The sequence below is a fragment of the Streptomyces sp. NBC_01546 genome, assembly GCF_045208355.1.
Taxonomy (GTDB): Bacteria; Actinomycetota; Actinomycetes; order Streptomycetales; family Streptomycetaceae; genus Streptomyces.
Map to the genome: position 1 here is coordinate 6396856 of NZ_CP109379.1, position 55315 is coordinate 6452170.

Annotated in this window: 51 protein-coding genes, 7 tRNA genes and 3 pseudogenes (2 of these 61 running past the window's edge); 39 read left to right on the forward strand and 22 right to left on the reverse strand. The window is 72.4% G+C overall.

Features of this window, described 5'->3' with window-relative positions:
* From OHA89_RS29300 to OHA89_RS29335, 8 genes and pseudogenes are all read left to right on the forward strand, one after another.
* Positions 1-654: pseudogene (locus tag OHA89_RS29300) on the forward strand (PLP-dependent aminotransferase family protein); it begins 790 nt to the left of the window's first position.
* Between the two features lie 31 nt (positions 655-685).
* Complete coding sequence (locus tag OHA89_RS29305) at positions 686-1261, forward strand: histidine phosphatase family protein (RefSeq protein WP_266610702.1); 576 nt, start codon at positions 686-688, stop codon at positions 1259-1261.
* A gap of 40 nt (positions 1262-1301) precedes the next feature.
* Positions 1302-2054: an N-acetyltransferase gene (locus OHA89_RS29310; RefSeq protein WP_266610703.1), complete on the forward strand. Its 753-nt coding sequence runs from the start codon at positions 1302-1304 to the stop codon at positions 2052-2054.
* An 86-nt stretch (positions 2055-2140) separates the two neighbouring features.
* A complete protein-coding gene (gene argC, locus OHA89_RS29315; protein WP_266610704.1) occupies positions 2141-3169 on the forward strand; it encodes an N-acetyl-gamma-glutamyl-phosphate reductase in 1029 nt (342 codons plus the stop codon).
* Positions 3166-4323, forward strand: a complete 1158-nt coding sequence (argJ, locus tag OHA89_RS29320) for a bifunctional glutamate N-acetyltransferase/amino-acid acetyltransferase ArgJ (protein ID WP_266610705.1) — start codon at positions 3166-3168, stop codon at positions 4321-4323. The genes argC and argJ overlap by 4 nt, the downstream gene beginning before the upstream one ends.
* Entirely contained in the window at positions 4320-5228 is a 909-nt protein-coding gene (gene argB, locus OHA89_RS29325) for an acetylglutamate kinase (RefSeq protein WP_266610706.1), read from the forward strand. Before argJ ends, argB begins: the two co-directional genes overlap by 4 nt.
* Positions 5225-6424 carry an acetylornithine transaminase gene (locus OHA89_RS29330; RefSeq protein WP_266610707.1) on the forward strand — a complete coding sequence of 400 codons (1200 nt, stop codon included), beginning with the start codon at positions 5225-5227 and terminating at the stop codon, positions 6422-6424. The genes argB and OHA89_RS29330 overlap by 4 nt, the downstream gene beginning before the upstream one ends.
* A gap of 7 nt (positions 6425-6431) precedes the next feature.
* Positions 6432-6968, forward strand: coding sequence for an arginine repressor (locus tag OHA89_RS29335; RefSeq protein WP_257557104.1), 537 nt, complete (start codon positions 6432-6434; stop codon positions 6966-6968).
* 13 nt (positions 6969-6981) lie between these two features.
* Here OHA89_RS29335 and OHA89_RS29340 read toward each other — a convergent pair whose 3' ends face one another.
* From OHA89_RS29340 to OHA89_RS29350, 3 genes are read right to left on the reverse strand one after another with little or no spacing between them, the layout of a single operon-like run.
* Entirely contained in the window at positions 6982-7677 is a 696-nt protein-coding gene (locus OHA89_RS29340; RefSeq protein ID WP_406368630.1) for a L,D-transpeptidase, read from the reverse strand.
* Positions 7678-7683: 6 nt separating this feature from the next.
* On the reverse strand, positions 7684-8265 hold the full coding sequence (locus tag OHA89_RS29345) for a pyridoxamine 5'-phosphate oxidase family protein (RefSeq protein ID WP_266610708.1): 582 nt from the start codon (positions 8263-8265) through the stop codon (positions 7684-7686).
* Positions 8266-8270: 5 nt separating this feature from the next.
* Positions 8271-9686, reverse strand: a complete 1416-nt coding sequence (locus tag OHA89_RS29350) for a HEAT repeat domain-containing protein (protein ID WP_406367466.1) — start codon at positions 9684-9686, stop codon at positions 8271-8273.
* Between the two features lie 167 nt (positions 9687-9853).
* Here OHA89_RS29350 and OHA89_RS29355 point away from each other — a divergent pair, with 167 nt between their 5' ends.
* Together OHA89_RS29355 and argH are read left to right on the forward strand one after the other, a co-directional pair.
* A complete protein-coding gene (locus tag OHA89_RS29355) occupies positions 9854-11047 on the forward strand; it encodes an argininosuccinate synthase (protein WP_266610710.1) in 1194 nt (397 codons plus the stop codon).
* 95 nt (positions 11048-11142) lie between these two features.
* Complete coding sequence (argH, locus tag OHA89_RS29360; RefSeq protein WP_215149660.1) at positions 11143-12570, forward strand: argininosuccinate lyase; 1428 nt, start codon at positions 11143-11145, stop codon at positions 12568-12570.
* Positions 12571-12624: 54 nt separating this feature from the next.
* On the opposite strand, the gene OHA89_RS29365 is transcribed toward argH, so the two are convergent.
* Entirely contained in the window at positions 12625-13134 is a 510-nt protein-coding gene (locus OHA89_RS29365; RefSeq protein ID WP_266610712.1) for an HAD domain-containing protein, read from the reverse strand.
* Between the two features lie 90 nt (positions 13135-13224).
* On the opposite strand from OHA89_RS29365, the gene OHA89_RS29370 reads away from it, so the two are divergent.
* The 3 genes from OHA89_RS29370 (at position 13225) to OHA89_RS29380 (ending at position 16856) form a co-directional block, all read left to right on the forward strand.
* Entirely contained in the window at positions 13225-13776 is a 552-nt protein-coding gene (locus OHA89_RS29370) for a TetR/AcrR family transcriptional regulator (protein ID WP_215149661.1), read from the forward strand.
* A complete protein-coding gene (locus OHA89_RS29375; protein ID WP_266610714.1) occupies positions 13773-15317 on the forward strand; it encodes an MFS transporter in 1545 nt (514 codons plus the stop codon). The genes OHA89_RS29370 and OHA89_RS29375 overlap by 4 nt, the downstream gene beginning before the upstream one ends.
* A gap of 66 nt (positions 15318-15383) precedes the next feature.
* A complete protein-coding gene (locus OHA89_RS29380; RefSeq protein WP_266610716.1) occupies positions 15384-16856 on the forward strand; it encodes a membrane-associated oxidoreductase in 1473 nt (490 codons plus the stop codon).
* Positions 16857-16864: 8 nt separating this feature from the next.
* Here OHA89_RS29380 and OHA89_RS29385 read toward each other — a convergent pair whose 3' ends face one another.
* Positions 16865-17632, reverse strand: a complete 768-nt coding sequence (locus OHA89_RS29385; RefSeq protein ID WP_257557114.1) for a 1-acyl-sn-glycerol-3-phosphate acyltransferase — start codon at positions 17630-17632, stop codon at positions 16865-16867.
* Between the two features lie 134 nt (positions 17633-17766).
* Between OHA89_RS29385 and OHA89_RS29390 the strand changes: the two genes are divergently transcribed.
* The 3 genes from OHA89_RS29390 (at position 17767) to OHA89_RS29400 (ending at position 20141) form a co-directional block, all read left to right on the forward strand.
* On the forward strand, positions 17767-18930 hold the full coding sequence (locus tag OHA89_RS29390) for a glycerophosphodiester phosphodiesterase (protein WP_257557116.1): 1164 nt from the start codon (positions 17767-17769) through the stop codon (positions 18928-18930).
* A 73-nt stretch (positions 18931-19003) separates the two neighbouring features.
* Positions 19004-19597 (forward strand): sigma-70 family RNA polymerase sigma factor, encoded by a 594-nt coding sequence (locus OHA89_RS29395; protein WP_266610719.1) that lies wholly within the window; start codon positions 19004-19006, stop codon positions 19595-19597.
* Positions 19598-19634: 37 nt separating this feature from the next.
* Positions 19635-20141, forward strand: coding sequence for a GNAT family N-acetyltransferase (locus OHA89_RS29400; RefSeq protein WP_215149667.1), 507 nt, complete (start codon positions 19635-19637; stop codon positions 20139-20141).
* On the opposite strand, the gene OHA89_RS29405 is transcribed toward OHA89_RS29400, so the two are convergent.
* Together OHA89_RS29405 and OHA89_RS29410 are read right to left on the reverse strand one after the other, a co-directional pair.
* Complete coding sequence (locus OHA89_RS29405) at positions 20138-20554, reverse strand: hypothetical protein (RefSeq protein ID WP_266610721.1); 417 nt, start codon at positions 20552-20554, stop codon at positions 20138-20140. The two genes, OHA89_RS29400 and OHA89_RS29405, sit on opposite strands and share 4 nt — an antisense overlap.
* Positions 20547-20915 (reverse strand): hypothetical protein, encoded by a 369-nt coding sequence (locus OHA89_RS29410; RefSeq protein WP_215149669.1) that lies wholly within the window; start codon positions 20913-20915, stop codon positions 20547-20549. The genes OHA89_RS29405 and OHA89_RS29410 overlap by 8 nt, the downstream gene beginning before the upstream one ends.
* Before the next feature lie 561 nt (positions 20916-21476).
* Here OHA89_RS29410 and OHA89_RS29415 point away from each other — a divergent pair.
* From OHA89_RS29415 to OHA89_RS29450, 8 genes and pseudogenes are all read left to right on the forward strand, one after another.
* The gene (locus tag OHA89_RS29415; RefSeq protein ID WP_266612497.1) at positions 21477-22541 is read left to right on the forward strand and encodes a methionine ABC transporter ATP-binding protein; all 1065 of its coding nucleotides are present in this window, start codon (positions 21477-21479) and stop codon (positions 22539-22541) included.
* Positions 22538-23206, forward strand: coding sequence for a methionine ABC transporter permease (locus OHA89_RS29420; protein WP_215149670.1), 669 nt, complete (start codon positions 22538-22540; stop codon positions 23204-23206). Before OHA89_RS29415 ends, OHA89_RS29420 begins: the two co-directional genes overlap by 4 nt.
* A 94-nt stretch (positions 23207-23300) precedes the next feature.
* The gene (locus OHA89_RS29425) at positions 23301-24164 is read left to right on the forward strand and encodes a MetQ/NlpA family ABC transporter substrate-binding protein (protein WP_215149671.1); all 864 of its coding nucleotides are present in this window, start codon (positions 23301-23303) and stop codon (positions 24162-24164) included.
* 169 nt (positions 24165-24333) lie between these two features.
* Positions 24334-25026: a GNAT family N-acetyltransferase gene (locus tag OHA89_RS29430; RefSeq protein WP_266610726.1), complete on the forward strand. Its 693-nt coding sequence runs from the start codon at positions 24334-24336 to the stop codon at positions 25024-25026.
* 126 nt (positions 25027-25152) lie between these two features.
* Positions 25153-26367, forward strand: coding sequence for a precorrin-6y C5,15-methyltransferase (decarboxylating) subunit CbiE (gene cbiE, locus OHA89_RS29435; protein ID WP_215149673.1), 1215 nt, complete (start codon positions 25153-25155; stop codon positions 26365-26367).
* A 272-nt stretch (positions 26368-26639) separates the two neighbouring features.
* Positions 26640-29614 (forward strand): annotated as a pseudogene (gene cobT, locus OHA89_RS29440) (nicotinate-nucleotide--dimethylbenzimidazole phosphoribosyltransferase).
* Between the two features lie 283 nt (positions 29615-29897).
* Positions 29898-31121 carry a uroporphyrinogen-III C-methyltransferase gene (gene cobA, locus OHA89_RS29445; protein ID WP_406367468.1) on the forward strand — a complete coding sequence of 408 codons (1224 nt, stop codon included), beginning with the start codon at positions 29898-29900 and terminating at the stop codon, positions 31119-31121.
* A gap of 42 nt (positions 31122-31163) precedes the next feature.
* The gene (locus OHA89_RS29450) at positions 31164-31982 is read left to right on the forward strand and encodes an RNA methyltransferase (protein WP_215149676.1); all 819 of its coding nucleotides are present in this window, start codon (positions 31164-31166) and stop codon (positions 31980-31982) included.
* A gap of 19 nt (positions 31983-32001) precedes the next feature.
* On the opposite strand, the gene OHA89_RS29455 is transcribed toward OHA89_RS29450, so the two are convergent.
* On the reverse strand, positions 32002-33192 hold the full coding sequence (locus OHA89_RS29455; protein ID WP_215149677.1) for a serine/threonine-protein kinase: 1191 nt from the start codon (positions 33190-33192) through the stop codon (positions 32002-32004).
* Positions 33193-33743: 551 nt separating this feature from the next.
* Between OHA89_RS29455 and OHA89_RS29460 the strand changes: the two genes are divergently transcribed.
* From OHA89_RS29460 to OHA89_RS29470, 3 genes are all read left to right on the forward strand, one after another.
* On the forward strand, positions 33744-33929 hold the full coding sequence (locus OHA89_RS29460; protein ID WP_215149678.1) for a hypothetical protein: 186 nt from the start codon (positions 33744-33746) through the stop codon (positions 33927-33929).
* A gap of 296 nt (positions 33930-34225) precedes the next feature.
* Positions 34226-35200, forward strand: a complete 975-nt coding sequence (locus tag OHA89_RS29465; protein WP_266610734.1) for a phosphotransferase — start codon at positions 34226-34228, stop codon at positions 35198-35200.
* A gap of 65 nt (positions 35201-35265) precedes the next feature.
* On the forward strand, positions 35266-35568 hold the full coding sequence (locus tag OHA89_RS29470; protein WP_215149680.1) for a zf-TFIIB domain-containing protein: 303 nt from the start codon (positions 35266-35268) through the stop codon (positions 35566-35568).
* A 62-nt stretch (positions 35569-35630) separates the two neighbouring features.
* Here the strand turns inward: OHA89_RS29470 and OHA89_RS29475 are convergent.
* The 5 genes from OHA89_RS29475 to OHA89_RS29495 all read right to left on the reverse strand — a co-directional run bounded on the left by OHA89_RS29475 (position 35631) and on the right by OHA89_RS29495 (position 36104).
* Positions 35631-35705: transfer RNA gene (locus tag OHA89_RS29475), tRNA-Val, on the reverse strand.
* A gap of 47 nt (positions 35706-35752) precedes the next feature.
* A tRNA-Val gene (locus tag OHA89_RS29480) sits at positions 35753-35824 on the reverse strand.
* A gap of 19 nt (positions 35825-35843) precedes the next feature.
* Positions 35844-35915, reverse strand: a tRNA-Val gene (locus OHA89_RS29485).
* 1 nt (position 35916) lies between these two features.
* Positions 35917-35990: transfer RNA gene (locus OHA89_RS29490), tRNA-Cys, on the reverse strand.
* 41 nt (positions 35991-36031) lie between these two features.
* Positions 36032-36104, reverse strand: a tRNA-Gly gene (locus OHA89_RS29495).
* Between the two features lie 180 nt (positions 36105-36284).
* On the opposite strand from OHA89_RS29495, the gene OHA89_RS29500 reads away from it, so the two are divergent.
* The 3 genes from OHA89_RS29500 to OHA89_RS29510 are packed head-to-tail and all read left to right on the forward strand — an operon-like array spanning position 36285 to position 39070.
* On the forward strand, positions 36285-37349 hold the full coding sequence (locus OHA89_RS29500) for a chorismate-binding protein (protein ID WP_406367469.1): 1065 nt from the start codon (positions 36285-36287) through the stop codon (positions 37347-37349).
* A gap of 13 nt (positions 37350-37362) precedes the next feature.
* A complete protein-coding gene (locus tag OHA89_RS29505) occupies positions 37363-38184 on the forward strand; it encodes an aminotransferase class IV (protein WP_215149682.1) in 822 nt (273 codons plus the stop codon).
* A gap of 43 nt (positions 38185-38227) precedes the next feature.
* Complete coding sequence (locus OHA89_RS29510; protein WP_406367470.1) at positions 38228-39070, forward strand: GNAT family N-acetyltransferase; 843 nt, start codon at positions 38228-38230, stop codon at positions 39068-39070.
* Here the strand turns inward: OHA89_RS29510 and OHA89_RS29515 are convergent.
* Entirely contained in the window at positions 39067-39576 is a 510-nt protein-coding gene (locus OHA89_RS29515) for a DsbA family protein (protein ID WP_406367471.1), read from the reverse strand. The two genes, OHA89_RS29510 and OHA89_RS29515, sit on opposite strands and share 4 nt — an antisense overlap.
* Before the next feature lie 168 nt (positions 39577-39744).
* Here OHA89_RS29515 and OHA89_RS29520 point away from each other — a divergent pair, with 168 nt between their 5' ends.
* Positions 39745-40194 (forward strand): hypothetical protein, encoded by a 450-nt coding sequence (locus OHA89_RS29520; RefSeq protein WP_257557140.1) that lies wholly within the window; start codon positions 39745-39747, stop codon positions 40192-40194.
* A gap of 225 nt (positions 40195-40419) precedes the next feature.
* On the opposite strand, the gene OHA89_RS29525 is transcribed toward OHA89_RS29520, so the two are convergent.
* Complete coding sequence (locus OHA89_RS29525) at positions 40420-41040, reverse strand: CGNR zinc finger domain-containing protein (RefSeq protein WP_215149686.1); 621 nt, start codon at positions 41038-41040, stop codon at positions 40420-40422.
* 214 nt (positions 41041-41254) lie between these two features.
* Positions 41255-41668, reverse strand: coding sequence for an SsgA family sporulation/cell division regulator (locus OHA89_RS29530; RefSeq protein ID WP_030011909.1), 414 nt, complete (start codon positions 41666-41668; stop codon positions 41255-41257).
* 177 nt (positions 41669-41845) lie between these two features.
* Between OHA89_RS29530 and OHA89_RS29535 the strand changes: the two genes are divergently transcribed.
* Complete coding sequence (locus tag OHA89_RS29535; RefSeq protein ID WP_266610743.1) at positions 41846-42283, forward strand: TIGR02611 family protein; 438 nt, start codon at positions 41846-41848, stop codon at positions 42281-42283.
* A 57-nt stretch (positions 42284-42340) separates the two neighbouring features.
* A tRNA-Val gene (locus tag OHA89_RS29540) sits at positions 42341-42412 on the forward strand.
* Positions 42413-42487: 75 nt separating this feature from the next.
* Here OHA89_RS29540 and OHA89_RS29545 read toward each other — a convergent pair.
* Positions 42488-44807 (reverse strand): annotated as a pseudogene (locus OHA89_RS29545) (SCO7613 C-terminal domain-containing membrane protein).
* Positions 44808-44930: 123 nt separating this feature from the next.
* Here OHA89_RS29545 and OHA89_RS29550 point away from each other — a divergent pair.
* Both OHA89_RS29550 and OHA89_RS29555 read left to right on the forward strand, forming a co-directional pair.
* On the forward strand, positions 44931-45464 hold the full coding sequence (locus OHA89_RS29550) for an SRPBCC family protein (protein ID WP_266610746.1): 534 nt from the start codon (positions 44931-44933) through the stop codon (positions 45462-45464).
* A gap of 38 nt (positions 45465-45502) precedes the next feature.
* A tRNA-Val gene (locus OHA89_RS29555) sits at positions 45503-45574 on the forward strand.
* A gap of 109 nt (positions 45575-45683) precedes the next feature.
* Here OHA89_RS29555 and OHA89_RS29560 read toward each other — a convergent pair.
* Positions 45684-46409, reverse strand: coding sequence for a 3'-5' exonuclease (locus tag OHA89_RS29560; RefSeq protein ID WP_266610748.1), 726 nt, complete (start codon positions 46407-46409; stop codon positions 45684-45686).
* 210 nt (positions 46410-46619) lie between these two features.
* Here OHA89_RS29560 and OHA89_RS29565 point away from each other — a divergent pair, with 210 nt between their 5' ends.
* Both OHA89_RS29565 and OHA89_RS29570 read left to right on the forward strand, forming a co-directional pair.
* Positions 46620-47222: a DUF4365 domain-containing protein gene (locus OHA89_RS29565; protein WP_215144387.1), complete on the forward strand. Its 603-nt coding sequence runs from the start codon at positions 46620-46622 to the stop codon at positions 47220-47222.
* The gene (locus OHA89_RS29570) at positions 47222-48442 is read left to right on the forward strand and encodes a hypothetical protein (RefSeq protein ID WP_266610750.1); all 1221 of its coding nucleotides are present in this window, start codon (positions 47222-47224) and stop codon (positions 48440-48442) included. The genes OHA89_RS29565 and OHA89_RS29570 overlap by 1 nt, the downstream gene beginning before the upstream one ends.
* Here OHA89_RS29570 and OHA89_RS29575 read toward each other — a convergent pair.
* Positions 48439-48927: a GNAT family N-acetyltransferase gene (locus OHA89_RS29575; RefSeq protein ID WP_406367472.1), complete on the reverse strand. Its 489-nt coding sequence runs from the start codon at positions 48925-48927 to the stop codon at positions 48439-48441. The genes OHA89_RS29570 and OHA89_RS29575 overlap by 4 nt on opposite strands.
* A 180-nt stretch (positions 48928-49107) precedes the next feature.
* Between OHA89_RS29575 and thrS the strand changes: the two genes are divergently transcribed.
* Complete coding sequence (thrS, locus tag OHA89_RS29580) at positions 49108-51084, forward strand: threonine--tRNA ligase (RefSeq protein WP_257557155.1); 1977 nt, start codon at positions 49108-49110, stop codon at positions 51082-51084.
* An 83-nt stretch (positions 51085-51167) separates the two neighbouring features.
* Entirely contained in the window at positions 51168-51728 is a 561-nt protein-coding gene (locus OHA89_RS29585) for an HIT domain-containing protein (RefSeq protein WP_215144382.1), read from the forward strand.
* 6 nt (positions 51729-51734) lie between these two features.
* Here the strand turns inward: OHA89_RS29585 and OHA89_RS29590 are convergent, their stop codons facing one another.
* The 3 genes from OHA89_RS29590 to OHA89_RS29600 all read right to left on the reverse strand — a co-directional run.
* Positions 51735-52136, reverse strand: a complete 402-nt coding sequence (locus tag OHA89_RS29590; protein ID WP_406367475.1) for a DUF1992 domain-containing protein — start codon at positions 52134-52136, stop codon at positions 51735-51737.
* A gap of 78 nt (positions 52137-52214) precedes the next feature.
* Entirely contained in the window at positions 52215-53882 is a 1668-nt protein-coding gene (locus tag OHA89_RS29595; protein ID WP_406367477.1) for a hypothetical protein, read from the reverse strand.
* A gap of 142 nt (positions 53883-54024) precedes the next feature.
* Positions 54025-55315: the 3' portion of an elongation factor G-like protein EF-G2 gene (locus tag OHA89_RS29600; RefSeq protein ID WP_266610759.1), read on the reverse strand. It continues 905 nt past the right edge of the window; 1291 of the gene's 2196 nt are visible here — the last part of the coding sequence; its start codon lies off the right edge, out of view — the gene reads right to left on this strand; the stop codon is at positions 54025-54027.

Here is a 55315-nt window from a genome sequence, read left to right on the forward strand (position 1 = left end):
GCTCCCGGGCGGCGGGCCGAGGTGCTGCGGATCGCCCGGGCCGCCGGGGCCTTCGTCGTCGAGGACGACTACGCCCGGGCCCTGGCCCACGAGGACTGCGGGCCGCTGCCCGCCACACTGGCCGCCGAGGACGCCGACGGCGTGGTGGTGCACGTCCGGTCCCTGACCAAGGCGACCTCGCCCAGCCTGCGGGTGGGCGCCCTGGCCGCCCGGGGGCCGGTCGTGGACCGGCTGCGCGCCATCCAGGTCGTGGACAGCTTCTTCGTCCCCCGGCCGCTCCAGGAAGCCGCCCTGGAGCTGGTCGGGGCGCCCGCCTGGCCGCGCCACCTGAGGACCGTGGCCGCCGAGCTCCGCCACCGCCGGGACGTCCTGGCCGGGGCACTGCGGCGGGAGCTGCCCGGGCTCGAACTGCCGCATCTGCCCTCCGGCGGCTACCAGTTGTGGGTGCGGCCGGGCGGCGGGGGAGACGACACCGGGTTCGTGGCAGCCGCCCTGCGCGCCGGGGTCGCGGTCGCGCCCGGCCGTCCGTACTTCTGCGCGGAGCCGCCCGGTCCGCACGTCCGGCTGAGCTTCGCCGGGGTGTCGGGGCCCGGCGAGCTGGTGGAAGCGGTGCAGCGGCTGCGGGCAAGACACCCCCTGGGCACAGACGCTTGACCCCGTGCGGCGCGCGGCCCACCATCACCGCATGCATGTTCGGGTCTCGCTCGTTGCCGCAGCCCGTGGTTCCTCGCTGCTCACCGAGCGCTTCGACGACGACCGCCCGCTCGACGGGGCAGGCTGGCACGCGGTGGAGTCCGCCGCCCCCGGGCTGGTCCCGCTGGGCGCCGCCGAGCTGCGCTACTGCTCGCCCACCCCGCGCAGCAGGGCCACCGGCGAGGCGCTCGGGTACGCGCCGCTCGCCCAGCCCGCGCTCCGCGAGTGCGACATGGGCCGCTGGCGGGGGCTGACCCTCGCCGAGGTGACCGCCCGCGAGCCGGGGGCGGTGGACCTCTGGCTCACCGACCCGCGCGCCGCCCCGCACGGCGGCGAGTCGCTGCTCGCCTTCATCTCCCGGATCGGCGGCTGGCTCGACACCAGGCCGGCCGACGACGGGGGCGCGATCGTGGCGGTGGCGGAGCCCTCGGTGGTCCGGGCGGCCCTGGTCTACGCGCTGAAGGCGCCTCCGCTGACCTACTGGAACGTGGACGTGCGGCCGCTGTCCACGATGACCCTGACGGGCTGGTCGGGGCGCTGGCACCTCTCGCTTCAAGCCCCGGTGTAATGCGGTTGAGGCCCGCCCGGCGGGCTCCTAGCCTGCGGACATGACCGGAACAACGATCACCACACTGGCGGAGCGGCCCGAACTGGCGGACCGGCTCTGGGACATGCCGGACTCCTGGCCGGCCTTCGCCGAACACGATGCGCTCGCCTGGCTGCTGTATCCCCGGATGGTCGCCGAGCTGCCGGAGTACGTCCTGATCGCCACGGACGGCGACGCGGTGGTCGCCCGGGGGTTCAGCGTCCCCTTCGCCCAGCACGCGCCGGGCCGCGGCGGGGTGCTGCCCGCGCAGGGCTGGGACCGGATCCTGATGTGGGCCTTCTCCGACCTGCGGCGCGGGATCGCGCCCGACACGGTGAGCGCGATCGAGATCAGCGTCGCCACGGACCGGCAGGGCGAGGGCCTGTCCGGCCGGATGCTGGCCGCGATGCGGGAGAACGCCCGAGCCCGCGGTTTCACCGAGGTCGTGGCGCCGGTCCGGCCGAGCGGAAAGCCGGCCGAGCCGGACACCTCCATCCACGAGTACGCGTACCGCACCCGCGAGGACGGCCTCCCGTACGACCCCTGGCTGCGCGTCCACGTCCGCGCGGGCGGCGTCATCGACTCGGTGGCCCCCCTCTCGATGACGATCACCGGCTCGCTCCCCCAGTGGCGCGAGTGGACCGGCCTCCCCTTCGACACCCCGGGCCCGGTCCGGGTCCCAGGCGCCCTCGCCCCGGTCCACTGCGCACCGGAGCAGGGCCACGCGGTCTACGTCGAACCGAACGTCTGGGTCCGCCACGCCCTGACCGGGTGATCCCGCAGCGCCCACGGACAGCCGCACAGGGCTTTGCATAAACGTGCGGAGATACGTATAGTCATGCCATCGACGAGGAGGGTCCGATGGCGGTACGTGTAGCGGTGGCCGGTGCGAGCGGGTACGCGGGCGGTGAAGTCCTGCGCCTGCTGCTCTCGCACCCCGAGGTGGAGATCGGCGCGCTGACCGGCCACTCCAACGCCGGAGAGCTCCTCGGCAACCTGCAGCCGCACCTCGTGCCGCTCGCGGGGCGGACCCTGGAGGCGACCACCCCCGAGGTCCTCGCCGGGCACGATGTCGTGTTCCTCGCGCTTCCGCACGGCCAGTCCGCCGCCGTCGCCGCCCAGCTCGGCGAGGACGTCCTCGTCGTCGACATGGGCGCCGACCACCGGCTCAAGGACTCGGCCGACTGGGACAAGTTCTACGGAGCCCCGCACGCCGGGACCTGGCCGTACGGGCTTCCCGAGCTGCCGGGCGGGCGCGCCGCGCTGGAAGGCACCAAGCGCATCGCCGTCCCCGGCTGCTTCCCCACCGCCGTCTCCCTCGCGCTGTTCCCGGCGTACCAGGCGCAGCTCGCCGAGCCGGACGCCGTGATCGTCGCCGCCACCGGCACCTCCGGCGCGGGCAAGGCGCTCAAGACGCACCTGCTCGGCGCCGAGGTGATGGGCAACGTCACCCCGTACGGAGTGGGCGGAGGCCACCGGCACACACCCGAGATGGTGCAGAACCTGTCCCCGTTCGCGGGCACCAGGGTCTCCGTCTCCTTCACCGCGAACCTCGTACCCATGGCGCGCGGCATCCTCGCCACCTGCTCGGCCAAGGCCCTGCCCGGCACCACCGCCGAGTCGCTGCGCGCCGCCTACGAGAAGGCGTACGCCGACGAGCCGTTCGTCCACCTGCTGCCCGAGGGCCGGTGGCCGTCCACCAAGTCCGTGCACGGCTCGAACGCCGTCCACGTCCAGGTCGCCTACGACGAGTCCGCCGAGCGGATCATTGCCATCAGCGCCATCGACAACCTGACCAAGGGCACCGCCGGCGGCGCGGTCCAGAGCATGAACATCGCCCTCGGTCTCCCCGAGAGCCTGGGTCTTTCCACGATCGGAGTCGCACCGTGAGCGTCACGGCAGCACAGGGATTCACGGCAGCGGGCATCGCCGCCGGAATCAAGGCGAACGGCAACCCGGACCTGGCCCTCGTGGTCAACAACGGACCGCGCCTGGCGGCGGCGGGCGTCTTCACCTCCAACCGCGTCAAGGCCGCGCCCGTGCACTGGTCCGAGCAGGTCCTGCGCGGCGCAGCGGTCAGCGCGGTCGTCCTGAACTCCGGCGGCGCCAACGCCTGCACCGGCCCCAAGGGCTTCCAGGACACCCACGCCACCGCCGAGAAGGTGGCCGCCGTCCTGGGCGGGGAATTCAACGCCGGCGAGATCGCGGTCGCGTCCACCGGCCTGATCGGCGTCCTGCTCCCCATGGACAAGCTGCTGCGGGGTATCGACACGGCGGCCGCCGCCCTCAGCGAGGACGGCGGCGAGGCCGCGGCCGTCGCCATCAAGACCACCGACACGGTGCACAAGACGGCCACGGTCACCAAGGACGGCTGGACCGTCGGCGGCATGGCCAAGGGCGCGGGCATGCTCGCCCCGGGCCTGGCCACCATGCTCGTCGTCCTCACCACCGACGCCGACCTGGACAGCGCCACCCTCGACGAGGCGCTGCGCGCCGCCACCCGCACCACCTTCGACCGGGTCGACTCCGACGGCTGCATGTCCACCAACGACACGGTGCTGCTGCTGGCCTCCGGGGCCTCCGGCAAGGTGCCCGCGTACGAGGAGTTCGCCGAGGCCGTACGGACCGTCTGCGACGACCTGGCCCGCCAGCTGATCGGCGACGCCGAGGGCGCCAGCAAGGACATCCGCATCGAGGTCATCGGCGCGGCCAGCGAGGACGACGCGGTCGAGGTCGGCCGGTCCATCGCCCGGAACAACCTGCTCAAGTGCGCCATCCACGGCGAGGACCCGAACTGGGGCCGGGTGCTGTCCGCCATCGGCACCACCAAGGCGGCCTTCGACCCGGACCGGCTGAACGTGGCCATCAACGGGGTCTGGGTCTGCCGGAACGGCTCGGTCGGCGAGGACCGCGACCTGGTGAGCATGAAGGACCGCGAGGTCCGCATCACCGCCGACCTGTCCACCGGCACCGAGTCCGCGGTCATCTGGGCCAACGACCTGACCGCCGAGTACGTCCACGAGAACAGCGCGTACAGCTCATGAGCACCGCGAGGAAGCACACCGCGCTGCCCAAGGCCGAGATCCTCATCGAGGCCCTGCCTTGGCTGACCCGCCACAACGGCAAGGTGGTCGTCATCAAGTTCGGCGGCAACGCCATGATCGACGAGGACCTCAAGGCCGCCTTCGCCCAGGACGTGGTCTTCCTGCGCCAGGCCGGCCTCAAGCCGGTCGTGGTGCACGGCGGCGGCCCCCAGATCAACGCCCAGCTCGACAAGCAGGGACTGATCAGCGAGTTCAAGGCGGGCCTGCGCGTCACGACCCCGGAGGCCATGGACGTCGTACGGATGGTGCTGGCGGGCCAGGTCCAGCGCGAGCTGGTCGGGCTGCTGAACCAGCACGGGCCGCTCGCCGTCGGCATGACCGGCGAGGACGCCCACACCATCACCGCCACCAAGCACAGCCCGGAGATCGACGGCGAGCTCGTCGACATCGGGCGGGTCGGCGAGATCACCGCGATCGACACCGGCGCGATCGAGGCGCTGCTGGCCGACGGCCGGATCCCGGTGATCTCCTCCATCGCGCGCAGCGCCGACGACCACCATGTGTACAACGTGAACGCGGACACGGCGGCGGCCGCGCTCGCCGCCGCGCTCAGCGCCGAGACGCTGATGGTCCTCACCGACGTCGAGGGCCTCTACGCGGACTGGCCCAACAGTGACGAGGTCATCAGCAGGCTCACCGTCAGCGAGCTGGAGAAGCTGCTGCCCGAGCTGTCCAGCGGCATGGTGCCCAAGATGGAGGGCTGCCTGCACGCCGTCCGCAACGGCGTCACCACCGCCCGCGTGATCGACGGGCGGGTCCAGCATTCGATCCTGCTGGAGATCTTCACGGACGAGGGAATCGGCACGATGGTCGTGCCCGACGGACAGGGAGGGGATCCCCGGTGACCACCGGCAACGAGGAGTACCGCACCCGCTGGCAGGGTGCGCTGACCAACAACTACGGCACCCCCGCGCTGGCCCTCGTACGCGGTGAGGGCGCCCAGGTCTGGGACGCGGACGGCAAGCAGTACACCGACTTCGTCGGCGGCATCGCGGTCAACGCGCTCGGCCACGCCCACCCGGCCGTCGTCGCGGCCGTCACCGGCCAGATCCAGACCCTCGGCCACGTCTCCAACCTCTACGCCTCCGAGCCGGTCATCGCCCTCGGCGAGCGGCTGCTCCAGCTCTTCGGCCGCCCCGGCAAGGTCTTCTTCTGCAACTCCGGCGCCGAGGCCGTCGAAGCCGCCTTCAAGATCGGCCGGCTGACCGGGCGGACCCACATGGTCGCCACCACGGGCGGCTTCCACGGCCGGACCATGGGCGCCCTCGCCCTCACCGGCCAGCCGAAGAAGCAGGACCCCTTCCTGCCGCTGCCCGGCGACGTCACGCACGTTCCGTACGGCGACGCGGAGGCGCTGCGCGCCGCCGTCACCGAGCGGACCGCACTCGTCGTCATCGAACCCGTGCAGGGTGAGAACGGCGTCGTCGTCCCGCCCGCCGGATACCTGACGGCCGCCCGCGAGATCACCCGCGCCACCGGCACCCTGCTCGTCCTCGACGAGGTGCAGACCGGCATCGGCCGGTGCGGCCAGTGGTTCGAGCACCAGGCGCACGAGGGAGTCGAGCCGGACCTCGTCGCGCTCGCGAAGGGGCTGGGCGGCGGTCTGCCCATCGGCGCCGTGGTCGCCTTCGGAGCCGCCGCCGACCTGCTCCAGCCGGGTCAGCACGGCACCACCTTCGGAGGGAACCCGGTCGCCTGCGCCGCCGGACTCGCCGTCATCGACACCATCGCCGCCGAGGGCCTGCTCGAGCAGGTCAAGGCGCGCGGCGAGCGGCTGCGCTCCGGAATCGAGGCTTCCGCGCACCCGCTGGTCTCCCACGTCCGTGGTGCGGGCCTTCTGCTGGGTATCGTGCTGACCGAGCCCCTCGCGCCTCAGGTGCAGCAGGCGGCTCAGGATGCCGGTTACCTGGTCAACGCGCCCGCCCCCGACGTCGTACGGCTCATGCCGCCGTACGTACTCTCCGAGGCCGAGGCGGACGCGTTCCTCCGGGACCTGCCCGGCATCCTCGACGCGGCCAACGGGGACGGATCCGGGGAATGAGACGACGATGAGTCAGGCGCAGGACAACGAGCAAGGCGGGCAGGCCGTCCCGCAGACCCGCACCGCCCGCCACCGCCGGATCGTGGACATCCTCAACCGGCAGCCGGTCCGCTCCCAGAGCCAGCTGGCCAAGCTGCTCGCCGACGACGGGCTGAGCGTCACCCAGGCGACGCTCTCCCGCGACCTCGACGAGCTGGGCGCGGTGAAGATCCGCAACACCGGCGGCGAGCTGATCTACGCGGTGCCCAGCGAGGGAGGCTTCCGCACCCCGCAGGCCCCGCTCGGCGAGTCGGCGAAGGAGGAGCGCATGCGGCGCCTCTCCGGCGAACTGCTGATCTCGGCGGAGGCCTCCGCGAACCTCGTGGTCCTGCGCACCCCGCCGGGTGCGGCGCAATTCCTCGCCTCCGCGATCGACCAGGCCGAACTCCGGGAGATCCTGGGCACGATCGCGGGCGACGACACCCTGATGCTGATCAGCCGCGACCCGGCGGGCGGCCAGGCCCTGGCCGACCACCTCCTGCGCCTCGCGCAGAAGGAGGGCTAGCCCCGGAGAGGGCCTAGTAACGGGTCACGGCCAGGGCCCCGGACTCGGTGCCGATCGCGATGTGGGGGTGGCGGCGCGGGTTCGCCCAGCGCAGGATCTCCCGCATGGTCCGCTCCGGTACGGACACGCAACCGGCCGTCGCGCCCTTGCCGTTGACGTGCAGGAAGATCCCGGCGCCCCGGCCGCGCACCGGCTCGGCGTAGTTGAAGCCGATGACCAGCGCGTGCGCGTACTGCTTCTCGTACGTCACCAGGTGCTCCGCCTCGCCCGGCGCGCAGTGCGCGGGCAGCGGCTCCACCCAGCGGTTGTAGGCGGCGGACGCGTTGTCCTGGCACCACCACGAGCTGCCGGTCACCCGCCGGTAGCGGTACTCCGTACCCGCCGGCGCGTGCCGGATCCCGAAGGCGAACGGCAGGTCGTACAGCCCCGCCGGGGTGGTGTTCGTGCCCTGGGTCCGGGTCGCGCCCTCGGTGAGGCCGTTCGCCCCGAAGCGGGCGTCCGCGCTCCCGGCCTCGTACCAGCGCCCCGCCCGCCGGTCCCACCAGGTCAGCCGCCCGGTCGTGGAGCCGGGGGCGGGTGCGACGGCGGTGATCAGCTGGCTTCCGCCGCCGGTGTCGGCGAGCCGGGCGGGCAGCGTGGCGTGGCTCTGGAAGCCCTGCGGGAGCAGGGTGGTGACGATCAGTGAGCCCGTGACGAGAGCGGTACGCAGCACATGTCAGACGGTACGGGCCGGAAGGGGCAGTGGCAGCGCAGGCAGGCCGTCGAGGCTCGTCCCGATGAAATCCTTCTTCTCGCAGTACTCGGCGAACTCCTCGTCCGTCTTGCGGCCGAAGTACTCCGCGTGGAGGGTGCGCTCGGCCTCGTACTCCATGAAGGGGACGGCGTACCCGCACGTGTCGGCGATCCGGCGGGCGTGAACGAGGATGATCGCCCGCGCGGAGGGGCCGTCGGCCTCGCCGAACAGGGCGATCAGCTCTCCCCAGCGCGGGTCGTCGCGGAAGACCGCCTCGCCCTCGCCGTGCACGCGCACGATGTTGGGCGGTCCGCTGAACGCGCACCACATGAGGGTGATGCGGCCGTTCTCGCGGACGTGGGCGATGGTCTCGGCGCCGCTGCCGCCGAAGTCGAGGTACGCGAGCGTCTGCTCGTCGATGACGACGAGGGTCCCGGCGCGGCCCTTGGGGGACAGGTTGACGTGGCCGTCACCCGCGAGCGGGGCGGTGGCCGTGAAGAAGACAGGCTGCTCCTCGATGAACTTGCGCAGCCGTCCGTCTATGCGTTCGTAGAGCTTTCCCATGGTGATCAGTATCCGTCCGTCGTGGATTTCCCGGGAGGAAGTCCGAGCCTCGATCGCATCTGCCGCAGGACCCAGTCGCTGAACAGCCCCGTGCAGCGGTCCAGCAGGGCGCCGACCTCCGGGTCCCGGGCCGGCAGGGCGAGCGGCCGGTACGGGGACCAGATGCTCTGGATGTGCTGCGCGGCGATGCGCCGCAGGACCGGGTCACCGTCCGTCAGCAGCTCCACCGAGGCCCGCAATCCGGCCACACCGCCTTGCGCGTGCAGCAGCCGGTACGCGGCCCGGCGGGTGTGCGCCGGCCGGTCGGGCGCGATGCGGGCCAGCAGCCAGTCGGTGGGCAGCCGCCCGGCCGTGGCGCGCAGGCTCAGGGAGGCCTCGCGGGCCACGGCCGCCGACGGGTCGTCCAGCAGCGGGCGCAGCAGCTCGTGGTCGGTGACGTCCAGCAGCCGCAGCCCGCCCACGGCGGCGGCCCGCACCGCGTTGCCGGGGTGCGCCAGCAGCGCGCGCAGCAGCGGCGCGTCCCTGCGGCGGGCGCACTCGGCGAAGCCGGTCACGGCGTAAGGGGTGATGCTGCCCGGGTCCTCGACCAGCTCGCGGTAGTGGGCGTACGGGTCGCCGCCGTCCTGGCGGACCACCCAGCGGGCGCAGGCCCGGACCAGCCCGGAGCGGTCGGTGAGGTGCTTCCCGGCCGCGGCGGCCCGGCCGGCCCCGCGCAGGGCGGTGACCCCGGTGGCGCGAACCATCGGGAGGTGGGCGCCGACCAGGGAGTCGAAGGCCTCGTCGTCCGGCCCGTCGGCTGCCATGGCCGCGAGCGCGGCGTCCGCCCATAGCTGACTGGTCTGCGGATCCAGCTCGGCGGCGGCCAGACGGGCGAGCTCCCGCACCCCGAACTCGCCGCTCTCCAGCGACAGCCGCGCGGCGAACCGCCGGGTCGGCAGGTCCGGGCTCCCGCGCAGCTCGGCCCGCAGCCGCCCGCCGCGCAGCGCCGCGGGCAGCAGCTCCAGGGCCCAGGCGCCGTGCTCGCGGCGGCCCAGCCGCAGCAGGAGCGGGGTCAGCCGGCGCACCGTGCCCGCGGGGTCGGCGTCCAGCACCGCGCGCAGCACGCGCCGGGCCTGTTCCCGTACGGCCGGAACCCAGTCGGTGCAGCGGATCGCGACGAGTTCGAGCACAGGATCCGGCCCTCGGAGCGCGCCTTCGCGGACGTAGCCGTCGGGATGGCACAGCGCCACCACGTCCGCGCCGTTGTACGCGGTCCCGTACCGGAAGCGGTGGATGTCCCGTACCGCCTGGTCGAAGGCGATCCACGTCTCGGCCACGCCCTCGGGGAGCGGCATCGGGGTGTGACCGGGGTGCCCGCCGTCCATCAGGCGGTCCGCGCTCGCGTGCCCCGCCCGTATCGCCCGTTCCCGCCTCGCGCTCATGCGGCCGCCCCCTCCTGCTGTCCTTGCCGTGGAGCCTAGGCAAGGGAGCAGCCCTCGCGCCTCCGATATATCCGCTGGTCAGGTGGGGGCGACGAGGCTTGATTGACGAAACATACGGAGCAGTGCATAGTTATGCCTGTCGTTGATTGCACCGTAAGGAGAAACCCGTGGCCGAGCGCGTCGTACTCGCCTATTCAGGCGGCCTGGACACCTCCGTCGCCATCGGCTGGATCGCCGAGGAAACGGGCGCAGAGGTCATCGCCGTTGCCGTGGACGTCGGCCAGGGTGGCGAGGACCTGGACGTCATCCGCAAGCGCGCGCTCGCCTGCGGTGCGGTCGAAGCCGAGGTCGCGGACGCCAAGGACGAGTTCGCCGACGAGTACTGCCTTCCGGCGATCAAGGCGAACGCCCTCTACATGGACCGCTATCCGCTGGTCTCGGCGCTCTCCCGCCCGACGATCGTCAAGCACCTGGTCGCCGCCGCCCACAAGCACGGCGCCTCGATCGTCGCCCACGGCTGCACCGGCAAGGGCAACGACCAGGTCCGCTTCGAGGCCGGCATCGCCGCCCTCGGCCCCGACCTCAAGTGCATCGCCCCGGTCCGCGACTACGCGATGACCCGGGACAAGGCGATCGCCTTCGCCGAGAGGGCCGACCTCCCGATCGCGACGACCAAGAAGTCCCCGTACTCCATCGACCAGAACGTCTTCGGGCGCGCCGTCGAGACGGGCTTCCTGGAGGACATCTGGAACGCGCCGATCGAGGACATCTACGAGTACACCTCGAACCCGGCCGTCCTGCGCGAGGCCGACGAGGTCGTCATCTCCTTCAAGGCCGGCGTCCCGGTCGCCATCGACGGCAAGCCCGTCTCCGTCCTCCAGGCCATCCAGCAGCTCAACGAGCGCGCCGGAGCCCAGGGCATCGGCCGGATCGACATCGTCGAGGACCGCCTCGTCGGCATCAAGTCCCGCGAGGTGTACGAGGCGCCGGGCGCGATCGCGCTGATCACCGCCCACCAGGAGCTGGAGAACGTCACCGTCGAGCGCGAACTGGCCCGCTACAAGCGGCAGGTCGAGCAGCGCTGGGGCGAGATGGTCTACGACGGCCTGTGGTTCTCCCCGCTGAAGCGGGCGCTGGACGGCTTCATCAACGAGGCCAACCAGCACGTCACCGGTGACATCCGGATGACCCTGCACGGCGGCCGCGCCGTCGTCACCGGCCGGAAGTCGGACGAGTCGCTGTACGACTTCAACCTGGCGACCTACGACTCGGGCGACACCTTCGACCAGTCCAAGGCCCAGGGCTTCATCGAGATCTTCGGCCTCTCCTCGAAGATCGCCGCGCGCCGCGACCTCGCCTGAGGCGTAACCACGGCCGAACGGACCGCCTCCCGTTACCTCCGCGACCGGGAGGCGGTTGCACATCCCACACCATGCAGTCTTGAGGAGCAGTAGCTGTGAGCAGCAACAACGGTGACGTCCGGCTCTGGGGCGGCCGCTTCGCCGACGGCCCCGCCGAGGCCCTCGCGAAGCTGTCCGCGTCGGTCCACTTCGACTGGCGCCTCGCGCCGTACGACATCGCGGGCTCGCGTGCCCACGCGCGCGTGCTGCACAAGGCGGGCCTGCTCACGGCCGACGAGCTCGAGCGCATGATCGCCGGACTCGACCGGCTCGAGGCCGATGTCGCCGCGGGCACGTTCGTCGGCACCATCGCCGACGAGGACGTGCACACCGCACTGGAGCGCGGCCTGCTGGAGCGGCTCGGTGCCGACCTCGGCGGCAAGCTGCGGGCCGGCCGGTCCCGCAACGACCAGGTGGCCACCCTCTTCAGGATGTACCTGCGCGACCACGCCCGGCTCATCGGCGAGCTCGTCGCCGATCTCCAGGACGCGCTGGTCGGCCTCGCCGAGACCCACGCGGACGTGGCGATGCCCGGCCGGACCCACCTCCAGCACGCGCAGCCGGTGCTCTTCGCACACCACGTACTGGCCCACGTGCAGTCCCTGTCCCGGGACGCAGAGCGGCTTCGCCAGTGGGACACCCGGACCGCGGTTTCCCCGTACGGCTCGGGGGCGCTGGCCGGCTCCTCGCTCGGCCTGGACCCGGAGGCGGTCGCCGCGGACCTGGGCTTCGAGCGGGGCTCGGTCGGCAACTCCATCGACGGCACCGCCTCGCGCGACTTCGTCGCCGAGTTCGCCTTCATCACCGCGATGATCGGGATCAACCTGTCCCGGATCGCGGAGGAGATCATCATCTGGAACACGAAGGAGTTCTCCTTCGTGACCCTGCACGACGCCTTCTCCACCGGGTCGTCGATCATGCCGCAGAAGAAGAACCCGGACATCGCGGAGCTGGCGCGTGGCAAGTCGGGCCGCCTCATCGGCAACCTGACCGGCCTCCTGGCCACGCTGAAGGCGCTGCCGCTCGCGTACAACCGCGACCTCCAGGAGGACAAGGAGCCGGTCTTCGACTCCTGCGACACCCTCGAGGTCCTGCTGCCGGCCTTCACCGGCATGATGGCCACCCTCACGGTCCACCGGGAGCGGATGGAGGAACTGGCTCCGGCCGGCTTCTCGCTCGCCACCGACATCGCGGAGTGGCTGGTCAAGCAGGGCGTGCCGTTCCGCGTCGCGCACGAGGTGGCCGGTGAGTGCGTGAAGGAGTGCGAGTCGCTCGGCATCGAGCTGGACGAGCTCACGGACGAGCAGTTCGCGAAGATCTCGGAGCACCTGACGCCCGAGGTCCGCACCGTCCTGAACGTGCCCGGCGCCCTGGCCTCCCGCAACGGCCGCGGCGGCACCGCCCCTTCGGCGGTCGCGATCCAGCTGACCGAGCTCAAGGCGGACCTGGTCATCCAGCACGCCTGGGCGGCGCATAAGCAGTAGCCGACGAGCCCGGAGGGGCGGCCGGAGCACCCGCTCCGACCGCCCCTCCGGCGTTTAGGGGGCCCAGCGCGCCAGCGTCTCGAAGTCCTCGCCGGTCAGCCCGACCTGCTCGTCGACGTACATGAGCAGGGCGTGGGCGGGATGGTGCCGGTCCACGTACTCGCGGTCCATGGCCGTGATGTCGTCGTCGATCCACGCGAAGGGCCGGGCTCCCGCGTACTCCAGGACGTACTGGGTCTTCCAGAAGGTGCCGCGCGGCGCCCGGCCGTGCATCACGGGCCAGTCGATGAAGGGCAGCTTCGGCAGGCCCAGGTGCGGGCCTATCCAGTCGTTCGCCTCGTCCTTCCAGGTGGTGGCCCAGACGAGCTCGTACGCGTCGGCCAGGGCGAGCAGCCGCGCGCCGTGACCGTGGTTCAGCCAGACCCGCAGGGGCTTCGCGCTCTCGGCCTCCGTCCAGCCCGTCGGCCGCATCCGGTGGGTGCTGTAGCCCTCGGGGCGGCGCTGGGGCTTGGCGGCGTAGGGATTCAGCGGTCCGTCGACGTCGATCAGCAGCAGCGGCTTCATGTCTGCAGGATTCCTCTCCGGCTGCCCGGTCGGCAGCTTGTTTTCTGATCGAATGAGACGTGGACGTCTCATTCGGGTTATGCTTGTCTCATGGCCATGGATCGTGACCAGGTGCTCCGCGACGCGGCCGCCCTGCTTTCCCGCAAATCGACCGCCACGATGGACGAGGTCGCCCGCGCCGCCGGAATCGGGCGCGCGACCCTGCACCGGCACTTCGCCGGGCGCGACGCCCTCGTACGGGCCCTCGAGGAACTCGGCATCCGGGAGTTCGAGGTGGCCTTCGACAACGCCCGCCTCGACGAGGGCACGGCGGTGGAGGCCCTGAAGCGGCTCGTCGCCGAGGCCGAGCCCAACGCCGAGCTGCTGGCCTTCCTCGTCACCGAGAACCAGCTTTTCGAGGGCGACCAGATCCACGAGGGATGGGCCCGCCTCGACGCCCGCGTCGGCGCGCTGTTCCGGCGCGGCCAGACCGAGGGCGACATCCGGATCGACCTGAGCCCCGCCTGGCTCACCGAGGCCCTCTACGGCCTCATCGGCACCTGCGCCTGGGCCGTCATGGACGGCCGGGTCGCCGCCAAGGACTTTCAGTACATGATCATCGAGCTGCTGCTCGGTGGCGCACAACGGAGTGTGGAGAAATGACCGGAACCGAGCAGCTGAGCCTGACGAAGGGGACGGAGGTCAAGAGCCCCGGGCGCTGGCTCGCGCTCTCCGTGCTCGTCCTGGCCGTGCTGCTGGTCGCGGTGGACGCGACCGTACTCGGTCTGGCCACGCCCTCGCTCAGCGAGGACCTCAAGCCCTCCGGCACCCAGCTGCTGTGGATCGGCGACATCTACTCCTTCGTCATCGCCGGACTGCTCGTCTCCATGGGCTCCCTCGGCGACCGCATCGGCCGCAAGAAGCTCCTGCTGGTCGGCGCCACCGCCTTCGGCGCCGTCTCCGTCCTCAACGCCTACGCGACCAGCCCCGAGATGATGATCGTCGCCCGGGCCCTGCTCGGCGTGGCCGGCGCGACCCTGATGCCGTCCACCCTCGCGCTGATCCGCAACATCTTCCACGACCCCAAGGAGCGCAGCCTCGCCATCGGCATCTGGGGCGCCACCGCATCGGCCGGCGCCGCCGTAGGCCCCGTCGTCGGCGGAGCCCTGCTCCAGCACTTCTGGTGGGGCTCGGTCTTCCTCATCAACCTGCCCGTGATGGCCGCCCTGGTGATCGTGGGCATCAAGCTGCTGCCCGAGTCCAAGAACCCGGTCGCGGGCCCCTGGGACCTGTTCAGCGTCGGCCTCTCCCTCGTCGGGGTCATCGGCGTGGTCTACGCCGTCAAGGAACTCGCCACCCACGGCGTGACCTGGGGCGTCTGCGCCGCCGCCGTCATCGGCGCCGCCTGCCTCCACGCCTTCGTCCGCCGCCAGTTCACCCTGCCGTCCCCACTGCTCGACATGCGGCTCTTCAAGCACCGCGGCTTCTCCGGCGCCGTCCTCGCCGACCTGCTCACCGTGTTCGGGCTCTCCGGACTGGTCTTCTTCCTCTCCCAGTTCCTCCAGCTCGTGCAGGGCCGCGACCCGCTGGAGGCGGGCCTGGCCGAACTGCCCGCCGCCATCGGCGCGGTGGTCACCGGTCTGGTCGCGGGCCGCTACGCCCGCCGGTACTCGGTGCGCTCCGTCGTCGCCGGCGGCCTCGCCGCCATCGGCCTGGCCCTCGCCGTGCTCACCGTGATCCACAAGGAGACCGGATACCCGCTGCTCGGCGCGGCACTGCTCTTCGTCGGCCTCGGCGCCGGATTCTCCTTCACCGTCACCGCCGACGTGATCCTCTCCAGCGTGCCCAAGGAGCAGGCCGGTTCGGCCTCGGCCGTCTCCGAGACGGCGTACGAACTCGGCGCCGCCCTCGGCATCGCCCTGCTCGGCTCCATCGTGACCGGCGTCTACCAGGGCTTCACCGCCCCCGCCTCGGTCGCCGGGCCCGTCGCCGACGCCGCGCACGAATCCCTCGGCGGGGCCGTCGAAGCGGCCAGGACGCTGGATCCGGACACCGCCGGGCAGATGGTGGGAGCGGCTCAGGAGGCCTTCGTGGACGGGCTGCGACTCGCCTCCGGCGTGGGCGCGGCCGTCCTCCTGGCCACCGCCGTGGCCGCCTGGTTCCTGCTCAAGGGCCAGCGGCTCCAGGGCGGCATCGAGCACTGACGCCCCAGAGGGTGGTGTCCCGACCGGAGTTGACAGTTCGTCGAACCGCGGGACACCATCCCGGCGATGGAGATCAACGATCTGACCCCGGCGGAGCGCCGCGTATGGGACGCCTTCCCGCGCGGGGAAGGCGTCGACTTCCGGGAGAGCCTCGACGAGGAAGCGGCCGACGGGGCCTCCTGGGGGCCGGAGCGCACCGTGCGCGCCGAGGTGCTCATGGCGCTGCTGCTGAGCGGACCCAGCGTCGCCGGCCAAGTCGCCGGCCTCAAGATCAAGGGCGCCAAGGTCACCGGGAAACTGGACCTCAAGTACGCCGCGATCGACGTCCCGATGCGGATGCGCGGCTGCTGGTTCGAACGCAAACCAGGGCTCTACGGGGCACGGCTGCGCGCACTCGTCCTCACCGAGTCGTGCTTGCCCGGCCTGACCGCGTCCACCGTCCGCGTCGAGGTCGTGCTGCGGCTGTCCTGCTGCACGATCAGCGGCCCGGTGCGCCTCGCGGGGGCCCAGATATCCGGAGGTCTCTTCCTCCAGGGCGCCGTGATCGGACCGGTCGGGGGCGAACTGGCCGGCGAGGCACCGCTCCAGCTCAACCATGCCTCCATCGGCACCGACATCATCGCCTTCGGGCTGACCGTACACGGCCAGACGCGGATCAACGGCGCGGTCGTCGGAGGCCAGATCAACCTCGACGACGCCCGTCTCCACACGCCCGGCGGCACCACCCTGCACGCGGAGACCGTGACCGTCGGCACCGACCTGCGGGCGATGCGCGCGGAGCTGACCGGCCGGGTCAACCTCACCGGATCCCGGATACCGGGCCAGCTCAACTTCGCGTACGCCCGGTTCGTCAATCCCGGCGGCGTGGCCCTGCGGGCCAGCAGCTGCACCGTCGGCGAGGTCTGGCTGCGGGAGTGCGACACCATCCAGGGCACGGTCAACCTGCGCCGTTCCCAGTTCGACCTGCTGCACATCGACCCCGGGACCTGGCCGGGTACGGTGCGGCTGGCCGGGCTCAGCTACCGGGCGATGAGCCCGCACCTGCCCGCCGAGCAGCGGCTGCCTGTCCTGGAGCGCGAGGAGTCGGGCTACCTGTCGTACACCTACGAGCAGCTCGCCGCGGCCTACCGTACGGCGGGCGACGAGGGCGGCGCCCGGACGGTCCAGCTCGCCAAGCTGCGCAGGCACCGCCGCACCCTGCCCCGGCCCGCCCGGCTGTGGGGGCAGCTCCAGGACGCCACCGTCGGCTACGGCTTCCGGCCGCTGCGGGCGGTGGGCTGGCTGCTGGCGCTGCTGCTGACCGGGGCGATCGCATACGGGATCGATCCGCCGAGGCCCCTGAAGCCGGGGGAGGCCCCGGACTTCAACCCGGTGTTCTACACGATCGACCTGCTGGTGCCGATCATCAGCTTCGGGCAGGAGTCCGCCTACGCGCCGAGCGGCTGGCACCAGTGGCTGTCGTACCTGCTGATCGTGACCGGCTGGATCCTCGCCACCACCACGGCGGCGGGCGTCAGCCGGTCACTCCAGAGACAGTAGGAGAGGAGCTACGCGGCCTTCGCCTTGGTGGCGTACATGTCCACGTACTCCTGGCCGGAGAGCCGCATGACCTCGGCCATCACCGAGTCGGTGACCGCGCGCAGCACGTACCGGTCCCGGTCCATGCCCTCGTAGCGGGAGAACTCCATCGGCTCGCCGAAGCGCACGGTGACCCGGCCCGGGCGCGGCATCCCGGCGCCGCCGGGCTGGAGCTTGTCGGTGCCGATCATCGCGAACGGGACCACGGGGGCGCCCGTCATCAGGGTGAGGCGGGCGATGCCGGTGCGGCCGCGGTAGAGCCGGCCGTCGGGGGAGCGGGTGCCCTCCGGGTAGATGCCGAAGATCTTGCCCTCTTCGAGGATCCGGCGGCCGGTCATCAGGGCCGCGACCCCGCCGTTCGCCCCGTCACGGTCGACGGGGATCATGCCGGAGCCGGTGAAGAACCAGGCCATCGCGCGGCCCTTGATCCCCTTGCCCGTCACGTACTCGTCCTTGCCGATGAAGTGGACCGTACGGTCGCACACCAGCGGGAGGATCATGGAGTCGATGAACGTGAGGTGGTTGCCCGCCAAAATCACCGGTCCGGTGCCCGGGATGTTCTCGATGCCCTCCACACGGGTGCGGAACATCAGGCGCATGACCGGTCCGACAGTGGCTTTGATGAGGCGCGTACGGAACAACGTGGGCCCTCCGGCATCGAAAAGCGGTTCTCGCACCCACCACACGGCGGTAGTGCAGGTGAGGACGATACTCGCGGGTCGGCTCTGATCGCACATCGGGTTCACGAATCGGATACGCAGTGTTGACGCACGTTTCCGCCGTGTTCCGACATGACACCCTCGCTGGAAACCCCTCCCAGCCTACGATCGGCACGCCGATTCGGGCGTTTTCGCGATGGGAAGTGGCACTCATGACACAGGCTGGGGCAGCGAGGCGCACGGTCCTCGGGGCGGCCGTACTGGCGGCGGGCACCGGCATCACCGGGCTCGCGGCGGGATCCGCCTCCGCCGCGAGCGGCGGACACGGCGAGGGCGGGTTCCGGGACCTCCCCTACCCGACCGTGATCGGCCACCGCGGAGCCAGCGGCTACCGGCCCGAGCACACGCTCGGCTCCTACCAGCTCGCCCTCGACCTGGGCGCCGACGTCATCGAGCAGGACCTCGTCCCGACCAAGGACGGGCACCTGGTGTGCCGCCACGAGAACGAGATCGGCGGCACCACGGACGTCGCCGACCATCCGGAGTTCGCGGCGCGCCGGACCACCAAGTCCGTCGACGGGGTCTCCGTCACCGGCTGGTTCACCGAGGACTTCACCCTCGCCGAGCTGAAGACCCTGCGCGCGAAGGAACGTATCCCCGCCGTCCGGCAGCGGAACACCCTCTACGACGGCCAGTGGGCGGTGCCCACCTTCGAGGAGGTCCTGCGCTGGGCCAACCGGGAGAGCCGCCGGCGCGACAGGCAGGTCTGGCTGCACGTGGAGACCAAGCACCCCAGCTACTTCCGGGCGCTGGGCCTCGGCCTGGAAGAGCCCCTCGCCAAGCTGCTGCGCCGCTACGGACGCGACCGCCACGACTCGGCCGTCTTCCTCCAGTCCTTCGAGCCCTCCAGCATCCAGCGGCTCTCCCGGCTGGTCTCGGCGCCCCGCGTGGTCCTGCTCTCCGCGGCGGGCACCCGCCCCTGGGACTTCGAACAGGCCAAGGACCCGCGCACGGTCGCCGACCTGGTCAAGCCCGAGGGCCTGAAGTGGATCGCCGGCTTCGCCCAGGGCATCGGCCCGACCATGGACCTGATCCTCCCGCGCGACGCGGCCGGCAAGCTCGGCGCCCCGACCACCCTGGTCAAGGACGCCCACGCCCAGGGTCTGCTGCTGCACCCCTACACCGCGCGGAACGAGAACAGCTTCCTGCCGGCCGATTTCCGCAAGGGCACGGATCCGGCCGCGTACGGGGACGCCTTCGCCGCCTTCCGGACCTACTTCGAACAGGGCATCGACGGCATCTTCACGGACAACCCGGACACCGGACTGCTCGCGGCGGAGGCCTTCCGCCCCGGCCGACGCCCCGTCAACCGCTGAGCGGAGCTTCCCGAACGAGTGGGACGCGCCCGGCGGGGAAACCGCCGGGCGCGCCCCGCTCGTCCCGCCCGGCATGGACCTGCTGAAGGCTGACCTCTTTGAGAAGCTCGGCCCGCTGCTCTCCGCCGAGGCTGCCGCGGAAGCCCCGGGCACCGGAGTTGACCCGGCCGACCTGGAACAAGCCGTCTGGGTCAGGCTGCTGGAGAGCGGCCCGCGCGAACCCGACCCGACGGGCCGTGCCCGCTGGCTGCGCCGGGCGGTGCGCGCCGAGGCCCGGCTCGCCCGGCGGCGGGCGAGCCGCGAGATCCCGTATGACCACCGTCATCCCTCCGTGGACGACCACGGCCATCCCTCCGTGGACGGCCACCGGCGTCACCGCGCGGACGGCGCGGCCCCCGCGGACGCGGGCGGCGTACCGGAGGACGTCCTCCTGAACGGCGAGGACAACCGGGTTCTCCGGTCGGCGGTCGCCCGATTGCCCGGACGCTGCCCGGAGCTCATGAAGGCATTTCTTTCGCCCAGAGACCTCACTTACCGTGAAATCGCAGGAGAGTTGGGTATCTCACAAGGAAGTTTGGGGCCCGTCCGTTCCCGTTGCCTGGGATGTCTGCGCAGAATGCTGGCTGCAGAGGTTGCGGCTCCTGGCCTGTGGGGAAAGGAGCGGTAGACCATCGGGCTACCAGGTGAGCGGGAGGCATGCGCACATGGGCATGAGCGTGACCATTTCGGCGGCGGCTGCCGAGGACGCTGAGCAGATCTTCAAACTGCAGTACCTGGCCTTCCAGCGCGAGGCCGAGCTGTACGGCAACTACCTCATCCAGCCGCTCACCCAGTCCCTGGACTCCCTCAAGGCGGAGCTGGCGACGGACACCGTACTGGTGGCCCGGCTCGGCGACGAGGTCGTCGGCACCGTGCGCGGCAGCGTCGACGAGGACGGCACCGGGAAGATCGCCAAGCTGTGCGTCCACCCGCGGCTGCAGGGCCACGGTCTCGGCGCCCGCCTGCTGAGCGCGGTCGAGGAGGCCCTCGCGGGACCCGGCACCACCACCCGCTTCCGTCTGCACACCGGGCACAAGAGCGAGTCCAACCTGCGGCTCTACCGCAAGGCGGGCTACACGAAGGTCGGCGGCCGCACGGCCTCGGACGGCGTACAGCTGGTGATCCTGGAGAAGGACGCCAAGGACGCCACCGACTTCGCGGTCAGCGCCTAACCCCTTTTGCGCAGCCAGAGCATCCCGGTGATCGGCAGGATCACCGGGATGAACAGGTAGCCCATCCCGAACTGCCCCCACACGGTCGCGTCGGGGAAGGAGTCCGGGCTCACCAGGGTCCAGGTGCCCACCGTCAGTACGCCGGCCAGCTCGGCGGCGCAGCAGGCCAGCGCCGCCTTGCGGGCCGTCTCCCCGCCGCGCACCAGCGAGTACGTGATGAACGCGTAGGCCAGGGCCGCCGCGGCGGACAGCGAGTACGCCAGCGGCGCCCGGTCGAACTCGGTGGAGATCTGGTAGGCCGACCGCGACACCGCGCCGACCACCATCACCCCGTACAGCCACACCAGGAGCAGCCCGGGCCCGGAGACGAGCCGTGTGCGCCCGGCGGGAGTGGCGGTCGTCGTGTCAGGCACCGGTGGTTCCCCAGATGTCGTAGAGCCGTACTTCGAGGACGGCGAGGACGACCGCGCCCGCGGCCACCGTCACCGAACCCCACTTGGTCCGCTCGGTCAGCGAGAGCATCCCGGCGGCCGGTACCGCCGCGAAGGCGCCCAGCAGGTACGCCACGAAGATCACCGTGCCCTCGTCGGGCTTCTCGCCCCGGGCCAGCATGACCAGGCCGATCACCAGCTGGGCCAGGACCAGTACCGTCACCACGGCCATGCCGATGAAGTGCCAGTCCTTGGTCGGCTGGTCCCGCCATGCGGCGTGGCCGCACCAGGCGGCGAGGGCGAGTGCGGCCACACCTATGGCGACCGTCAGGGCGTCGAGCATGCAGCGAGGGTATTACGGGCCGAAAGACCCGATGCGCGCGCCCCTGGGCGGGCGGCCGGCATCCGGACCGTGGTCTTGACCACAACGGACACCGCCGCCGAACTCCGCGCGGACGTGGTCGTACGGCACCTTTCGGCGGTGTCGGTGCAGGTCAGCGAGGGGGGTCTGACCGTCGGGACGGACGGCTGACAGCGACCGGTGTTGTCCGGTATGCGGCTGGTTTCCGTCCGCTATTCGGACATCGTTGATCGGTGAAGCGACATGTCTGCTTTACTGGGGCCCATGACCACGACGAGCAGCCGCACCCTTGCGACCGAGGCGACGATGACGCCCGGTGCTCGTTGTATGTGTCGAATGCGCGCCTTCTGAGGGCCCCCTTCCGCACGCCTCGCGCCCCGAAGCGAGACCGGCCGAGCCCGTCCGTGCAACCCGGACCGCTCCTGCCCCGCGCACGCGTCGACGCCATCCCTTCATGACGGTTCGACCCGTATCGCGTCCCCAGATGTTTGCCCCGTGCCCGGCACCCCGCTGCGCCGTGCACTCGACAGCGACGGAATTCCTGTGATCACCACATCGGGCCTCACGAAGGTCTACCAGTCCCGTGGCCGCGAGGTCACCGCCCTGGACGGCGTGGACCTCCACGTCCGCGAGGGCGAGGTCTACGGAGTCATCGGCCAGAGCGGCGCCGGCAAATCCTCCCTGATCCGCTGTGTGAACCTGCTCGAGCGACCCACCACCGGCACCGTGAGCGTCGACGGCGTCGACCTCACCGCACTCGCCGGCCGCGGCCGCCGCGCCGGCAAGGAACTGCGCGAGGCCCGCAGCCGCATCGGCATGGTCTTCCAGCACTTCAACCTGCTGTCCTCGCGCACCGTCCAGGGCAACATCGAGCTGCCCCTGGAGATCCTCGGCGTCTCCGGCCGCGAGCGCTCCCGCAAGGCCCTGGAACTCCTGGACCTGGTCGGCCTCGCCGACAAGGCCAAGGCCTACCCCACCCAGCTCTCCGGCGGCCAGAAGCAGCGCGTCGGCATCGCCCGCGCCCTGGCCGGCGACCCCAAGGTGCTGCTGTCCGACGAGGCCACCAGCGCCCTGGACCCCGAGACCACCCGCTCCATCCTCCAGCTGCTGCGCGACCTCAACCAGCAGCTCGGTCTCACCGTGCTGCTCATCACGCACGAGATGGACGTGGTCAAGTCCGTCTGCGACTCGGCCGCCCTGATGAAGCGCGGCAAGATCATCGAATCCGGCACCGTCGCCCAGCTGCTCGCCACCCCCGGCTCCGAGCTCGCGGGCGAACTGTTCCCGGTCACCGGCGCCGCCACCGGCCCCGACCGCACGGTCGTCGACGTCACCTTCCACGGCGAAACCGCCGCCCAGCCGGTCATCTCGCAGCTCTCGCGCACGTACAACATCGACATCTCGATCCTCGGCGCCGCGATGGACACCGTCGCCGGGCGCCAGATCGGCCGCATGCGCATCGAGCTGCCCGGCCGCTTCGAGGACAACGTCGTACCCGTGGGCTTCCTGCGCGAGCAGGGCCTCCAGGTCGACGTCGTCGACGAGGCCGACGAGGCCGACGAGATCGACAACGAACTGGCCGCGCTGGTCAAGGATGGTGCGAAGTGACCTGGTCCGAGATGCAGCCCCTGCTCACCCAGGGCACCTACGACACCCTCTACATGGTGCTGTGGTCCACCCTGGTGACCGTCCTGGGCGGACTGCCCATCGGCATCCTGCTGGTCCTCACCGACAAGGGCGGCCTCCTGCAGAACCGGCCGCTCAACAAGGTGCTCGGCGTGATCGTGAACATAGGCCGCTCGCTGCCGTTCATCATCCTGCTGATCTTCCTGATCCCGGTCACCACCGCGGTCGTGGGCACGTTCATCGGCCCCACCGCCATGATCGTCCCGCTCGCCATCGGCGCCATCCCCTTCTTCGCCCGGCTCGTCGAGACCGCCGTCCGCGAGGTGGACCACGGCCTGATCGAGGCCGTCGAGTCCATGGGCGGCGGCATCCCCACCCTCGTCGGCAAGGTGCTCCTGCCGCAGGCCCTGCCCTCCCTGGTCGCCGGTGTCACCACGACCGTGATCACCCTGGTCGGCTACTCCGCCATGGCCGGCGCGGTCGGCGGCGAAGGCCTCGGATCCAAGGCCATCACCTACGGCTTCCAGCGCTTCGAGACCGGATTCATGGTCGCCACCGTCGTCGTCCTGATCGCCGTCGTCACGGTGATCCAGCTGGTCGGCGACGGCGTGGTCCGACTCCTGGCCCGCCGCGGCCGGACAGCCTGAGCAGTTCCGGGCTCACAAGACTTTTTCTCCCCCAGAAAGCCCGCACTTGTCGTGCTTGGGCCACCACCCTGTAAATGCAAGAAAGGCACTCTTCGTGCGTAAGAACATCAAGCTCACCGCCCTTGCCGCCACCACCACCGCGCTCGCCCTCGGCCTCACCGCCTGCGGCAGCTCCTCGGACCCGTCCTCCACCAAGGCCGACGGCGGCAAGACCGACGAGAGCAAGCCCCTGGTGATCGCGGCCTCCCCGAGCCCGCACGCCGACATCCTGAACTTCGTCAAGGACAAGCTCGCGGCCAAGGAAGGCCTCAAGCTGGAGGTCAAGGAGTTCACGGACTACGTCCTGCCGAACACCGCCACCGAGCAGGGCCAGGTCGACGGCAACTACTTCCAGCACAAGCCGTACCTCGACGACTTCAACAAGAAGAACAACACGCACATCGTGCCCGTCGTGAACGTGCACCTGGAGCCCCTCGGCCTCTACTCCAAGAAGGTCAAGGCCCTCACCGACATCAAGGCCGGCCAGACCATCGCCGTCCCCAACGACACCACCAACGAGGGCCGCGCGCTCCAGCTGCTCGCCGCGAACAACCTGATCACCCTCAAGGAGGGTGTCGGCACCGGCGCCAAGCTGTCCGACATCACCGACAAGAAGGGCCTGGAGTTCAAGGAGCTGGAGGCCGCCACGGTCCCGCGCGCCCTGAACGACGTGGACGCCGCCGTCATCAACGGCAACTACGCCATCGAGGCCAACCTCTCGCCCGCCAAGGACGCCCTCCTCCTGGAGAAGGCCGAGGGCAACCCGTACGCGAACTTCCTCGCGGTCAAGGACGGCAAGCAGACGGACCCGCGGGTCCAGAAGCTCGCCAAGCTCCTGAACTCCGACGACGTCAAGAAGTTCATCGAGGAGAAGTACCAGGGCTCGGTCATCCCGGCCTTCGGTACCCCGGCCTCCTGAGCCGGCCGGTCAGGCATTTCGGCCCCGCACGCTCCTGTCAGCGCGCGGGGCCGAGCTCTGCCCGCTTCCGGGCAACCCGGCCCTGCACTTCCTCAGGTCCATGCTGCATGCTGTGGCCTACGACCCGCACAAACGGTCCCGCACCACGGTCTCAGGCATGGAGCTGCGCATGACTACCACCTTCCCGGACGTCACCATCAGCACGGACCGGCTGGTGCTGCGCCCCTTCGAGGAAGAGGACGTCACCGCACTCACCGAGATGATGAACGACGAGAGCGTCACCGCCTGGACCTCGGTACCGCATCCCTACACCCGGGCCGACGCGTACGGCTGGGCCACCCGCCTCTCGCACACCGAGCGAACCGAGGGCCGCGGCATCGTCTTCGCCGTCACCGAGTTCCTCACCCAGCGCCTCGTCGGCATCGTCCACCTCCAGAACACCAACTGGCGCACCCGCGCCACCGAGGTCGGCTACGTGACCGCGCCCTGGGCCCGCGGCGAGGGCTACGCCAGCGAGTCCGTACTCGCCGTCACCCAATGGCTCTTCCGCGACCAGGGCTTCGAACGCCTCGAACTGCGCACCGCCGCCGACAACACCGCCTCCCAGCAGGTGGCCCAGAAGATCGGCTGCATCAGCGAAGGGGTCCTGCGCAACGCCTGGATAGTGCGCACGCAGTCCGCCGACGGCAGCTGGAGCGACACCCGCACCGACGTCATCGTCTGGAGCCTCGTGCCCGAGGACCTCGACGACGCGGACGGCTACGGCGAGTACGACGGCTACGACACCTACTCCGTCGACTGCGCTGACAGCGCTGTGAGCGCTCACAGAGCCGACGACGCCGACCGGGAACTGACCCGATGACCAGGTAGTCTCACCGTGCCCGACCCCCTGGACGAAGCTTCGCCCTCCCCCCAGCCGCCTCCCCCAGACTCCGTCCGGGGGGACCCCCAGGGCGGTGCCCCCTCCCAGACCAGGAGACTGACGACGATGGCCGACCGGGTCACGGTGATCGGCTGGGACGGCTCGCCCCTGACCGCGGCCGCCCGGTCCGCGCTCTCCGCCGCAACCCTGGTGGCCGGCGCCGCCCACCACCTCGCGCTCCCCGAGGTCCCGGCCACCGCCGAACGCATCCGCCTCGGCAGCCTCGGACTCGCCGCCCGCCGCATCGCCGGCCACCGCGGCAGCGCCGTCGTCTTCGCCGACGGCGACCCCGGATTCTTCGGCGTCGTACGCACCCTGCGCGCCCCGGAGCACGGCCTGGAGGTCGAGGTCGTCCCGGCCGTCTCCTCCGTCGCCGCCGCCTTCGCCCGCGCCGGGATGCCCTGGGACGACGCCCAGGTCGTCGTCGCCCACCCCCGCACCCTGCGCCGCGCCGTCAACGTCATCCGCGCCCACGGCAAGGTCGCCGTCCTCACCTCGCCCGGCGCCGGCCCCGCCGAACTCGCGCTGCTCCTCGAGGGAGTCCACCGCACCTTCGTCATCTGCGAGGAGCTCGGCACCGACAGGGAACAGGTGAGCGTGCTCACCTCCGACAAGGCCGCCGACCACACCTGGCGCGACCCGAACGTCGTCATCGTCATCGGCGGCGGGGGCACCGGACAGACCCTGGCCGCCGAACCGGGCTGGCTGCTCGGCCAGAGCCCGGAGCGGAACCGGTCCGCCGACCGCGGCTGGGCCCGGCCCCAGGCCGACACCGGAGAAGGGGAGTCCGCGCAGCTGCGTGCCGCACAGCTCGCCCGGCTCGGCCCCCGCACCGGCGACCTCGTCTGGGACATCGGAGCGGGCTCCGGCGGCGTCGCCGTGGACGCCGCCGCACTCGGCGCCGCCGTCATCGCCGTCGACGCCGACCCGCAGGCCTGCGAACGCGTAACTGCCGCCGCCCGCAAGCGAGGAGTACAGCTCCAGGTCGTCGCCGGGCGCGCACCCCACGTACTGGAGAACCTCCCCGAACCCGACGTCGTACGCGTCGGCGGCGGGGGAGCCGCGGTCGTCGCGGCCGTCGCCGACCGCCGCCCCGAACGGATCGTCAGCCACGCCTCCACCCGCGACGAGGCGGAGGCCATCGGCCGCGCACTCACCGAACACGGGTACGCCGTCGAGTGCGCGCTGCTCCAGTCCGTGGGCCTGGACACCCGCACCTGGGCCGAACAGGAGCGTTCCGTCGTCTTCCTGCTGGCCGCCGAACGCCCCGTGGCCCGCTGACGGCAGGGCCGGGGTAGGCTGGCCGATCGTCGTACTGCCCTGGACGATTCGGGCATCACGGCACGGGATGACGCGCGACGTGGCGCAGTCCACAGTGGACCGTGGCGGTTATGGCCGTCATGGTGGCGAACGGGCGCGACAATGCTTAGTGGTTGTCGCGCAGGCGCACGTGAGGCAAGGGTGCCGCACGGCAACCCGCACGGAAATCCGCTCGGCGGGCTCATGGGCGACCGGGCGATCGAAGAGGCAACACCGATGGGCGAGGGGTACGCATGACTGACACCGGCCAGGTCCCGGGCGAGGGTCACCCGGACAACGCGGGCATGGTGGATCAGCAGGGCATCCCCGCTCCGGTCCAGCTCCCGCCACCGCTTCCGGCCGGCTACGCCTTCCAGGACCTCGTGGACGACCCGGCCGGGCCGGAGGACGAGGAACTGCTGCTGATGCCGAGCGGCCAGGGCGCGTGGAGCGACCCGCAGGTCGTCCCGCCGGCCCCCGCCTTCCCCGTCGAGCAGCCCCCGCATGCCGAGCTTCCGAACTACGCGGACGCGCCGTACGGCGCCGAGCCGGCGTACGCGCAGGCTCCGGTCTACAACGAGCCGGCCGCGTATCCCGAATTCCCGTCCTACGGCGCCGGCGCCCACGAGACCGGCGGCCGTGACTCCGGTGCGCTCGACCTCGGCGGGCTCGTCGTCCCCCCGCCCGCGGCCCCGGCCGCCGTCGCCCCGGCCGCTCCGGTCCGGCGTCCGCTGCACATGGGTCCGCCCGTGCCCGACGCCACCGGCGGAGTCGTACGGTCCCTCGCGGACCGGGGACCGGCCGCGGCGCCGGCCCCGGTGCCGGTGCACCAGCCCGGGCCGCCGGCCACGGGTCCCGAGTACCTGGACTTCCAGGCCGCGGCCCCCGCGCCGCAGCTGAGTGAGATCCCGCCGCAGGCCGGCGCCCCGTGGACCCCGGAGCCGATGCCGGCGCCGGTGGCTGCCGAGCCCCCGCGGCTCCCGAGTCCGAGCCGCAGCCCGAACCCCAGCCCGAGCCGGTCGTCGTACCGGAGCCGGAGCCGGAGCCGGAGCCGGAGCCGGTCGTGGCGGTCGCCCCGGAGCCGGAGCCCGCGCCCGCGGTCGAACCGGAGCCCGTACCGGCCCCCGTGGTGGTCGAGGCCGTCGCTCCGGAGCCGGCGCCGCAGCCCGAGCCGGAGGCCGCCCCCGTGGAAACGGCGGTTCAGCCCACCGAGCCCGAGCCCGCGCCCGTACCCGAGCCGGTCGTCGTGCCGGAGCCGGAGCCGGAGCCGGTACCCGTAGCGGTAGTGGCCGAGCCGGTGGCCGTACCCGTCCCCGTCGTCGCCGAGCCGGTCGTAGTGGCCGTGCCCGAGCCCGTCGCGGTGGAGCCCGAGCCCGTACCGGCCCTGCCCGAGCCCGAGCCGCTGGCCGCCGAGGCCGAGGTGGCGGTCCAGCCGCAGTCCGAGCCCGAGCCCGCGCCCGCGCCCGTGGCCGCCGTACCGGCCGAGCCCGCGGCAGGCGACCCGGCTCCCGCCTACGAAGACGCCGAGCGCGAGGCCGTCCTGCGCGTCATGCGCGAGCGCCGCGACATCCGCAAGGGCTTCCGCACCGACCCCATCCCGCACGAGGTGCTGCTCCGCGTCCTGGAGGCGGCCCACACCGCGCCCAGCGTCGGCCACTCCCAGCCCTGGGACTTCGTCGTCATCCGCTCCGCCGAGACCCGCCGGACGATGCACGAGCTCGCCCAGCGCCAGCGCGAGGCCTACGCGAACTCCCTGCCCAAGGCCCGGGCGAAGCAGTTCAAGGAACTCAAGATCGAGGCCATCCTCGACACCCCGGTGAACATCGTCGTCACCGCCGACCCCACCCGCGGCGGCCGCCACACCCTCGGCCGGCACACCCAGCCGCAGATGGCCCCGTACTCCTCGGCCCTCGCCGTCGAGAACCTCTGGCTCGCCGCGCGCGCCGAAGGCCTCGGCGTCGGCTGGGTCAGCTTCTTCGACGAGCGCGAGATGGTCCGCGAGCTCGGCCTGCCGGAGCACCTCGAGGTCGTCGCGTACCTGTGCGTCGGCTACGTCGACGAGTTCCCGGAGGAGCCCGAGCTGGCCCAGGCCGGCTGGTCCCAGCGCCGGCCGCTCTCCTGGGTCGTCCACGAGGAGACGTACGGGCGCCGCGCGCTGCCCGGCGAGGAGCCGCACGACCTGCTCTCGGAGACCGTCGCCAGCATCCGCCCGCTCGACGCGAAGGCGCTCGGCGAGGCGTGGGAGCGGCAGAAGCGCATGACCAAGCCCGCCGGGGCGCTGGGCATGCTCGAAATCATCTCGGCCCAGCTCAGCGGCCTCTCCCGGGTCTGCCCGCCGCCGATCCCGGAGCCCGCCGCCGTCGCGATCTTCGCCGGTGACCACGGCGTGCACGCCCAGGGCGTCACCCCGTGGCCGCAGGAGGTCACCACCCAGATGGTGGCCAACTTCCTGGGCGGCGGGGCGGTCTGCAACGCCTTCGCCAACCAGGTCGGCGCCGAGGTCTGCGTGATCGACGTCGGTGTCGCGGGCGACCTGCCCGCCACCCCCGGTCTGCTTCCCCGGAAGGTCCGTCCGGGCACGGCCGACCTCTCCGTCGGCCCGGCGATGACCCGCGAGGAAGCGATCGCGGCCATCGAGGTCGGCATCGAGACCGCTCGAGACCTGGTCGCGGCGGGCAACAAGGCCCTGCTCACCGGTGAGATGGGCATCGCGAACACCACGGTGTCCGCCGCGCTGATCTCGGTCTTCACCGGGGTCGACCCGGCCGAGGTGACCGGCCGCGGCACCGGCATCAACGACGAGACCCACGCCCGCAAGGTCGACGTCGTACGCCGCGCCCTGGAACTCCACCAGCCGGACCCGGCGGACCCGATCGGCGTCCTGGCGGCCATCGGCGGCCTGGAGCACGCCGCGATCGTCGGCCTCCTCCTCGGCGGAGCCTCCCTGCGTACGCCGGTCATCCTGGACGGCGTCAGCGCGGGCGCGGCCGCCCTGGTGGCCCGGGCCATCGCCCCCGAGTCGCTGTCGGCCTGCATTGCGGGCCACCGCAGCGCGGAGCCGGGCCACGTGGCGGCCCTGAACAAGCTCGGCCTGCGCCCCCTGGTCGACCTCGACCTCCGCCTCGGCGAGGGCACGGGCGCCCTGCTGGCCCTCCCCCTGGTCCAGAGCGCGGCCCGCGCGATGCACGAGGTCGCCACCTTCGACTCGGCCGGAGTCACCGAGAAGTAGCCCTGCGGCGCCGCTCCCGGGGGCTCCGCCCCCGGACCCCCGCGCCTCAAATGCCGGCGGGGCTGCTTTGCAGCCCGCCCGGCGTTTGAGGGCCGGGTCCGGGCAGAGCCCGGTTTCGGGAAGGGGCGGGTAGGGGAGAGCCCCGCAGGGCCCGCCCCGTGCCCCCGTCCGGCCCGCGCCGTATGGTGGACCCGCAGTACATAACCGCACGTCAGTACACCGCCGCTCCAGCGTCGCAGCGGCACGCAGAGATCCGCCGCCGCCACCCAGGAGCCGAAACGCAATGGCCGACACCCCCGCCTACCCCGTAGGACTCCGTCTGGCCGGCCGCCGTGTCGTCGTCATCGGCGGCGGACAGGTCGCCCAGCGCCGCCTCCCCGCGCTGATCGCGGCCGGCGCCGACATCGTCCTCGTCTCGCCCTCCGCCACCCCCTCCGTGGACGCCATGGCCGAGACCGGGGAGATCCGCTGGGAGCGCCGCCGCTACGAGGACGGCGACCTCGCCGGCGCCTGGTACGCGCTCATCGCCACCCGGGACCGCGAGGCCAACGACCGCGCCTCCGCCGAGGCCGAGCGCGAGCGGCTGTGGTGCGTCCGCGCCGACGACGCCGAGGCCGCCACCGCCTGGACCCCGGCCACCGGCCGCGTGGAGGGCGTCACCGTCGCCGTGCTGAGCGGCAACGACCCCCGCCGCTCCGCCGCCGTCCGTGACGCGGTCGTCGAGGGGCTGCGCGACGGCACCCTCACGGCCGCCCGCCCGCACACCCCCGGCGTCTGGCTCGTCGGCGGCGGCCCCGGCGACCCCGACCTCATCACCGTGCGCGGCCGCCGCCTCCTCGCCGAGGCCGACGTCGTGATCGCCGACCGGCTCGGCCCCCGCGACCTGCTCGACGAGCTCCCCCCGCACGTCGAGGTCATCGACGCCGCGAAGATCCCGTACGGCCGGTACATGGCCCAGGAGGCCATCAACAACGCCCTGATCGAGCACGCCAAGGCCGGTAAGGCCGTGGTCCGGCTCAAGGGCGGGGACCCGTACGTCTTCGGCCGCGGCATGGAGGAGCTCCAGGCCCTCGCCGAGGCCGGCATCCCCTGCACCGTCGTCCCCGGCATCTCCAGCTCCATCTCGGTGCCCGGCGCCGTCGGCATCCCGGTCACCCACCGGGGCGTGGCCCACGAGTTCACCGTGGTCAGTGGCCACGTCGGTCCCGACGACCCGCGCTCCCTCGTGGACTGGGCCTCCCTCGCCAAGCTCACCGGCACCCTCGTCATCCTGATGGGCGTCGACAAGATCGGCTCGATCGCCGAGGCCCTCGTACGGCACGGGAAGTCCGCCGAGACCCCGGTCGCCGTGATCCAGGAGGGCACCACCGCCGCCCAGCGCCGGGTGGACGCCACCCTCGCCACGGTCGGCGAGACGGTCCGCGTCCAGGAGGTCCGCCCGCCCGCGGTCATCGTCATCGGCGAGGTCGTCACGGTCAACGCGCCTTCCCCCACCACCAGCGCCTGACAGGCCGTTGGCACCGCACCCAGGACAAGGCAGTATCACCCTGTGGCTGATCTCATCACCGTCGAGGACCCCGACGACCCGCGCCTGCGCGACTACACGGGCCTGACCGACGTCGAACTCCGGCGCAGGCGCGAGCCCGCGGAAGGCCTTTTCATCGCCGAGGGCGAGAAGGTCATCAGACGGGCCAAGGACGCCGGGTACGAGATGCGCTCGATGCTGCTCTCCGCCAAGTGGGTCGACGTCATGCGCGACGTCATCGACGAACTCCCCGCCCCGGTCTACGCCGTCAGCCCGGAGCTCGCCGAACGCGTCACCGGCTACCACGTGCACCGCGGCGCCCTCGCCTCCATGCAGCGCAAGCCGCTGCCGACGGCCGAGGAACTCCTCACCACCACCCGCCGCGTCGTCATCATGGAAGCGGTCAACGACCACACCAACATCGGGGCCATCTTCCGCAGCGCCGCCGCCCTCGGCATGGACGCGGTACTGCTGTCGCCCGACTGCGCGGACCCGCTCTACCGCCGCTCGGTGAAGGTCTCCATGGGTGCGGTGTTCTCCGTCCCCTACGCCCGCCTGGACGCCTGGCCCAAGAGCCTGGACTCGGTCCGGGAGGCCGGCTTCAAACTGCTGGCCCTCACCCCGCACCAGAAGGCCTCGCCGATCGACGTGGCCGCACCGCAGTCCCTGGAGCGGGTCGCGCTGATGCTCGGCGCCGAAGGCGACGGCCTGTCCACGCAGGCGCTGGTCGCCGCCGACGAATGGGTGCGCATCCCCATGGCACACGGCGTGGACTCGCTGAACGTGGGCGCCGCCGCCGCGGTGGCCTTCTACGCCGTGGCCCAGGGCCGCGAGAGCGCGTAGCGGCTGCGTACGCCCCGGGTCAGAGCTTCTGGGCGGCGGCGATGCCCAGGGCCACGATCAGCGTGACCACGACGAACACGATCAGCCGCTGCCGCATCAGCTTGGGGTCCGGCCGCGAAGGCCGCCGGCCCGTCCCCGTCGTACGGGGGCCCGGGCGGCCGCCCGTACGCCCCGCCGTCGGCCGGGAGGACGGGCCGCCCGGGGTGCGCGGATTGCGGGAGGACGAGGGCCGCGAGTGCGGTCCGCTCTGCGGCCCGCCCTGGGCCCGGGGCGTGGTGGAGCCGCCGGTACGGCGCTCCGTGCGCTGGTCGGCGTAATCCTCCGTGAGCCGCCCGGTCGGCCGCTCGACGCGGGCGCGCTGCGCCGGCGGGCGGCCGTCGGAAAGGCCCTGCGCCTCGCGGGCCGCGATCTCCTTGAGCCGCATCGACAGCTGGAGCGTGCTGGGCCGCTCCTCGGGATCCTTGGCCAGGCAGGCCTGTACGAGGGGCGCGAGCGCGTCCGGGACCCCGACGAGGTGGGGCTCCTCGTGCACCACCCGGTACAGCATGACCTCGGAACTGCCGTGCCCGAAGGGCGAGTCCGCCGTCGCCGCGTAGGCGAGCGTGGCGCCGAGGGCGAAGACGTCCGTGGCGGGGGTGACGGCGGCGCCGCGCACCTGTTCGGGCGCGAGGAAGCCGGGGGAGCCGACGGCCGTTCCCACGTGGGTGAGCGTGCTCGCCCCGGTGGCCCAGGCGATACCGAAGTCGATGATCCGCGGTCCCTTGGGGGACAGAAGAATGTTCGAAGGCTTGAGGTCCCGGTGGACGACCCCCGCCTCGTGCACGGCGACCAGGCCCTCGGAGAGCGCGGCACCGATGGCGGCGATCTGCGCGGCGGTCAGGGGGCCTTCCTCGGCCACCTTGTCGTGCAGGGAGGGCCCGGGTACGTACTGGGTGGCGAACCAGGGCCGCTCGGCCTCCAGATCCGCCGCCACCAGGCGTGCGGTGCACCCGCCCCGGATGCGGCGGGCGGCGGACACCTCGCGGGCGAACCGGGAGCGGAACTCCTGGTCCTCGGCCAGATCAGGCCGGATGACCTTGAGCGCGACGCGCTGCCCGCGCCGGTCCGATCCCAGGTAGACCACGCCCATGCCGCCGGCGCCGAGCCGCCGGTGCAGTCTGAACGAGCCGACGACACGCGGGTCCTCGCGCCGGAGCCGCATCATCGCCATGTCCACCCCGCTGACCGGTCGTCCTGTTGACGTGGCACAGCTTACGGACCATCCGGCATGTGCGCTCAGAGGCCGCGCCCTCGCCGGGGGATTCGATTGTCAGTGCGCAGCAGCACACTTGAGGGGTCCTCAGCTATCCGCCCCGGTCCGAGCCCCGGAGCGGCCCGCGGGATCAATGGGGCCTTCGGGCAAGGGGGTTGGGCGATCATGGCCGTCCGCGCCCGGCCTGTCCGCGCCCGTACGACGCACACCGGCGAGTCGATCTTGCCCACGCCTCGTCGGCGGACACGCATGAACAGGGAGTGACGGAAGTGAGCGAAGTCACCACCCTCCGCTGACCCCCCTCCGGGAAGACCCCGACGCCGGGGGAGCGGTCTCCACCCAGGGGAGTACGCCGACCGCGGTCCGTCATCCTCCTGGAGGCCCGCCAATGGGTACGAGGGCATGAGGCCAGCGACCCTGCGCGCGCCTAGTGTTGAAGACAAGCGGCGGGTGGCGCACTCGTCCCCCGAGGTCAAAAGCCCGCCGCTGCCAACGACAGGGAGAGGACCATGGCGGACATCGCACGGCAGGGACGCAAGGCATTCGCGTTCAACGGCCATGAGTCCGGTACGCGCCACCCGCTGGTGGCCGCGGCGATGGTGCTCCCCCTGGCCGCCCTCCTGCTCTTCCTCTTCGGAGGCTTCGAGCAGGTGGTGGCACAAGCGTCGTCCGTGGGCGTGATGCTGGGGCGCTGAGCGGCGCCACAGACCGGGAGAGCGGCCCGGGGAATCGGCCTGTCACACCCCGTGGGGACGGGGGCGTGACGACGGACGGCAGGTGAAGGGTGCTGCCCGTACGACTGGGGAGTCGGACGGGCAGCACCCTTTTTTTCGTGCCTCCTCCGCGGTCGCCGTACCCTCCTCCTCGGAAGAAGCGGAGGCCCGATGACCCAGGACGACAGCACCTGGCGGCTCATGCGCCAGGACGGCCTGCTGCCGCACGGCGACGGCGAGGACGCCCGGTTCCGCCGGAGCGACGAACCGGCCGGCTCATGAGCCCTCCCGCGCTGCCCGCCGCCCTCGCCGCCTGGGCCGCGGACGGCCGCCCCCAGGAGTACGCGGTCCTCGCCGACCGGCACGACGGGACCGTGGTGCGCTGCGGGGAGGCCGTGGCCAAGGCGCACGCCGAAGACGCCGACCGGGACGCCCTCGCCGTACGGATGCGCATCGCCGGGCACCCGGCGCTGGCCGGGGTGCTGCTGCCACCCCTGCGCACCGGGACCGGGTCCGTCCACGGCAGGCCCGTCTCGCTCTGGCCCTACGGAGCCCCGGTCGACCCGGAGCGCCCCGGGGACGCGCCCTGGGAAGAGGCCGGCCGGCTCCTGGCCGCCCTGCACCGGACACCGCCGGGCGAGCTCCCGGGCCCGGTCCCGCCGATGCGCGGACCGGCCAAGCTCGCCCGCGCCCTGGACCGCCTGGCGCGGGCGGAGCTTCCGGAGACCGGGACCGGGGCAGGAGCCGGGACCGGGACCGAGCACGGTGCCGTCCGCGCCGTACGGGCCGCCGCGCGGTCCCTGCCCGCCTGGGCGCGCGGGAAGGCGGCGCCCCCGGCCGGCGGGGCGCTGTGCCACGGGGACCTGCACCTGGGGCAGTTGGTGCGGTATCCCGCCCGGGAAGGGGCCTGGTTCCTCATCGACGTCGACGACCTCGGTCTCGGCACCCCCGCCTGGGACCTGGCCCGCCCGGCCGCCTGGTACGCCGCCGGACTGCTCGACACCGGCACCTGGCTGCGCTTCCTCGACGCCTACCGCGCCGCCGGCGGTCCGGCGGCCGGTCCGCCCGGCAGTGATCCCTGGCCGGAACTCGATCTCGCCGCCCGCGCGCTCACCGTACAGACGGCGGCCCTGGCCGTGGCCAAAGCGGCGGAAAGCGGACGCCGACTCGACGAGGGGGAGCGGCTGATGGTGGACGCCTGCACCCGAATCGTGGCCCTCCCGCCCGACTTGGAGCCGGAGCCTTCGTCGTAGGGTGAGCTTCCCGCCACCGGGCATGCATCCGATGGCGAAGTCCACGGCGAGGAGTTGATCCGGTCATGCAGTGTCCGAAGTGTCACGCGGCGATGCACACCTACAACCGCAACGGGGTCCAGATAGAGCAGTGCAGCGGATGCCGGGGGATCTTCCTCGACTACGGCGAGCTGGAGGCGCTGACCCGCCTGGAATCCCAGTACACCACCCAGCAGTACGGCCAGGTCCCTCCGCCCGCCGCGCCGCCGGCCCCCTACCCGGCCCCGCACGTGGCACCGGCTCCCGCCTGGGGCGCCCCGCACCATGGCGGCCACGGCCACCACGGCCGCCACAAGGGCGGCTTCGGCCGGATGCTCTTCTCCTCCTGAGCCCGGGCGGGCACGCCCACAACGCAGAAGCCCCGGCCGTCGAGACGGCCGGGGCTTCCGGGTGGTGCGCGATACTGGGATTGAACCAGTGACCTCTTCCGTGTCAGGGAAGCGCTCTCCCGCTGAGCTAATCGCGCGGGAACGGCATGAAGCCGCAGGTGAAGCAAGTGGTGCAGGTGCTGCGTGCGCGATACTGGGATTGAACCAGTGACCTCTTCCGTGTCAGGGAAGCGCTCTCCCGCTGAGCTAATCGCGCGGGGATCCTTGCGGATCAGTGGACGATACTGGGATTGAACCAGTGACCTCTTCCGTGTCAGGGAAGCGCTCTCCCGCTGAGCTAATCGTCCTTGGAGGTGGAGACGGGATTTGAACCCGTGTAGACGGCTTTGCAGGCCGTTGCCTCGCCTCTCGGCCACTCCACCATGGAGCTGCAGGGGTTCTCGGGAAGAAATCCCCCACTTCGAGCGGACGACGAGACTCGAACTCGCGACATCCACCTTGGCAAGGTGGTGCTCTACCAACTGAGCTACGTCCGCAGGTCACCGTGTTCGCTCCGGGGTTTTGCCCCTTCGCTCCCTGGCGACGAGTTGAACTCTAGCGGATTCCCGTGCCAGCTCAAAAACGCGTTTCCGCAGCGTGCTGCCGCTCGATCACCGGCGGTCACCTCGCAGTCACCTCACCGGCGCCGCCGCGTCACCGGTCATAGACTCGCAGCCGTGCACGACCTGCCTCCCCTGGCCCGCTTCGGCGGCCTCCTCGCGACCGACCTCCGAGACGTCACCAGTGATCCCGCCGCCCTGGACTCCACCGGCTTCTGGGCGGTGGCCGCCGACTTCGAAGGGCGGCTCGTCTGCGCGCGCTTCGGAGACATACGCCCCGACCCCGTCCCCGCGCCGCGACCCGGCGCCTGGCGGGGTCCCGATGCCGACCAGTGGTCCACCTCGCTCGACCGCGCCGCGTACGTCGCCGGCGTCCGCCGCATCCGCGAGCACATCGCCGAGGGTGAGGTCTACCAGGCCAATCTCTGCCGGGTGATGTCCGCGCCGCTGCCCGACCCGGCCGGCGGCGATGTCGACGCCCTCACCGCGCTGCTCGCGCGCGGCAACCCCGCGCCCTATGCAGGAACGATTCGGCTCCCCGCCCACGGCGTGGAGATCGCCACCGCCTCCCCGGAGCTGTTCCTGCGCCGGACCGGCCGCCGCATCGAATCCGGCCCCATCAAGGGCACCGGCCGCACCGTCGCCGACCTGCTCCCCAAGGACCACGCCGAGAACGTGATGATCGTGGACCTCGTGCGCAACGACCTGGGCCGGGTCTGCGCCACCGGCTCCGTCACCGTCCCCGAACTGTGCGCCGTCGAGGAGCACCCGGGCCTGGTCCACCTCGTCTCCACGGTGAGCGGCGAGCTCGCCGACGACGCCGGCTGGCCCGAGCTGCTCGCCGCCACCTTCCCGCCCGGCTCCGTCACCGGGGCGCCCAAATCCTCCGCCCTGCGGATCATCGAGGCCCTGGAGACCGCACCGCGCGGCCCCTACTGCGGGGGCATCGGCTGGGTCGACGCCGACCGCGGCACCGCCGAGCTCGCCGTCGGCATCCGTACCTTCTGGATCGACCGGGAGGCCCCCGGCGGCCCCCGCCTGCTCTTCGGCACCGGCGCGGGCATCACCTGGGGCTCCGACCCCGACCGCGAGTGGGCGGAGACCGAACTGAAGGCCGCCCGCCTGCTGCGGGTAGCGTCGGGGGAGCATCAGGCAGGACGAACGGGGCGAACGGGACCATGAGAGGGGCCGTACGGTGAGAATCTGGCTCGACGGAGCGCTGCGGGACGCGGACGACGCGAAGGTGTCGGTCTTCGACCACGGGCTGACCGTGGGTGACGGTGTGTTCGAGACGCTGAAGGCGGAGCGCGGGCAGACCTTCGCGCTCACCCGCCACCTCGAGCGGCTGACCCGCTCGGCGCGCGGTCTCGGTCTCCCCGACCCCGACCTCGACGAGGTGCGCCGCGCGTGTGCGGCCGTACTGGAAGCCAACCCGATGCCGTTCGGGCGGCTGCGCGTGACCTACACCGGCGGAGTCTCCCCGCTCGGCTCCGACCGCGGGGACGCGGCGCCCACGCTGATCGCCGCCGTCGCCGAGTCCGTCCGCCGCCCGGACACCACCGCCGTCGTCCGGGTGGACTGGGTCCGCAACGAGCGCTCCGCCGTGGCGGGCCTGAAGACCACCTCGTACGCCGAGAACGTCGTCGCCCTCGCCACCGCACACCGGGCCGGGGCCTCCGAGGCGCTCCTCGCCAACACCGTGGGACGGCTCTGCGAGGGCACCGGCTCCAACGTCTTCGTCGTGCTCGACGGGGAGCTGCACACCCCGCCCCTGGCCTCGGGCTGCCTGGCGGGCATCACCCGCGCCCTGGTCGTCGAGTGGGCCGGGGCCAAGGAGACCGACCTGCCCTTCGAGGTGCTGGAGCAGGCCGAGGAGGTCTTCCTGACCTCCTCGCTGCGCGATGTCCAGGCGGTCCTGCGGATCGACGGCCGGGAGCTCGCCGCGGCCCCCGGCCCGGTCACCGCCGAGGCCATGCGGATCTTCGACGCGAAGGCCGGGGCGGACCTCGATCCGTGAACTCGGGTGACGCGGGGCCGCCGGGCAGGTACAACACGAGGTGATGACCACCACCCTGCGGCCCGCACAGCCGCTCCAGCAGCACAGTGACGGCACCCGCTCGCGGACGTACGAGGTCCGGGTCAACAGCCGGCACGTCGGCAGCCTCGAACTCGCCACCCGCTCCGCCGCACAGCCGGAAGCCGGTGTGATCCGGGGGCTGTGGATCGACGAACCGGACCGGCGGCGCGGGCGCGGCACGGTCGCCGCGCTCGCCGCCGAGGAGGTGCTGCGCTCCTGGCGCTGCACGAGCATCGCCGTGTCGGTACCCGCCGACGCGGCGCCGGCGCTGCGGATGGCCGAGAGCCTCGGCTACACGGTGACCGGCCGGGTCCGGGCCAAGGAGCTGCCCGCCGAACCGCCCGCGCTCCCGGCAGGCGCCGCCGGCCGCCCGATGACACCGGCCGAGTACGACGCCTGGCAGGAGCGGGCCGTCGTGGACTACAGCCACCACCTGCTCGCCCCCGGCATGACCGCCGAGCAGGCCCTGGCCGCCTCCCGGGCGGAGCACGCCGACCTGCTGCCGGCCGGGCGGGACACCCCCGGCGCGGCCTTCCTCCTCCTCGAGGCACCGGACGGGGCGGTCCTGGGCACCCTGTGGGTGGGGGAGCGCGACCTGCCCGGCGTCGGCCCCGTCCCGTACGTGTGGGACGTCGACGTCGCCGCCGAGCACCGGCGGCAGGGGCACGGGCGGACCCTCATGCTGCTGGCCGAGCACGCCGCCCTGGCCGCGGGCGCCCGCCGGCTGGGCCTGCACGTCCACGAGGACAACGCCCCGGCCCGGCGGCTCTACGAGTCGCTCGGGTACCGGGACACCTCGGTGAACGCGAGGAAAGAACTGATCTAGGAGGCCGGAGGCTGGGAGCCCAGCAGGCGGTCGGCGATCTCCTCGATGCGGGCGCGCAGGCCGTCCTGGCTCTTGCCGCCGTCCAGCCGCTCGCCGCCGATCACGTACGTCGGGGTGCCGGTGACGCCGATCGCCTTGCCCTCGGCCTGGTCGGTGTCGACGATCAGGATGTGCCGCCCGTCGATCAAGGCGGTGTCGAACTCCTCGACGTCCAGGCCGAGTTCACGCGCCACGTCCAGCAGCACCGGCTCGCCGAGCTCGCCCAGCTCCGCGGTGCGCGCCAGCACGGCCTCCGTGTACGGCCAGCCCTGCCCCTGCTCCGCGGCCTCCTCGGCGGCCTGTGCCGCGGCGAAGGCGTGCTTGTGCTTCTCCAGAGGGAAGTGGCGCAGCCGGATGTCCAGCCGGTCGCCGTAGCGGGCCCGCAGGGCGCGCACGTCGTCCAGGCTCTTGTGGCAGTCCGGGCACTGGAGCTCGCACCAGACGTCGAGGATCACGGAATCGGTCATGTGAACAGTCTCCCAGCCCCCGCACACCCCCACCGACCGGCACCTGCGGAGGAGACCCGACCCGGAGATGTCCCGGAGATCCGTCCGGGAGAGGCTCCGCGCCTGGCCCGTACGGGCGCGCGCGGGGCAGGATGGATAGGGACAGACCGCCCACACCTGGAGGACCGCATGCTCGCCGAGACCATTTGTTCCGCGGTGTCCGCGGCGGGCCTGGGCATCGCCGCGCTGACCGCCTACCGCAGGCGCTTCCTGGCCGCCACGCGGATCGCGGCGTACTCACTGGTGCCGGTCGCCCTGGTGATGACCGGGATCGTGGAGTGGATCTCCGGCATGGTCTTCAATCCGACCGTCTGGGCCGGCTTCGGACTGCTGGGGCTGGCCTGGCTGCTCCTCGCCACCACCCGCGCGGTCGAGCGCCGCAGGCTCGGCGCGTCCGGGAAGCCGGCCAAGGCCGCGAAGGGGAGCCCGGCCCCGGAGGCCGTCGCCCCGGCCGCCTCCGCGCCCTCCCTCGGCCCCGGCGCCCGCCCCGAGCCCACCGGGCGCAAGAACCCGCAGGCCGCCGCTCCGGCGGACGACTTCTCCGACATCGAGGCCATCCTCAAGAAGCACGGGATCTGACCGGCCGGACCGGCCCCAGGCACCCCGGTCCACGAAATCGGGCTAACTGCCGCGCGGAAACTGGCGTGTTGAGGGGCGGATGGCGGCGTGCTGCGCCATCATCGCCCCGACATGCTCGAAACATCGCAGAGTGAGCCCTCGGTGCCCGCGCCGGTACCCGTCCCTGTCGCCGAGGAGCCGCGAGGCTGCCTCTTCGCGCTCTCCCAGCCACCCCTGATGATCTTCCTAGGCGTGATCGGTGTCCTGCTGCTGCTGGCCGCCGTGCACGATCTCTTCCTGCTCTGAGTGCCCCGCGTCGGCCTCCTTGCGCCGGGCCCGGTACGCCGCCACGTGCAGCCGGTTCCCGCAGGTCCGGCTGTCGCAGTAGCGCCGCGAGCGGTTCCGGGACAGGTCCACGAAGGCGCGCCGGCAGTCCGGGGCCTCGCAGCGGCGCAGCCGCTCCTGTTCGCCGGAGACCACGATGAAGGCCAGCGCCATGCCGCCGTCGGCGGCCAGGTGGTCGCCCACCGAGGCACCCGGCGCGAAGTAGTGCACGTGCCAGTCGTAGCCGTCGTGGTCGGTCAGCTGCGGGGTGGTGCCGGCCGTCGCCACCAGCTCGTTGATCAGTACGGAGGCCGCACGGGAGTTCGGTGCCGCGAAGACCTGGGCGAACTTGCCGCGGACCGTCCGGACCCCGGCCAGGTCGCGGGCGCCGAGGTCACCGACGTCGCTGATCGAGTACTCCTGGACGAAGCCGCGCAGCGCGCCGAGGTCCGAGAGCCCGTCGGGCTGGTCCGCCTCGGCCGCGGTGTTCACCAGCGCGACGACGACGTCGAGCGCGCGACGGGTGTCGTGGGGGATCTGCACGGGGTCTCCCTCAAGGGCCGGGCCTGCGGCGACGGGCTGCTGCCGCCGCTGGGGGCCGACTCTAGCGGGTACTCGCCTGAGGGGTCCCTGCACGCACACCGGCGCCGTCCGCGCGGATGGCTCCCGCGTGAACAGCGCCGGCACTGCCGTATGTGGTTGTCCGGCACACACCGTCGCCCCGAGTCGGACGGTGTCGCGCGGCGGTGGGCCTGGCTCAGCTTTCGGCCAGGATGTGGGAGAGCTCCTTGTCGAGGTCGAAGTGCCGGTGCTCGGTCCCGGGCGGGACCGCGGCGTCCGTCCGCTTGAGGAACGACTCGAGTGCTCGCGCGGGTGCTTCGAGCAGTGCTTCTCCCTCCGGTGAGCTCAGGGCGATGCAGACGACGCCCTGACCGTGGCTGCGGGACGGCCAGACGCGGACGTCGCCGGTACCGGTGGGCCGGTGCAGGCCCTCGGCGAGGAGGTCGCGGGCGAATACCCATTCGACCGTCTCCTCGGCGCCGGTGTGGAAGGTGGCGTGCACGGCGTAGGGGTCGGCCGTGTCATACCGCAGGCCCGCGGGAACAGGCAGTGAGGACTCGCTCGACACAACGAGGCGCAGGTGCAGCTCGCAGCTGACCGTGGTGTTCATAAGCGCCAGGGCCTTTCGCTCAGTGTGCGCTCGGGGATTCGCACGTCGGCGAAATCGACATGCCACCTACGGTGCCGTTGTAAACCCCTCTGACCGTTTTGCGGACCTCTGGGTCCCTCGTACGGCGGATCCAAAGCACCATTCACGTGTGCTTCCGGCTCCGGTAGATTCGTCCCCATGAATACGGGGAGTGACCGCGACACCAACGAGTCCGTGAGCAGCGAGCCGGCCGCCGAAGAGGCGCCGCACGTCTCGAAGGCGCCCGCCTTCATCAAGGCCCGCCGGAGCCTGCACCTGAGCTGGCAGGTCGGCGTCTTCGTCGTCGGCCTGGCCGTGATCGCGGCGGGCGTCGCCATGCTCGTCCTGCCCGGACCGGGCTGGGTCGCGATCTTCGCGGGCCTGGCGATCTGGGCCACCGAGTTCGCCTGGGCCCACCTCGTGCTGCGCTGGACCAAGCGCAAGGTCACCGAGGCGGCGCAGAAGGCGCTCGACCCCAAGGTCCGCCGCCGCAACATCATCCTGACCAGCGTGGGACTCGTCATCGCGGGCGCGCTGATCGGCTTCTACCTGTGGAAGTACGGGCTCGTCCTGCCCTGGAACATCAAGGACCAGTGATCGGCCGGCGGTGGTGAAGAAGCACCGCTGACATGCGGTAATGTTTGCGGTGCGTCCGGGCGATTAGCTCAGTGGGAGAGCACTTCGTTCACACCGAAGGGGTCACTGGTTCGAACCCAGTATCGCCCACCCGGACCAGAGGCCCGGAGACTTTCACCGTCTCCGGGCCTCTGGCGTTTCCGCGGCCTCACCGGGTCACGCGGGTCACCCGAGCCGCCCGATCGCGTCCTTCAGGCGGCGGGCGTCGCGCAGCCGCTTCTCGTACGTCGCGCCCACCACCAGCAGCAGCAGGCCCGCCAGGGCCGGCGCCACCCAGCGCGGGAGCGCCCCCGCGATCTGCACCACGTACGGAGCCAGCTCGTGCAGCGCCACCGCCGCCAGCACGGCGCCGCCCAGCAGCAGCGGGGCCTGGAGCCGCCGGTGGGCGCCAGCCAGGGTCACCGCAAGCGCGGCCAGCCCCAGCAGCAGCGGGCGCAGCCAGCTCGCCGTCCCGGCCGGGGAACCGCCCAGGACGGTCAGCAGGCTCGGCAGCAGGGTCGCGGCCAGCCCCGGGCCGTACGCCGTCCAGGAGGACGCCACAGGGTCCTTGCGGCGTCGCAGGAAGCCCAGTACGAGGGCGGGCACCGTCACCGGCAGCGTGTACGCCTCCGGCGCCGTGACCCCGGCCTCCGCCAGCCGGACCCAGCTCGAGGCAATGAACAGCGCCCCCGCCGCCCAGCCCAGCGCCCGCCGGTCCGCCCGCACCGCGGCGCCCGAGCAGATCACCCCGGCCAGGGCGAGAACCAGCGCCAGGGTTCCGGCGCGGCCCGCCGACAGGGCGACCGCCGGCACACCGGCGGCACCCGCCGCGATCTCCGCCGGCACGCGCACCGCGCCGAGCCGCGGCCCGAGCGCGGCCACCGCCGCCGGGACGACGAGCACCGGGAGCGCCCACCAGACCACCGCCAGGTCCGTCACGGCGGCCGCCGCAACCAGCAGGCCCGTGGCGTACCCGACGGCGCAGACGGCCGCCCCGGCCCGGACCGGGCGCGGAGCGGGCCCGTACGCCGCCCCTGCCGCGCAGCCGGCGCCCAGCAGCCCCCACACCGCGAAGGTGGCCGCCCGGCCGTCCAGCGCGCCCAGGGACACGTTCGCGGCCCCCAGCAGCGCGCACGCGGCGGCCGCGATCCCGGTTCCGCGCGCCGGGGAGCGCAGGGCGAGCACGCCCGCGGCCCCGTCACCGCCGCCTGGGCGGCGAACACCGCCGCCACCGGGAGCCCGAGCAGTTCCGGAGCCGTGAACAGCCCCGCCCAGGCCAGGACCACCGCCACCGTCCCCGGCTCCGGCCGCGGCGACACCCGCGACAGCCACCAGCCCGCGCCCGCCGCGATCAGCAGCGTCACCGGGACCGCCGCCCCCGGCCAGAACACCTCCCGGGCCGGGGTCGTCGCCGCCCACACCTCGTCCAGCACCCCGACCCGCGCCGGCAGGGTCGCAGCCGCCGCCGAGCCGGCCGCCGCCGCGGCCAGGACGGCCACCATCGCCCCGGACCCGGCCAGCCCGCGCCGTACCGCCGCCGGGACCCCCTGGATCCGTAGGACCGCCAGCAGCGGGAGCGCCACCAGCAGGTGCGCCGCCACCGCCCAGGCAGGAGCGAGCTCCGGGCGCGCCACACCGCCCAGCGCGACCACCGCCGCCAGACCGCCCGCCGGCGCTGCGAGCCAGGCGCGCGGCTCCCGCCACGCCGCCGCCGTACCCAGGGCCGCGCCCGCCAGCAGGAGTCCCGCCGGGGCCAGCGCCTCGGTCGCCGAGGCCGCCGACCAGGACTCGGCCGCGCCGATCAGCAGCGCCCCCGCCCCCAGCACCGCCGCCGGGACGGCCGCCGCCCGGACCCGCAGCGCGAGGGCCGCGTCGAGCGCGGCCGTCGCCAGCAGGGCCCAGCCGATCTCCAGGGTCCCGCCTGCGCGGCCAGCGCCGCCAGCGGCAGCGGGAACTGCGCCGCCAGCACCGCCGCCGCCGACGGGATCCGCAGCGTGCGCAGGGCCAGGCCGTACCCGGCCCACACCGCGGCCAGCACCGCCGCCGCCCCGGCCGCGTACGCCGTGCCGTCCGTGCCCGGCAGGCCGACCGCGTACAGCGCGTACGCGTCCAGCACCGTCAGCAGCAGCCCCACCGCCGCCACCGACTCCGCCGTCGAGGCCAGCCCGCGGCGCAGCAGCGGCACGGGCGCGGCCAGCGCGGCCGCCGTCACCGCGGCCAGCACCGCCGAACGCCCGGCGATCCCGAGGGACCCCCAGCTGAGCAGCGTGAAGGCCAGCGCGGCCACGGCCAGGAGCACCGCGCCCAGGACGAGCAGTACGTTCTGCGCGCTCGGGGCCGAGGCCTCCTTGGGGTGAGCGGGCGCCTGAGGGGCCCAGACGGGAGGCGTCGGCAGCCGCAGCAGCCAGTCCCGGCGGCCCAGCAAGTACAGGCGCCGGGCATCGAGTTGAGCCAGCTCACGGTCGATGAGCGCCAGCTCTTCGGCCGGCGGCAGGGGGGTGTTCATGGTTCGGAGTGTGGCGCCCGTCACGGGTTCAGGACATGGGTGTGCGTACTCAGATCCGCCCTGAGTACGCACGGTCCGGCGGAAGCGGGCGTACCGGGGACCGCGCCGGGCCAGACTGGATCCATGGACCGCAGCCGCCCGGACGACCGGGACCGCCGGGACCGCCGGGATCGCCCGGACCGCTGGGATCGCTTGAGCCGCTACCGGTTCCGCAGCGTGTGGGACCTCGACGCCCCGCCCGCACGCGTCTACGCCGTACTGGAACAGCCGGGGGAGTACCCGCACTGGTGGCCCCAGATCCGCCGGGTCGAACCGGTCGACGACCGCACCGGCACCGTGACCGTCCGCTCGGTCCTGCCGTACGCGCTCCGCGTGACCGCCGGCGAACTGCTGCGCGACCCCGTCAGCGGGGTCCTGGAGGTGTCCCTGCACGGCGACCTCGAAGGCTGGGCGCGGTGGACCATACGGCCGCGCGCCGGAACCGGCACGGCGCGCACCCGCGCGCTGTACGAGCAGGAGGTCGAGGTGCGCCGGCCCCTGATGCGGCGCCTCGCGCTGCCCGGGCGGCCGGTGTTCCGGCTCAACCACGCCCTGATGATGAGGGCCGGGCGGCGCGGTCTCGCGGCCCGGCTGGCCGCTCCGCCGGAAGCGGTTTGAACCAGCCCCAAGGCTTCTGTATTGTTCAGTCCGTTCCCGGGCGATTAGCTCAGCGGGAGAGCACTTCGTTCACACCGAAGGGGTCACTGGTTCGATCCCAGTATCGCCCACCGGGACAGGCCGGTCCGTCATCTGACGGACCGGCCTTCCGCATGTCCGGCACGTACGCGGTGCGTTCTCGTGCTGTGACCCGGTGAACCTTTCCGGTCACAGCACTAGCTAGGCCGCCGTCGACAGGCCCGGCCGCAGCGGCCAGTGCGGATCCACCGGCTCCGGCGTCCCCTGCCGCGCGAACCACGCCTGCAGCCCCCGCGCCTGCGCCGCGTGCCACACCGCCTGCAGCGCGTGCAGTTCGGCCGGCGACAGCCGCTCCAGCCGGGCCGCGAACCGGCGCCCCACCGCCCGTACGAGCTCCAGCGAGGCCAGCGCGTCCGCCGCCGCGTCGTGCGCGCCCTCCAGCTCTATCCCGTAGTGCGCGCACAGGTCCGTCAAGGTCCGGCGGCCCTTGCGGTAGCGGTCCAGATGCTTGTCCAGCACCCGCGGATCCAGCACCGTCAGCGGCCGGTTGTCCAGATACCGCGTCAGCGAAGACGCCCGGTGCCGGCGCAACTCCCGGTCCAGCAGCGTCAGATCGAACGGCGCGTTCATCACCACCACCGGCCGGCCCGCCACCTGCTGCTCCCCGAGCGCGCGGGCTATCTCCTCCACCACCGGCGCGGGCCACCGCCCGTGGCGCTGGAGGTGCTCGTCGGTCAGGCCGTGCACTTCCGTGGCACCCGGGGGCACCGGGATGCCGGGATTGACCAGCCAGCGCGTGGTGCGCACCCGCCCGCCCGCGCACTCCTGCACGACGAGCGCGGCGGACACGATCCGGTCCTCCTCGACGTCCACCCCGGTCGTCTCCGTGTCGAATGCGGCCAGCGGGCCCTCGTACCAGCGTGTCATGGCGAACTCCTCGTCCCCGATCGGCAGATGGGGCGCACCTGGAACACGCCACCCTTGCCCGCATCGGTGATACCCGGGCTGTTTGCCCCGTACGCCGTTTGCGGGGACCCGGGTGCGGAGACAACATCCATGGGGGGCCGTGCACATGACCGGTCGTCACCCCACCACCCACCACCCACGGCAGAGCCCGGAAGGCATGGGGAGCCGGCCATGGCGCTCGCGCAGCCCGAACAGGGCGGGGTGCTGGCGGGGCAGATCGATCCGCGCACCGGTACGCCGGGCGAGGCGCGGAGCGGACCGCTGCGCGGCACACTCGCCACCACCGCCTGCATGGAGACCCTTCAGGTGGGATACCTGCACGCCGTCGCCGCCGCGGCCGGCTGCTCGCTGTCCCAGCCCTTTCCGGACAACGGCATCGACTGGCACGTCAGCCACGGCGCCCCCGAGCACGTCGTCGACGACGAGGTCACCATCAAGGTGCAGTTGAAGGCGACCTACCAGATACCGCCGCGGCCGGCCGGGCCCACCTTCGGCTTCACCCTGGACAACGAGCACCTGGTGAAACTGGCCCGCACCCCGGTCGCCGTCCACAAGATCCTCGTCGTGATGCTCGTCCCGCGGGAGCGCGACCAGTGGCTCGCCGCCGGACACGACCGGCTCGACCTGCGGCACTGCTGCTACTGGACCAACCTCGCCGGACACCCCGTGACCGGCCGGCGCCGGACCACCGTACGGATCCCGACCACGCGGATCTTCGACGACCGTGCGCTGTGCGAGATCATGACCCGGGTCGGGTCGGGAGGGACACCCTGATGAACTGGCACGCATCGCACCTCGAACCACTGTCGTCCCCGGAGTTCGCCTCCGGCGCGCCCGACCCCGCGCACGTCGACCCGGCGGTGCTGGGCGCGCTGCTGCACCGGCACGGCTGGCTGCGGCGCGGCGGGGCCGCCGGGCGCTACGGGCGCTGGACCCCGCCCGCCGCCCACGCGTCGGGCAGCGGGGGCACCAGCCTGCTCGTCCCCGAGAGCCGCACCTTCCCCGACTGCGCGGACCTGCTGGAGGAGGCGCTGACCGCGCTCTCGCGCAGCGCCCTGCCGTCGGCGCGGGAGGTGCTGTACGGGCTGAGCGTGCCGAGCGACGAGGTCCGCTGGGAGCGGGAGATCCCCGAAGGGGCGTACGGGCTCCGGGGCGAGGCCGACTGGACGGTGCAGGAACAGCTGCGCTCGGCGGCCCGCCGGCTGCTGCTGGCCGGGGCCCTGGCCGACCGGGCGAGGGCCGGGTACTACGGAGCCCGGCACCGGGCGCAGGCCGAACGGGCCCTGGAGGGGGTCCTGGTGGGGCCGGCCCCGGGCGGGCGGCGGCTCGCCGCGTACGTGCCCGTGGACGGCGGGCGGGGGACCGTGACGCGGCTGCACCACGCGCTGCACGCGGCCCGCGAGGCGGTGGACTACCGGCGGGCTACGGGCGGCATGGAGGCCTTCGACGCGGCCGTCCGGGCCGGGGTCAGCCGGGAGCTGGCCGATGCGCTGATCGCACTGGTCCGTGGCTCCGAGGGGGCCCGGATCGCGCTGGCCTGGGCGCCGGCGGCGGGGGTCCCGGCTGGGTGCGCGGCCCGGCCGGAGCCGGTGGAGTTCTCGCCCGGCGACCTGCCGGTGCTCCGCGAGGCGGCCGCCCGCTACACCCGGACCGAGCCGGCCGTCCCGGTCCGGATCGCGGGCGCGGTGGTGCGGATGCGGCGCTCGGCCGCGGGCGGCGGGGGCACGGTCCGGCTGCGGGTCCTGGCGGGGGCGGAGATCCCGTACGTCCGGGTCGCGCTGGACGAGGAGGCGTACCGGGTGGCGGGCCACGCGCACCTGGTGGGCCTGCCGGTCCGGGTCAGCGGGCGCTTGCAGCGGCGGGGCGGTTTCCGCCGGCTCGCCGACGTCACGGACGTGACCCCGGTGCCGCTGGACGAGGTCGAGCGGGACCGGCTGATGAAGTCGATGGACGCGGCGTTCGATCCCGAGGACGTACTGCCGTCCGACGACTAGGACGGGTCCTGGGGGCGGGTGCGGAACGAGGCCATGGTCAGGCCGGGGGTCGGGGAGAAGTCCGGGCCCCGGGTGAAGCCCAGGCGTTCGTACAGGGTCACGGCGGGGGCGTTGGCCGCGCCCGTCGTGACCTCGACGGCGCGGCCCGGGAAGACCTCGGCCAGGGCGTGGCGCAGCAGCAGTGAGGCGATGCCCCGGCGGAACCAGGCGGGCTCCACGCAGAGCCGGTCCATGCAGACGCCGCCGTCGGCCTCGTCCTCCCAGGCGAGGAAACCGGCGAGCTCCCCGCCCTCGGAGACGGCGCCGAGCCAGTTCAGCTCCCGCGCCCGCGCCCGCATCTCGGCCAGGCTCTCGCGCAGCGCGGGGATCCCGTCGAAGCCGATCAGCCGCGCCTCCACCGCGTACGCGGCCCGCCCGATCCGGTGCACGGCGGCCGCGGTGGTGTCGTCGGCCAGGTCCAGCGGGCGGATCTGCGGGCTCGGCATACGGATCCCTTCGGGGCGCGGGTCGGGAGGCCCCCAAGGTATCCCGGCGGGTCGGGGGCGGAGCCCGGGCGCTGCCCGGCGGGACACCCACCGATAACCGTTTAGCGGCGCAGCCACTCCGCTCGGTACGATTCAGGCGCGCAGTGTTCGCTCGCGCACCCCCTGAGTCAGGAGAGACCGGTGTCAGACGTCCGTGTGATCATCCAACGCGATTCCGAGCGGGACGAGCGCGTGGTGGCCACGGGCACTACGGCGGCTGAGCTCTTCGCCGGCGAGCGCACCATCGTCGCCGCGCGCGTCGCGGGCGAGCTCAAGGACCTCGCGTACGAGGTGAAGGACGGCGAGACCGTCGAGCCGGTGGAGATCTCCTCCGAGGACGGCCTCAACATCCTGCGCCACTCGACCGCGCACGTCATGGCGCAGGCCGTGCAGGAGCTCTTCCCCGAGGCCAAGCTGGGCATCGGCCCGCCGGTCCAGAACGGCTTCTACTACGACTTCGACGTCGCCAGGCCCTTCACCCCCGATGACCTCAAGGCCATCGAGAAGAAGATGCAGGAGATCCAGAAGCGCGGGCAGAAGTTCGCCCGTCGCGTGGTCACCGACGAGGCGGCCCGCGAGGAGCTCGCGGACGAGCCGTACAAGCTCGAGCTGATCGGCATCAAGGGCTCCGCGTCCACCGACGACGGCGCGAACGTCGAGGTGGGCGGCGGCGAGCTGACCATCTACGACAACCTGGACGCCAAGACCGGGGACCTGTGCTGGAAGGACCTCTGCCGCGGTCCCCACCTGCCCACCACCCGCAACATCCCGGCCTTCAAGCTCATGCGCAACGCCGCCGCCTACTGGCGCGGCAGCGAGAAGAACCCGATGCTCCAGCGCATCTACGGCACCGCGTGGCCGTCGAAGGAGGAGCTGAAGGCCCACCTCGACTTCCTCGCCGAGGCCGAGAAGCGCGACCACCGCAAGCTCGGCAACGAGCTGGACCTCTTCTCCATCCCGGACGAGATCGGCTCCGGCCTGGCCGTCTTCCACCCGCGCGGCGGCATCATCCGCCGGACCATGGAGGACTACTCGCGCCGCCGGCACGAGGAAGAGGGCTACGAGTTCGTCTACTCCCCGCACGCCACCAAGGGCGCGCTCTTCGAGAAGAGCGGGCACCTGGACTGGTACGCGGAGGGCATGTACCCCCCCATGCAGCTCGACGGTGGTACCGACTACTACCTCAAGCCCATGAACTGCCCGATGCACAACCTGATCTTCGACGCGCGCGGCCGCTCCTACCGCGAACTGCCGCTGCGCCTCTTCGAGTTCGGCACCGTGTACCGGTACGAGAAGTCGGGCGTCGTGCACGGCCTGACCCGTGCCCGGGGCTTCACCCAGGACGACGCGCACATCTACTGCACCCGTGAGCAGATGGCGGAGGAGCTCGACCGCACGCTCACGTTCGTGCTGAACCTGCTGCGCGACTACGGTCTGACCGACTTCTACCTGGAGCTGTCCACCAAGGACCCGGAGAAGTTCGTCGGCTCGGACGAGGTCTGGGAGGAGGCGACCGCCGTCCTCCAGCAGGTCGCCGAGAAGCAGGGCCTCCCGCTGACCCCCGACCCGGGCGGCGCGGCCTTCTACGGCCCGAAGATCTCCGTGCAGGCGCGGGACGCCATCGGCCGTACCTGGCAGATGTCGACCGTCCAGCTGGACTTCAACCTGCCGGAGCGGTTCAACCTCGAGTACACCGCCCCGGACGGCTCGCGACAGCGGCCGGTCATGATCCACCGTGCGCTGTTCGGCTCGATCGAGCGGTTCTTCGCCGTGCTGCTGGAGCACTACGCGGGCGCCATGCCGCCGTGGCTGGCCCCCGTCCAGGCGGTCGGCATCCCGATCGGCGACGGGCACGTCGAGTACCTGCAGGAGTTCGCCGCGGCGGCGAAGAAGCAGGGCCTGCGGGTCGAGGTGGACGCCTCCTCCGACCGGATGCAGAAGAAGATCCGCAACCACCAGAAGCTCAAGGTCCCGTTCATGATCATCGTCGGTGACGAGGACATGGCCGCGGGCACCGTCTCCTTCCGCTACCGCGACGGTTCGCAGGAGAACGGCATCCCCAAGGACGAGGCGCTGGCCAAGCTGGCCAAGGTCGTCGCGGACCGCGTCCAGGTCTGATCCGCACGTTGCCCCGTACGAGGAAGGCCCCCGGAAAGTGATCACTTTCCGGGGGCCTTCCTCGTACGCGCAGGCAAGGTCATATGCTTGCCGCCATGACGACTGAGCCGGAGCAGCAGATCGGTGTGGGCACGCAGGACGCGTTCCAGCGTCTGTGGACGCCCCACCGGATGGCCTACATCCAGGGGGAGAACAAGCCGACCGGCCCGGAGGCCGGGGACGGCTGTCCCTTCTGCGGGATTCCGGAGATGTCCGACGTGGACGGCCTGATCGTCGCCCGCGGCAAGCACGTCTACGCGGTGCTGAACCTCTACCCGTACAACGGCGGCCACCTGATGGTCGTCCCGTACCGGCACGTCGCCGACTACACCGAGCTCGACGCCCCCGAGACGGCCGAGCTGGCCGACCTCACCAAGCGGGCCATGATCGCGCTGCGCAAGGCCTCCGGAGCGCACGGTTTCAACATCGGCATGAACCAGGGCGCGGCCGCCGGGGCCGGCATCGCCGCGCACCTGCACCAGCACATCGTGCCCCGCTGGGGCGGGGACACGAACTTCATGCCGGTCGTCGGTCACACCAAGGTGCTGCCCCAACTCCTCGCGGACACCCGCCAGATGCTCGCCGATTCCTGGCCCACGGGCTGACCTGCGCTACGCGGCGCGTGCCTCGCGCCAGGTGCGCAGCACGTCCTCGACGTCGAACTCCGTGAGGTTCAGCGGCGGGCCCTGCGGCGGCATGCGCAGGGCCGCGCGGATCTTCTCGTTGATCTCCGTGAGGATGTCCCGCACCTGGCGTTCGGAACGGGCCGCGAGGGCCGCCTCCCTCGCGTCCTCGGCCTCCTTGCGCAGCGCGAGCGACGGAGGCAGGGCGGAGAATCCCTCGCGGTGCAGCTTCCCCTTGATCCACCACAGCTCGTCGTAGGGGGCGTCCAGGGAGGCCAGCGGCTTGCCCCAGCCCGGCAGGCTCTCGAACTCGCCGCGGTCGGCGGCCTCCCTGATCTGCCGGTCCACCCAGGACTCGATGTCGAAACCAGGCGGTTTGCGCTCGGTCATGGTCGCCAGCTCCTCCGGATCCGGGATCGGCTCGGACTCGCCTTCAGCCTACCCACGCGTCCTGCCCACGCCTCCTGCCTACGCGTCGTACACGTCCGCCTTGCGCGGTGCCGGCTCCTGGATCAGACCGCTCATGATCGAGGAACGGTTGGTGAAGCGGTCGGTGTCGACGCCGTTCTCCTCCAGGACCTTGAAGGTCGCGGCGTGGACGGACCGCAGGACCGGGGCCACCGTGCGCAGGGCGTCATCGGCCATGAACCGGTGGCGCCACATCGAGCTCGCCCACACGTGACGCAGGCCGAAGGGCTCGGGCAGGACCAGCTTGCCGCCGAAGAAGTCGAGGACCGGCGGGTACCAGGTGAGCGGGGCCCGCACGGCCAGCCGTACGACCTCCTGCGCGTCCACCAGCGGCAGCGGCCGCTCCACGGTCTCCCAGAAGCGGATGCTCTTGGGCACCTCCACCACCGGGGCCTTGGACTTCGTCGTGAACAGGCCGTGTACGGGGCCCAGGGCGTGCGCGGTGACGTCCACCCGCAGCGTCTTGTAGAGCACGGTGACGGTCACCAGCATGGTGATGACCAACTGGCCGTCCCACAGCGGGTACTGGATGCCCAGGTAGTGCCGGTTGCCGGCGCTGAACTGCTGCTCGTTGCAGATCCGGGTGATCTCGTGCGGCTTGATGAGGAAGGTGTCGACGTTCTCACCGGTCGGGCGGGCCACCTCCCCGGCTCCCTCGCCGATCGGGGTGACGATCCAGTGCTGTATGGCGGCGGGCGGGAAGCCGCCGGTGTGCAGGGGCCCGCGCTCCAGCTTGCGGAGCTGGGTGTCGATCGCGCGTATGACGTCCCAGCTGCGGAAGGGGTGGATCTCGGCGACCTCGGCCTTGGGGGTGAGCTCCTCGGCCATCTGCCAGCTGCCCCAGCGGGTGCCCATGCCGAGGATGCCCTTGGGGCCCGCGTAGAAGACGTGGTTGCTACGGTCCTCCGCGGTCAGTTTGGCCAGCTGGTGGCGCAGGTCCTCGCGGGCCTTCTCGTCGGGATTGCCCGGCACCGCCTCCGGGATCTTGGCGCCGATCCCGTCACCGTCCAGCAGCCCGTCCCAGCGGGAGCGCAGGTCGCGGGCGGTGGACTCGCAGAGTCGGCGGGCGAGCAGCCAGCCCAGGGCCGGGGCGATGATCATGCCGCGCAGGTAGAGGCCGAAGAAGCCGGTGAAAGGCAGCCTGAACATCAGGACGGCCACCACGATGCCGACGCCGACCAGGAGCGCGGTGCCCACCCAGGACGCGCGCTTGCCCTCGCCGGAGGCCAGGCTCTTGCGGAGCTGGAACAGGCCCAGCCACAGCAGCAGACCCGGCAGGAACATCACACCGCAGAACAGCATGATCAGGCGGAGCTTCTGGTCGCGCTCCTTGCGGATGCGGGAGGCGGCCAGGCAGTGCTCGACGACGGTCTGCGGGTCGGCTCCGAATGACTGGATCAGCGGCTTGCGGCCGGAGGCCAGCGTGCGGGCCTCGACGGCCCGGCAGAAGGCCTCGCCGAGGTTGGGCTCGAAGAGGGAGATCTTCGGGGGCTTGACGGTGGCGGGGTGGTTCTCGCTGTTGGCCCCGAGTATGAGGGCCAGCCCGCTGTCCTTCGCGCCGTCCCGGTACGCGGCGGAGGCCAGCGCGTTGGTCGCCGCCGTCTGCCCCCCGCCGCCCTGGAGCGGAATCTGTGCCCCGGGCCTGAAGTCGAATCCGTCGTCCGCCACCGCTGCCCCCCATCGCTGTGCGTTCGTGCTCTTTGGTGCGCCGATGAGCCTATCGGGCGATCTCACCCCATGGTCATGGGACAGGGAAATGCCGCCCACCGCAAGCAGGTTGGGTGGGCGGCGTCTCCCGACGCTATGTCAATTACGTTCCCTTCTCCGCCTGTTCGCGCACCTTCTCGGCGATCTGAGGTGGCATGGGTTCGTGGCGGGCGTAGTTCCGGGCGAAGCGGCCGGTGCCGTGCGAGACGGAGCGCAGCTCGACGGCGTAGCGGCCGATCTCGATCTCGGGGATCTCGGCGCGGACCCAGGTGCGCCCCGGACCCGCCTGTTCCGTGCCGACGACCCGGCCGCGACGGCCCGCGAGGTCGCTCATGACGGGGCCCACGTACTCGTCGGGGATCAGTACGGAGAGCTCGGCGACGGGTTCGAGGAGGTGGATGCGGGCCTCGGCGGCGGCTTCGCGCAGGGCGAGGGCGCCGGCGGTCTGGAACGCGGCGTCGGAGGAGTCCACCGAGTGCGCCTTGCCGTCGAGGAGGGTGACGCGCACGTCGACCAGCGGGTACCCGGCCGCGACCCCGCGCGCGGCCTGGGTGCGTACGCCCTTCTCCACGGACGGGATGAACTGGCGGGGCACGGAGCCGCCGACGACCTTGTCGACGAACTCGATGCCGCTGCCGGGCGGCAGCGGCTCCACCTCGATCTCGCAGATGGCGAACTGGCCGTGGCCGCCGGACTGTTTGACGTGGCGGCCGCGCCCCGCCGCCTTCGCCCCGAAGGTCTCGCGCAGGCTCACCTTGTGGGGCACGGCGTCGACCTGGACGCCGTAGCGGGTGCGCAGCCGCTCCAGCGCGACGTCCTGGTGGGCCTCGCCGAGGCACCACAGGACGACCTGGTGGGTGTGCGGGTTCTGCTCGAGCCGCATGGTCGGGTCCTCGGCGACGAGGCGGGCCAGGCCCTGGGAGAGCTTGTCCTCGTCGGCCTTGCTGTGGGCCTCGATGGCGAGGGGGAGCAGCGGGTCGGGCATGGCCCAGGGCTCCATGAGGAGCGGGCCGTCCTTGGCGGAGAGGGTGTCGCCGGTCTCGGCGCGGGTGAGCTTGGCCACGCAGGCGAGGTCGCCCGCGATGCACCGGGTGAGGGTGCGCTGCTGTTTGCCGAAGGGGGAGGTGAGCGTGCCGATCCGCTCGTCCACGTCGTGGTCCTCGTGTCCGCGGTCGGCGAGGCCGTGACCGGAGACGTGGACGGTCTCCTCGGGGCGCAGGGTGCCGGAGAAGACGCGTACGAGGGAGACGCGGCCGACGTAGGGGTCGGAGGAGGTCTTGACGACCTCGGCCAGGAGGGGGCCGGCGGGATCGCAGGTGACGGCGGGGCGGGGGGCGCCGTCCGGGGCGGTGACGGCCAGGGCGGGGCGCTCCAGGGGGGTGGGGAACCCGCCG

Excerpts from the sequence above, each read along its gene's own strand:
- OHA89_RS29430 (WP_266610726.1), top strand. The coding sequence starts at position 24,334 with ATGACTACCACCTTCCCGGACGTCACCATCAGCACGGACCGGCTGGTG.
- OHA89_RS29590 (WP_406367475.1), bottom strand. The coding sequence starts at position 52,136 with ATGACCGAGCGCAAACCGCCTGGTTTCGACATCGAGTCCTGGGTGGAC.
- OHA89_RS29385 (WP_257557114.1), bottom strand. The coding sequence starts at position 17,632 with ATGTGCGATCAGAGCCGACCCGCGAGTATCGTCCTCACCTGCACTACC.
- OHA89_RS29460 (WP_215149678.1), top strand. The coding sequence starts at position 33,744 with ATGGCGGACATCGCACGGCAGGGACGCAAGGCATTCGCGTTCAACGGC.
- OHA89_RS29550 (WP_266610746.1), top strand. The coding sequence starts at position 44,931 with ATGGACCGCAGCCGCCCGGACGACCGGGACCGCCGGGACCGCCGGGAT.
- OHA89_RS29370 (WP_215149661.1), top strand. The coding sequence starts at position 13,225 with ATGGCCATGGATCGTGACCAGGTGCTCCGCGACGCGGCCGCCCTGCTT.
- OHA89_RS29465 (WP_266610734.1), top strand. The coding sequence starts at position 34,226 with ATGAGCCCTCCCGCGCTGCCCGCCGCCCTCGCCGCCTGGGCCGCGGAC.
- OHA89_RS29410 (WP_215149669.1), bottom strand. The coding sequence starts at position 20,915 with ATGCTCGACGCCCTGACGGTCGCCATAGGTGTGGCCGCACTCGCCCTC.
- OHA89_RS29470 (WP_215149680.1), top strand. The coding sequence starts at position 35,266 with ATGCAGTGTCCGAAGTGTCACGCGGCGATGCACACCTACAACCGCAAC.
- OHA89_RS29400 (WP_215149667.1), top strand. The coding sequence starts at position 19,635 with ATGGGCATGAGCGTGACCATTTCGGCGGCGGCTGCCGAGGACGCTGAG.
- cbiE (WP_215149673.1), top strand. The coding sequence starts at position 25,153 with ATGGCCGACCGGGTCACGGTGATCGGCTGGGACGGCTCGCCCCTGACC.
- OHA89_RS29335 (WP_257557104.1), top strand. The coding sequence starts at position 6,432 with ATGAGTCAGGCGCAGGACAACGAGCAAGGCGGGCAGGCCGTCCCGCAG.
- OHA89_RS29390 (WP_257557116.1), top strand. The coding sequence starts at position 17,767 with ATGACACAGGCTGGGGCAGCGAGGCGCACGGTCCTCGGGGCGGCCGTA.
- OHA89_RS29570 (WP_266610750.1), top strand. The coding sequence starts at position 47,222 with ATGAACTGGCACGCATCGCACCTCGAACCACTGTCGTCCCCGGAGTTC.
- OHA89_RS29585 (WP_215144382.1), top strand. The coding sequence starts at position 51,168 with ATGCTTGCCGCCATGACGACTGAGCCGGAGCAGCAGATCGGTGTGGGC.
- OHA89_RS29510 (WP_406367470.1), top strand. The coding sequence starts at position 38,228 with ATGACCACCACCCTGCGGCCCGCACAGCCGCTCCAGCAGCACAGTGAC.
- cobA (WP_406367468.1), top strand. The coding sequence starts at position 29,898 with ATGGCCGACACCCCCGCCTACCCCGTAGGACTCCGTCTGGCCGGCCGC.
- OHA89_RS29375 (WP_266610714.1), top strand. The coding sequence starts at position 13,773 with ATGACCGGAACCGAGCAGCTGAGCCTGACGAAGGGGACGGAGGTCAAG.
- OHA89_RS29520 (WP_257557140.1), top strand. The coding sequence starts at position 39,745 with ATGCTCGCCGAGACCATTTGTTCCGCGGTGTCCGCGGCGGGCCTGGGC.
- OHA89_RS29455 (WP_215149677.1), bottom strand. The coding sequence starts at position 33,192 with ATGGCGATGATGCGGCTCCGGCGCGAGGACCCGCGTGTCGTCGGCTCG.
- OHA89_RS29310 (WP_266610703.1), top strand. The coding sequence starts at position 1,302 with ATGACCGGAACAACGATCACCACACTGGCGGAGCGGCCCGAACTGGCG.
- OHA89_RS29380 (WP_266610716.1), top strand. The coding sequence starts at position 15,384 with ATGGAGATCAACGATCTGACCCCGGCGGAGCGCCGCGTATGGGACGCC.
- OHA89_RS29565 (WP_215144387.1), top strand. The coding sequence starts at position 46,620 with ATGGCGCTCGCGCAGCCCGAACAGGGCGGGGTGCTGGCGGGGCAGATC.
- OHA89_RS29350 (WP_406367466.1), bottom strand. The coding sequence starts at position 9,686 with ATGAGCGCGAGGCGGGAACGGGCGATACGGGCGGGGCACGCGAGCGCG.
- OHA89_RS29515 (WP_406367471.1), bottom strand. The coding sequence starts at position 39,576 with ATGACCGATTCCGTGATCCTCGACGTCTGGTGCGAGCTCCAGTGCCCG.
- OHA89_RS29530 (WP_030011909.1), bottom strand. The coding sequence starts at position 41,668 with ATGAACACCACGGTCAGCTGCGAGCTGCACCTGCGCCTCGTTGTGTCG.
- OHA89_RS29560 (WP_266610748.1), bottom strand. The coding sequence starts at position 46,409 with ATGACACGCTGGTACGAGGGCCCGCTGGCCGCATTCGACACGGAGACG.
- OHA89_RS29305 (WP_266610702.1), top strand. The coding sequence starts at position 686 with ATGCATGTTCGGGTCTCGCTCGTTGCCGCAGCCCGTGGTTCCTCGCTG.
- OHA89_RS29535 (WP_266610743.1), top strand. The coding sequence starts at position 41,846 with ATGAATACGGGGAGTGACCGCGACACCAACGAGTCCGTGAGCAGCGAG.
- OHA89_RS29575 (WP_406367472.1), bottom strand. The coding sequence starts at position 48,927 with ATGCCGAGCCCGCAGATCCGCCCGCTGGACCTGGCCGACGACACCACC.
- OHA89_RS29345 (WP_266610708.1), bottom strand. The coding sequence starts at position 8,265 with ATGGGAAAGCTCTACGAACGCATAGACGGACGGCTGCGCAAGTTCATC.
- OHA89_RS29365 (WP_266610712.1), bottom strand. The coding sequence starts at position 13,134 with ATGAAGCCGCTGCTGCTGATCGACGTCGACGGACCGCTGAATCCCTAC.
- argB (WP_266610706.1), top strand. The coding sequence starts at position 4,320 with ATGAGCACCGCGAGGAAGCACACCGCGCTGCCCAAGGCCGAGATCCTC.
- OHA89_RS29395 (WP_266610719.1), top strand. The coding sequence starts at position 19,004 with ATGGACCTGCTGAAGGCTGACCTCTTTGAGAAGCTCGGCCCGCTGCTC.
- argC (WP_266610704.1), top strand. The coding sequence starts at position 2,141 with ATGGCGGTACGTGTAGCGGTGGCCGGTGCGAGCGGGTACGCGGGCGGT.